The organism is Halomicrobium sp. HArcht1-1 (assembly GCF_058933285.1).
On sequence record NZ_JBZYDL010000004.1, the window covers coordinates 168,550 to 226,220 of the forward strand.

Sequence of the window (57,671 nt, forward strand, 5' to 3'; positions counted from 1 at the left end):
TTCTCGGTCATCTCCGGGAGACCGTGTTGCTCGATGATCTCGTCGACGCGTTCCTCGGGGAGGTGCGCGAGGATCGCGTTGCCCAGTGCCGTGCTGTGGAGGTTGACCCGCTGGCCGACGTAGGAGTCGGTCTTGACGGCGTCGGGTCCGTGATCGCGGTGGATGTAGATCCCCTTGCCGTTCTCCTCGACGAGGAGGTTCGCCATCTCGCCGGTCTCCTCGGCCAGGTCGGTCACTTCGTCCCGGGCGATGTCGTAGATCTGCTCTCTGTGCCGGGCCTTGCCTCCGAGCGCGAGGTGTTTGAGGCTGAGCCGGTAGGTGCTGCCCTCCTTGACGACGTAGCCGTCCCCCTCCAGCGTGCTCAAGTAGTTGTGGATGCTGCTCTTCGAGAGCGAGAAGGCGTCGGTCAGTTCCATCAGACTCGCCTCGTTGCGGCGGCGCAACTCTTCGAGGATCTGGAAGGCCGTTTGCACTGACTGTATCTCGCCGGAGTTGTTCCGTTGGGGCATCGTTGTCGTGTTTCCCGTGTGTGATAATAAAGCTACTCCACCAATACTGAACGCCGGTCGGCGATGTCCGAACAGACGGTGGCTCGTCTCCCTCGAAAACCCGCCGCCAGCAGCGTGACACCGCCGGTCCGGGCTTCCAAAGAGGCTAAATGAGTGGGGCCTAATCGACCAGATATGCGTCAGATGCCAGCGATTGGACTCGGGACGTGGCAAAACACCGACCCGGACACCTGTCGAGAGAGCGTCCGGCTCGCGCTCGAAGCGGGTTACCGCCACGTCGACACCGCACAGTACTACGACAACGAAACGCTCGTCGGAGAGGGCATCGCCGAGGCCGACGTGCCCCGAGAGGAGGTGTTCGTGGCGACGAAGGTCCACGCCGAGAAGTTCGGACTCGCCCACGAGGAAGTGATCGAGGGACTGGCGGCCAGCCTCGACCGCCTCGGACTCGACTCGCTGGACCTGCTGTACGTCCACTGGCCGGTGGGCAACTACGATCCCGCGGAGACGATGCCGGCGTTCGACGAACTCCGAGAACGGGGACTGATCGACCACGTCGGCCTGAGCAACTTCTCGGTCGAGCTCCTCGACGAGGCGCTTGCAGAACTCTCCGCCCCGCTGTTTGCCCACCAGGTCGAGATGCACCCGCTGCTCCAGCAGGACGAACTGCTGGCCCACGCGCGCGAACACGACTACAACCTCGTGGCCTACTCGCCGCTGGCACGCGGGAACGTCTTCGAACTGCCCGAGATCCAGTCGATCGCGGAGAAACACGGCGTCAGTGAAGCACAGGTCAGTCTCGCCTGGCTCCAGTCCAAAGACGTGGTGACGCCGATCCCGAAGGCGTCGAGCGAAGCGCACATCCGCGACAACCTCGCGTCACGCGAACTCGAACTCGACGAGGAAGACATCGAGGCGATCGAGGCGATCGACCGGACCGAGCGGTTCGTCGAGCGCGACGGCGCGCCGTGGCTCTGAGACCGGCGACCGTCCAGTCGTTCGCGACCTCGATCTCGAAGCAGTGACCGCGGACAGTCTCACCAGGACGTGATCGTCACGTCACGCAGCGGACGGTCGAGGGGAACGTCGACGACGCCCCCGGTGTAGTGTGAGACGTAGAAGCCGACGATCATCTCCAGCGATCGCACGGCCTCCGCGCCGGGCGAGTAGTTCTCTGACTCGCCAGCGAGGAGGTCCTGCACGTGGGCGGCGGCGTTGGCGAAGGAGTTCTTGTAGTCGTCGTCCCAGGTCCACTCGCCGTCGATGCTGTCCAGTGGCGTCTCGACGTGTTCGCCGTCTTCGAGTCGCCAGTAGCGCCACTCGCCGTCGTCGTTGTTGAGATAGAGTTTCCCCTCGGTGCCGACGAAGTTCAGCGTCATCGAGGAGATGTCGCGCGGGATCGTGCAGTCGACCGTCACGAAGGTCCCGTCCTCCATGACCACGTAGCCGCCGCCACCGGCGTCGTCGACCGTCTCGTCGACGTCGAGCGAGTCGACAGCCTCGTTTTCGCCGGTGATGTAGCCGTTGACCTCCCGTGGCACCGTATCGAGCAGGAAGACGAGCGTGTCGAGGACGTGTGTCGAGTTGCGCATCAGCTCCATGCGGTACTGGGTGCTGACCGACCGGACGTCGCCCAGAATGTTCTCGTGCTGGATGAGATAGCGGAGCCGCTGGAGCTTCTCGGTGAACCGGAACGAGTGGTTGACGACCAGTTCCGTTCCCGTCTCCTCGCAGGTGTCGACCATCTCCTGGGCCCGAGACACGTCGGAGGCGATCGGCTTCTCACACCAGATCACGTCCGGGTCCGCGGACGATCGCGCGGCGTCGATCGCGTGGCCGTCGTGGAGATACGACGGCGTACAGATCGAGACCACGTCGAGGTCTTCGCTCGCGAGCATCGTCTCGTGGTCCAGATAGCGGCCACTGTCGGGGATGTCCCACGCGTCGCCGAACGTGTCGAGTTTCTCGCTGTCGACGTCGGCGACGGCGACGAGTTCGATCTCCGAGGTGCTGGCGTAGCCGCCAGCGTGGCTGGCGTCGATCTTTTCGTTTCCGATGGCCTCCTCGTCGTGCATCCCGAGGATGCCCATGCCGGCGATACCGCCCGTTCCGATGATCGCTGCGTTGTAGCTCATAGTGGTCTGTGGTTCTGCGTCGTCGAGTCAAGCCGGATGGCTGGAGCCACTGCTCGACTGACCCATGCGAACCTCTTTCGACAGCGCTATTTATAAATCCTTGAGTTCCACACCGAGCGAAGGCACGGAGGCCGTACTGTTGGCTGTCACTTCGTGACGATATTCGCCACCTCGCGTACGGCGAAATCGGCCACGGACGGCCAACAGTGTCGGGCATCGCCTCGAACTGCGACGTGTGGGCGACGAGCCACAACATACATTGTCCACAGCGCGGTTGGGGTGGTATGGGAAATCCAGTCACGGAGAACCCACTGGAGACGCGGTCGGACGTACAGCGCGCGGTGCGACAGCTCGTCGCACCGCTGGAACCACACCACAGTCCCGGCGGGGCGCTCGTTCGCGTCGGCGCGGCCGGCGCGTCGTTCCCGAACCACGAAGCGGGGATCGAGGGGTACGCTCGCTCGCTGTGGGGTATCGCCACGCTCGCGGCCGGCGGCGGCGAGTTCGACGGGTGGGAGCGGTATCGGGCGGGACTGGTCAACGGAACGGACCCGGAGCACCCGGAGTACTGGGGCACGATCGCTGACGGACGACAGAAGGTCGTCGAGGGCTCCTGTCTGGGGATGGCACTCGGGCTCGTCCCGGAGCAACTCTGGGAGCCACTCGACGAGGCCGAACGCGAGCGAGTGCAGACGTGGCTGACGGCGGCAAACGGCGAGTGGATCCCGGACAACAACTGGCGGTTCTTCCGGGTGCTGGCCAACGTCGGGCTGTCGTCGGTCGGTGCCCCGTTCGACCGCCAGCAGGTCGCGACCGACCTGGACCGCCTCGAAACCTTCGCGCTCGACGACGGCTGGTACGCCGACGGTCCGGACGCCCCGGTCGACTACTACTGTGCGTGGACGATGCACGTCGAGGGGCTCCTCTACGCCTGGCTGGCCGAGGACGACCCCGAGCGCGCGGCCCGGTTCAGACGGCGGGCCATCGAGTTCGCCAGCGAGTACCGCCACCTGTTCGAGCCAAGCGGGCGCGCGGTCCCCTACGGCCGGAGCCTCACCTACCGATTCGCTCAGGCCGCGTTCTGGGGCGCGCTCGCACTCGTCGGTCGAGACGCCGACCTCCCGTGGGGCGAGATCAGGGGGCTGTGGCTCCGGAACCTCCGGTGGTGGTTCGACCAGCCGATCTTCGCCGCCGACGGGACGCTGACCGTCGGCTACCGGTACCCCTCACAGAAGATGACCGAGCGGTACAACTCCCCGTCCTCGCCGTACTGGGCGTTTCGAGCGTTCCTGCCCCTGATCGTCGACGCGGACCACCCCTTCTGGACGGCCGACGAGCGGCCCCTACCCGAACTCGACCGGCAGCGACCGATCGAGGCGGCGGACCTGCTCGTCCGGCGCGAGCCGGACCACGTCGTCGCGTTCACCGGCGGCACCGCCGCGCCCCGCTACCGGAACAAGTACGACAAGTTCGCCTACTCCAGTCACTTCGGGTTCGGCGTCGACGACGGGATCGCCGGGCTCGACGCCTGTGGCATCGACAGCACGCTCGTGGTCAGTACGGACGGCGAGCACTTCCGCGGACGGACAGCGGCCCTCGACGGCAGCGTCGACGACGGCGTCGCAGCGTCGACGTGGGACCCCTTCGACGACGTAACGATCAGGACGAAGGTGCTCCCGGTCGGGCCGTGGCACGTCCGAATCCACCAGCTCGAAGCCGCGCGGGCGATCGAGACCGCGGAAGGCGGCTTCGCGCTGCCGACGACCGAGGAACGGTACGCCGACGACGTGCGAGAGACGACCGAGGGACAGATGGCGGCGGTGTCGTTCGAGGACTTCAGCGGCCTCCGGGCCGTCGGCGGCGGGGACCGCTGTGAGCCGGCGGTGACGACACCGGTCCCGAACACGAACGTCCAGCACCCACGCACCGCGGTCCCGGTCCTGTCTCGCTCCTTCGAGCCCGGCAGTTACCGGTTCGCGACGGCCGTCCTCGGCGTGCCTGGAACAGCCAGCCCGACGGCGTGGACCGAACCGCCGACCGTCGAGTGGACCTGGTCGGGGGCCACCATTGGCGACGGCGAGGGAGAAACGAGACAGACAGTCAGCCTCGAACAGCAGTAGCAGCGATCGTCAGTCCGCCAGCGAGGCGCTGAACGTGCCGTCGTCGAACTCGATCGGCGTCGCTTCCTCGACGACCCGGAGGTCCTCGCGCTGGCGTGCTTCCTCGATCAGCGCCTCGGAGGCGAAGAAGCGAGCGAGGTGCATGGTGTCACGCGCCCGGACCACGCGAACGGTCTCGGGATCGACGACGCCGATGGTCGACAGCGCCGCGACGAGACCGGCCCTGTCGCTCTCGACGACCGGCGGGAGACGGACGCCGCGGACGGTGCTGGCGGTGAGCGCGTTGATCAGGGTCGTCTCGGCGTCCAGCTCGGCGACCACGTCCTCGTGGATCAGGTCCGCCGAGCCGACGCCCATCGCGTTGCCGTGGGTCGCCGTCGTCAGCCCGCGGGTGTAGATGCGCTTGATCGTCGGCTCCTCGGGAGCCGGCTCGTTGATCGCGAAGGTCCGTCGACCGATGACGTTCGTGTCGAGGCCCTGGCCGCTCACGTCCTTGCCCTGTTCGTCGAACACGACGACGTCGAGCTCCGAGAAGGGCAGCGTCGGCATGATGTCGTATGCCCGTTCGAGCAGTTCCCGCTCGCGGTCGAGGAAGCCACTCGGCGGGACACCCTCGATCAGCGTCGTCTCGTCGTGCTGGTCTTCCAGCAGGGCGATCCCGCCCACGACCGGCAACGCGTCGAGCAGTTGTCCGGCGATCTCCGGGATCATGTTCCGGAACGACCAGTCGACGGCCCACTCGTGGGCGATCTTCGCGCCGCGTTGCTTGCCCATCCCGATGACGAGCATCTTCGAGAGCCCGCTCTCGACGGCCCCGTCGAAGTCGGTGTGGGGCTTGACGCGGTTGATCGGGACGATGGCGTCGGCCCCGGCGGCGTGGGCGTCGGCGACGACCGGCACGTCCCGCTCGGGCGTTCGGCCCACCTCGACCACGTCCATGCTGGACCGGATCTCACAGCCGATGGCCGACTCCGTGACGCCCAGTTCCGCGAGCATCTCGGCCTGTCCCTCGCCGGTCGCGCCGCCGTGGCTCCCCATCGCCGGGAAGACGAACGGGTCGTACCCCCTGTCTTCGAGGGCCGAGACGGCCGCTGCGACGATCGCGGGGACGTTCGCGATGCCCCGGCTCCCGACGCCGAGTGCGATCTCGCCGTCCGCAGGCACGTCGTCGAGTTCGAGGTCGTCGACGGCGCGCTCGACGTGAGCGTCGATGGCTGCGGCGGGGATCGGATCGGTCTCCCAGACCTGTTCGACGACACCGAGTTTCGGGAGGTCGAGGTCGCCACACGCGTCGACGATCGTCGCCTCCGGCACGGAGAGTTCGCTGGCGCTTTGGTTTCGCTCCATGCGCTCACTGTGTGGCGAGCGCGTCATAAACGTGGCTGATACCGCCGGTCGGTAGGTGTCGACAGATCTCAAGATTTAAGGGTCGAACTGCCGCCTATCGAACTGATGCGCTTCGTTCGATACACCGACGGAACGACCCCAGCGTGGGGTCTGGAACGCGAACAGACGATTCACGCACTGTCGGATCTCCCCTGGGGAGAGCCGTCACTGAACGACCTCGCGAACCCCAGCTACCGATCACACGTCGCGGCCCGCATCGAGAACGGGGCGTCGACGCAGATCGACCCCACGGCGGTGTCGCTGCTCGCGCCGGTGCCACAGCCGGGAAAGATCGTCTGCTGTGGCCTCAACTACCACGATCACGCCCAGGAGCAAGACGAGACCGTGCCGGACAGCCCGATGCTGTTCGGGAAGGCCCCGACCGCCGTCACCAACCCGGCAGACCCGATCGTCCACCCCGATCCCGAGGGGCCAGCCCAGGTCGACTACGAGGTCGAACTGGCCGTCGTCGTCGGCGACACGATCTCCTCGGTCGACGAGGCCGACGCCTACGACCACATCGCCGGCTACACCGTGCTCAACGACGTGAGCGAGCGAACGGCCCAGAACGAAGACGGGCAGTTCTTCCGGGGCAAGAGCTACGACACGTTCGCGCCGATGGGGCCGCGACTGGTCACCGGCGACGACATCGACCCGAACGCCCTCGACGTGGAGTTGCGCGTCGACGGCGAGAGAAAGCAGTCCTCGAACACCGAGCAGTTCATCTTCGACGTGGGCGAACTCGTCGCTTACATCAGCGAGGCCATGACGCTGCGACCCGGCGACGTGATCTCGACGGGGACGCCCGGCGGCGTCGGCATCTTCCGCGATCCGGTCGAGGTGCTGGAACCGGGCCAGACGGTCGAGGCAGAGATCGAAGGTATCGGAACGCTTCGGAATCCGGTCGTCGGCCGATAGCTGCGGTCGCGACCGCGGCGGCGACTCTCGTCACGAACTGACAGCCAACAGTATCAGGCGCGGTCGGGAACCACGAGGACCACGACGTCGTTGACGTTCGTTCCCGTGGGGCCGGTCCGGATCGTCGCGTCCGCCTCGCTCAGGAACCGTCCCGCGTCGTTGGCCGCGAGCGCCTCGCGGGCGGCCGCCCGGTCCGTGACCGTCTCGGCGTCGACGAGCGCGCCAGCGACCGCCGAACTCCCGTCCTCGCCGTCGCTGTCGACGGCGGCGACGACCGTCTCGCCGCTCAGCTCGATGCCGGCCGACAGTGCGAGTTCCTGGTTGGGACCACCGGTCCCGCCCTCGCCGGTGATCGAGACGGTACACTCCCCGCCAGCCAGCACGACTGCCGGCGGTTCGACCGGGTCGCCCGTGGCGGCGATCTCCTCGGCGACGGCCAGCAGGGTCGTGCCGGCCTCGCGGGCCTCGCCGCGCAGGCGCGAAGTCACCACGAGCGGCGTGTACCCCGCCTCGCGTGCGACATCGCGGGCCGCGTCGAGCGCCAGTGCGTTGTCTCCGACCAGGTGTGTCCGGACGCGCTCGGCCGACAGCCCAGCGGTGGTCGGCGTTTCCGGTCGCCGACCCGCGTCCCCGGCCGCGAGGTGCGCGGCGACGGCCTCCGGCGGCGTAACGTCGTGCCGTTCGAGCACGGCCAGCGCGTCGCCGTACGTCGTCTCGTCCGGAACGGTCGGCCCACTGCCGATGGCCGACAGGTCGTTGCCGACGACGTCAGAGAGGACGAGCGTTGCGACGGTGGCCGGTGCGGCCGCCGCTGCGAGGCGGCCCCCCTTGCTCTCCGAGAGGTGTTTGCGGACCGCGTTGATCTCGTCGATGGGCGCGCCGCTGTCGAGCAGCAGCGCCGTCGTCTCGCGGAGCTCCGTCAGCGAGAGGTCGCCGGCCGGAGCCGTCAGGAGTGCGCTCGTCCCGCCAGTGACGACCGGGACCACGAGCGTCTCGGCGTCGGCCTCGGCCACCAGTGCCAGCAGTTCGGCCGTGGCCTGGACGTTGCGCTCGGACGGGAGGGGGTGGTCGCCGGTGACACACCGGACGCGGTCGCTCTCGGTCGGGTGTTTGGTCACGACCAGTCCGTCGGTAACGTGGTCGCCGAGGATCGATTCCAGCGCAGTGACGACGCCGCTGGCGGCTTTCCCGCCCCCGACGACGACCACGTCGCGGTACGCGGTGAGGTCGTACTCGGTGTCGGCGATCGACAGCGTCCCGTCCGAGACGGTGACGTTCGACCGGATCGCCGCTTCGGGTGCCGCGGCGGCGACGGCGCGTTCGAGACAGTCGAGTGCGAGGGCGTGGGTCTGACTGCGCTCCAGTGTCGCTCGGTTCTCGATCATGGCTCACCGTGCGTGCTCCGACCCAAAAGAGTGTGTGTTCGAGAGCGGTCAAAGTGGCAGTAGCTTTAACTCAGTCCGATTAGTGCGGCCACAGTATGCAGATCGAACACCCATACACCGGCGACGGGCGTTGGCTGCGAGGGAACCTCCACACCCACACGACCGAGACCGACGGCGCGGACACCGTTGAGGAAGTACTCGACGCCTACGAGTCGATCGGACACGACTTCCTCGCGATCTCGGACCACGACCTGCTGGTCGATCCCGACCGGTATCGGGCGGACACGTCGCTGACGCTGTTGCCGGCCGTCGAAGTGACGGCGAACGGCGCTCACGTGGTACACGTCGGAGCGACGGCGGTCGTCGAGCCGCGGGCAGACCGCCAGGCCGTCGTCGACGACATCCGAGAACAGGGGGCGATGGCGATCCCCGCACACCCCAACTGGGAGGCCGACTTCGACCACTGGCCCCAGAGCCGACTGTCGGAGCTGACCGGCTATCACGGCATCGAGATCTACAACGGCAACATCGAGCGGTGTCCGGGCACACCACTGGCGACCGATCGGTGGGACCAGCTCCTGTCGGCCGGGCGGCGCGTCTGGGGCTTCGGAACGGACGACACCCACGACGCGGTCGACGTGGGGAACGCCTGGACGGTCGTACAGGTGGCCGAGCGAACACCCGCGGCAGTGCTCGAAGCCCTCGCTGCCGGACAGACGTACGTCTCGACCGGCGTCGATATCGAGCGAATCGCGGTCGAGGACGGGACCGTCGAACTCGCCACCAGCGAGCCCGTGACGGCCCGTCTGGTGAGCGACTGGGGGCGGATCCAGCAGACGAGAGCGGGCGAGACGGTCCGGTTCCACCTGCCAGAGGATCTGGTCTACGGACGGGAACACAGCTACGTGCGAGTGGAGTGTCGTGGCCGGGGCGACGACGCGGCCTGGACCCAGCCGTTCTACCTGACATAGATGGAGCGGGGCTATCGCCACGTCGTCCTCGCGAGTTGCGTGCTCGCTTTCTTCGGGAGTCGCGTCGGCCAGCTCGTCATCAGTCCGCTCGTTCCCGAGATCACCGGGGCGTTCGAAGTGTCGAAGGGGGCGATCGGTGCGGCGCTGACGGGCATGTGGGCCGCGTACGCGCTCGTGCAGTACCCCGCCGGTGTCTTCGGTGACCGGTTCGGCGAGCGCCCGGTCGTGCTGGTCTCGCTCGCGACGGCGGCCGTCGGCAGCGTCCTGCTGGCCGTCGTGGCGACCTTCCCGCTGTTCGTCCTCGTCGTCGTCGCCCTGGGTGCGGGCGTCGGGCTGTACTACAACGCCGGGACGACGCTCCTCACACGGGAGTTCGACGGCGTCGGTCGAGCGATCGGCGTCCATCGGATCGGCGGACAGGCGGCCGGCCTGCTGGCCCCGATCTCGGTCGCGGCCGTGACCGTCCGGTTCGGCTGGCGGTCCGGGTTACTGGTCGGGGCCGTCGCCGCGCCGATACTGCTCCTGTTCTGGGTGACCGTCCGACCCACGCCACCGCGTCGACCGGACGTGAGCGTCCGTCAGCAGTTCGACGCGGGCTTGTTCCGCGACATCCTCTCCCGGCCGGTGCTGGCCTACGGGACGGCAGTGGCCGTGCTCGCGGAGTTCGTCGGGATGGCGGCCACGTCGTTCCTCCCGACCTTTCTGGTGGCGGCACAGGGGTTGTCCCTCCAGCGAGCGAGCGTGCTGTTCTCGCTTTACTTCGTCGTCCTGGCGGTCGCCCAGCCGGCGACCGGCTGGCTGTCGGACGCCGTCGGTCGCGCCCGAGCGACGATGCTGGCGCTGGCGAGTGGCGTCGTCGGGTACGCCCTGCTGGTCGGTGCCACGGGCCTGGTGCCGGTCGTCGTCGGTGTCACGCTGGCCGGGTACGCGATGAGCTGGAGCACGCCGATCCAGGCGCTCTTTCTCGACCAGCTCGGCCGCGCGGAGCGAGGCACCGGCTTCGGACTCGTGCGGACCGTGTACGTCCTGCTCGGGTCGCTCGGGAGCGTCGTCACGGGCGGCGTCGCAGACCGCCTGGGCTGGACGGTCGCGTTCGGCATGCTCGGTCTCGTGCTCCTGTCGGCGGCGGGGCTCGTCGGCGCGGCACAGCTCGCGAACGTCGAAGCGTCGTGATTTCGGCCACTCGCCGCGGCCACGGCACCGAGAGAGCGGTCGGCGGTTACCAGAACCGGTCGTAGTGTTCGGTCGCCCGGACGAGCGCCTCGACGTAGAAGTAGTCTCCCCAGATGCAACACTCGCCGTAGTCGCCGTCCGACGGGTGGTACGCTCCGTCGGTCAACAGCCCGTTGGACGCCTCGCCCGCGGTGTAGTGCTCGGTGAGACTGGCCAGCGTCGCCAGCGAGGCGTTGCGGTAGGCCGGGACGCGCTCGTCGCCACTGGGGAGCTGTCGGGAGAGTTCGTCCAGCCCGCAAGCGGCGACGGCGGCGGCCGAGCTGTCGCGGATCGCCGGGTCCGTCGGGGCGTCGAAGTCCCACAGCGGGACGTGGTCGTCCTCGACGTGTGAGAGGTAGTAGTTCGCGACCTTGGCCGAGAGCCCCGCGTAGGCACCGGTGTCGAGATAGTCGGCGGCGACCGCGTAGCCGTAGATCGCCCACGTCTGGCCCCGCGACCAGCAGGAGTCGTCGTCGTACCCCTGGGCCGTCTCACCACCCAGAGCCGTCCCGTCCTCGACGTCACACCGGAACGTATGAAACGTCGAGGCGTCCGGGCGGACGACGTGGGCGGCGTTCGTGCGGGCGTGAGACGCCGCGATAGCTCGGTATCGCGGGTCGTCCGTGACCTCGCTGGCCCAGAACAGCAGCGGGAGGTTCATCATCGTGTCGACGATCATCCGCCCGCGGTTCTCGTCGTCTTCGTCGTCCATACTCCCCCACGCCTGGAGGAGGCCGGGCGTCTGCCAGTAGCGGTCGGTGAGCAGATCGGCCCCGCGGAGCGCGATCGATCGATACCGCTCCTCGTCGGTCAGCCGGTAGCCGGCGACTGCCGACAGCGTGTACAGAAAGCCCAGATCGTGCGTCTCGACGAGGCCGTCGTCGAGGCGGTGCGCGAACGTCTCCAGTTGTGCCTCGGCGGCGTCTCTGAACCGCTGCTGGCCGGTCACGTCGTAGGCGAGCCAGCAGAGTCCGGTCCAGAAGGCGGTCGTCCACCCGTCGGTGTTGCCGGTCGACCCGTAGACGAGGTCGTCGCTCGAAGCCGTCGGGAACCGGTCGTAGTACCGATCGAGGTTCTCGCCGATCCGCTCGATCGCGGCGGTCAACGCCTGTTCTAGCTGTTCCTGGCTTCGCTCTGGCCGGTCGAAGTAGCGGTCGGGAAGCGCCGGTTCGGACACTGCAGCCGCGAGCGCCTGAGGACTTCGGCTCATTCGGTTCGAACTCACTCCAGACGGACAATAAACCTATTGTCGAAACCTGGCGGGGGTGTGCCATCCGAAAACTATATGTATAAACGTCATAGTTATTCCCACGTCCGCAATGACAGACCAGAATGCGAGCAGCGATCGGCGACAGCTACTGAAGGCGCTCGGCACGCTCAGTGTCGCAAGTATGGCCGGCTGTATCAGCCAAAGCGGCTCCGACGGCGAGGGGTCGGGCGAGAGCGGCGACGGCTCCGCCGGGGAATCGGGGGGCTCCACCGAGGAGAGCGGGGAGGCCACACCGGTACCCATGGCAGATTCGTTCAGCTTCTGGGAGCTGAGCAAGACGTGGGGGCCACACATCGAGCGCTACGAGTCCGAGACCGACGCGACGGTCGAGCACACGAACATGGGTCCGGACGAACTGCTCGACAACCTCCAGACGCGGCTGCTCTCGGGGACTGGTGCGCCCGACGCCGCGATGGTCGAGTACACCTCGCTCAAGCAGGTCGCAAAGACCGGCGGGCTGCGTGACATCTCCGACTGGATCGACGAGGCCGACATCCGCGACGACTTCACGTCGGGGATCTGGGAGGTCGTCAGCGACGGGGACGCAGTGTACGAGGTCCCCTACGACATCGGACCGGCGACGCTGTTCTACCGCAAGGACATCTGGGACGAGCACGGGCTCAGCGACGACATCGAGACCTACGACGAGTTCATCGCGGAGGGCAAGAAGCTCCCGGACGACGTGTCGCTGCTGTCGCTTCCGGGCAACGGCCTCTCGGTGTTCTGGCGGATGATGTACCGCCAGCTCGGCGGCGTCGAGTTCGACGAGGAAGGACGACTCGCGTTCGACAACGACAAAGCGGTACAGGCGATGGCCCAGCTCCAGGAGCTTGCCGACGCCGGCATCACGGACGACACCGCGAGCTGGAGCCAGCAGTGGTTCGCCGGCTTCAACGAGGGGACCATCACGGCCTACCTCTCGGGGGCGTGGTTCAGCGGGACGCTGATGTCCTCGATGGACGAGGCGGCGGGCGACTGGCGGGGCATGAAGATCCCGGCCCTGGAGTCGGGCGGCACCCGTGCGAGCAACATCGGCGGCTCCGGCGTCTGCTTCCCGGCCCAGAACGACGAGGCCACGGCACGCCGGGCCTTCGACTTCGTCGTCAACACGACGACCAACGTCGAGGAGATGGCGAACCTCTTCGCCGAAGAGGGCAACATCAGCGCGTACATGCCCGCGTGGGACGACGAGGCCTTCGAGAACCCCCGCGAGTTCTTCGGCGGGCAGGCGCTCGGTTCGCTGTGGACCGACATCGCCGACGACATTCCGCCGTACCGCTACACGCTCGACTCGCCGAAGATCATGAACCTGCTCAACCCGCTCCTGCAGGACGTCGTCTACGGTGACCTCGATCCCGAGTCGGCACTGGAGGAGTGGGTCACCCAGTCCGCCAACGAGACCGGGCGTGAAGTCGCCTAACATGAGCCGCCAGCTGCTCGTTCCGCTGCTCGATCAGGTTCGATTCAAGCGCGAGCAGTTGAAAGACCGACTCCCGACGCTGCCTGGAACGCCGCTGTTGTTCTTGAGTCCGTTCTTCCTGCTGTTCGGCGTGTTCCTCGCGATCCCGGTTTTCTACACCTTCTACCTGTCTTTCTTCACGTTCCAGGGCGTCTCGACGGAGGCGCTGTTCGCCATCGACATCGGGGCGTACCAGATCATGATCCCCGAGATGGCGAACCTCCAGTACGTCGGTCTGGACAACTATCGACGCCTGCTCACCGACAGCGTGTTCTACCAGTCGCTGTTGAACACGGCGATCATCTTCGTCGTGCAGGTGCCCCTGATGGTCGCGCTGGCACTCGGGCTCGCGCTCGTGTTGAACGCCGCCTACACCAAGTACAAGGGCATCTTCAGGAGTCTCCTGTTGCTCCCGGTGTCGGCGAACACGGTCGCGTACTCCGCCGTGTTCATCGTGATCGCGGCGGAAGGCGGGATCGCCGACATCGCGCTCGGCGCCGTGGGAATCAGTCCGATCGACTGGCTCAGCGACGGCTTCTGGGCGCGGAACCTCGTGGCGTTCATGTCGGTGTGGCGCTGGACGGGGTACAACATGATCATCATCCTCGCCGGACTACAGACGATCTCGCCGTCGCTGTACGAGGCCGCGGAGATCGGCGGCGCGACGAAGATCCAGAAGTTCCGCCACATCACGCTGCCACAGCTGAAACCGATCATGCTGTTCGTCTTCGTGACGACGACGATCGGCGTCTTCAAGAAGTTCGCCGAGCCGATGATCGTCATCAGCTCTGGGGGCCCGATCAACGAGACGCGAACGATCGTCTACTACATCTGGCAGGTCGCGTTCCAGAACCTCGAACTGGGCTACGGGAGCGCACTGACCGTCGCCCTCGTGGCGATCATCATGACCCTGTCGCTCATCCAATTCAAGGTGTCCTAAGATGCACGAAAAACTCGAAAAGGAGGCGCTGTGGCAGTTCGGTGGCTACGGGTTCCTCGTCGCCGTCACGATGGTGATGATGTTCCCCATCTACTGGGTCGTCGTCGCCTCGACGCTGCCACAGTCGGCGATCTTCGCCGGTGGTGCCGGTGAACTGCCGCGGCTGATTCCGGGGTCGAACTTCCTGACAAACGCCGAGGCGCTCGCCGCTCGGCCGGAAGTCGACTTCTACCGGAGCATGCTCAACAGTCTCGTGATCGCGGTCGTCTACACGGGCCTGGCGCTGCTGTTCTGTTCGATGGGCGGCTTCGCGCTGGCGAAGTACGACTTCAAGTACAAGCGGGCGCTGTTCATGGGGATTCTGGGAACGCTGTTGCTCCCGACGAATCTGCTGGTGATCCCGCTGTTCCTGCTCGTCTCGAACATGGGCCTGTCGAACAGCTACTGGGCCGTGATCCTCCCGTGGGCCGCGTATCCGCTGGGGATCTTCTTCATGAAACAGGCGATGCAGTCGATCCCGGACTCGCTGCTCGAAGCCGCACGGATGGACGGCGCGTCGGAGTTCCAGCTGTACTACCGCGTCGTGCTCCCGTCGATGAAGTCGTCGCTCGCCGCGCTGGCGGTGATCCTGTTTCTCTTCCAGTGGAATCTCTTCCTGTGGCCCCTCGTGGTGTTGCGCGAAGGGAAGTACACGATCCCGGTGGCCATCTCGAAGATCATGAGCAACGACATGATCGCGTACGACCAGCTGATGGTCGCGTCCGCGATGGCGATCGTCCCGATGTTCGTGGTGTTCATCCTGCTACAGCGCCACTTCGTAAACGGTATACTCGGCGGAGCAGTCAAGGAGTGATACACGATGACAGCAATAACTCTCGATGGATTGACGAAGAGCTACGACGCGACTGACATGGACGACATCCCCGACAACGAGATCGTCGCCGTCGAGGACGTCGACCTCGAGATCGAGGACGGCGAGTTCCTCGTCTTCGTCGGTCCGTCGGGCTGTGGGAAGTCGACGACGCTGCGATGTATCGCCGGCCTCGAAGACGCGACCGGCGGAGAGATCCGGTTCGGTGAGACGGTCGTCAACGACCTCCGGCCGCGGGACCGCGACGTGGCGATGGTGTTCCAGAACTACGCGCTGTACCCCCACATGACGGTCCGAAAGAACATCAGCTTCGGTCTGCGCCTCTCCTCGACGCTGACGACGCCGGAGATCGACAGTCGCGTCACCGACGTGGCCGAGATGATGGGAATCGAGGACCTCCTCTCGAAGACGCCCGACGAGCTCTCGGGCGGACAACAGCAACGCGTCGCGCTCGGGCGTTCGATCGTTCGCGAACCCGGTATCTTCCTGATGGACGAGCCGCTCTCGAATCTCGACGCGAAGCTCCGGGCAGAGATGCGCACCGAGATCCAGGAACTCCAGAACGACCTCGGCGTGACGACGGTGTACGTCACTCACGACCAGACCGAGGCGATGGCGATGGGCGATCGGATCGCCGTGCTGGACGACGGGCTCCTCCAGCAGGTCGCGCCGCCCGAAGAGATCTATCGGAGTCCCGCAAACGAGTTCGTCGCCGGCTTCATCGGGAGCCCGAGCATCAACTTCTTCGACGTGAGCGTCGACGGACAGACACTGACCGCTCCGAGTGGCTTCAGCTACGAACTCGAAGCCCACAGCGTCGAGGACGACACCGTCCGCCTCGGGATCCGTCCGGAAGACCTGACGATCGAAGAGGGCGGGGACGACATGACCGTCACCGTCGTCGAGAAGATGGGCAACGAGAACTTCATCTACGGCACCGTCGGCGACACGGAGGTCGTCGCCCGGACCGAGGTGACCGTTCGCCCGGAGCCCGGCCAGCGGGTCGGTCTCTCCTTCGCCGAGTCGGCGATGTACCTCTTCGAGAGCGAAACCGGCGCAGCGATCAAGACCAAGACCGACGAGATCGAACCGCAGGCGGCGCAGTTCTAAGTCGTCGCCGCTCGCATTCTCCTTCGGCGTGTCACGCCCAGAGAGATCGACCAGAGACGGTGCGTACTGTGGCGTGTTCGACAGCGAGTGGAAAACGAGAGGAGACGGCTGCGTGTCGCTCATACTGCCGGCTGTAACTTCGTGACGTGCTTCGGCCACCTCGGGGTGGCGAAATCGTTCACAGACGTACAGCCGGTCGTATCAGTCGTCGACGTATGGGTGTAGCGTGATCGTGAACGAGGTCGGCTCGGGCTGGACGCGGTCGGACTCGAACGTCTCCGGTCCACAGCTACCGGAGCCGAGCCCGGAGTGTGCGTGGTCCACGGAGAGGAACACGTCGTCCTCGCGGGACAGTTCGTGTTCGTGATCTGCGCCCTCAAGTTGCTCGGTCGAGTAGTGGTGTGCGGTCACGTCGAGCAGCGAGTCCCCGGTCGCGAGGAGCCCGGTACCGTTGCGGTCGGTGAGAGCCACCCAGCGGGTGTCGCTGCGGTTGCCGTTCGCCTGGGGCCTGACGTAGGGCGTGTGGAGGTCGGCAACGTCGGCCTCGTACCGACCGACGGGGGACGCCTGCTCGCTGTCGGCGTAGGACTCGCCCGGACCGCGGCCGTACCACGTGACGTGGTCGAAGTCCCCGTCGAGCGTCAGGTCGAGTCCGAGCCGTGGCAGCGACGGGAGCATCGACAGGTCGCCCTCGGGGTCGAGGTGCGTCTCGATCTCGACGGCACCGGTGGGGTGGATCGTGTACGTCTGCGTCGTCGCGAACCCGTGGGCGAACATCGGCGGCGCGAGGCGACCGTCGACGGTGATCGTGACCGTCTCCTCGCCGATCTCGGTGTCGACGGCGTCGACGCGGAACTGCAAGCTGTCGAGACCGTGCTCGCGCCAGATCTGTGCGAAGCCGACCGTCCGCGCGTCCCAGTCGGCGATCGGTTCCTCGTTTTCGTGTAGTTCGAGGAAGCGCGTGAAGAAGGTCGGGACCAGCGGCAGCCCTCTGTCGTTGTCCGTCGGCGCACGCCAGAGTCCGATCTCGGGACCCTCGGTGACGACCGACCGACCGCGGTAGGACAGCGAGTCGACGACGCCGTAGCGGGCGTCGAACCGGAGCTCGAAGTCCGCGTTCGAGACGACGATCTCGTCGTCGCTGCGCTCACAGGACAGCGGGGCGGGAAGCGTCGCGGCCGGCACCGTCGGTGCCTCGCTCGTCGGCAGTTCGAGCTGAGTCGTGGCGACCGTGTGGCCGGCCGGTGCCCACGAGGTGTCGCTGGCCAGCGAGACCTCGACGACGAGGAACTGCTCGCCCCGGTCGGCGTCCTCGAACGGCACCGTGACGGGTTCGCTGTCGCCGGGTGCGACGGCGGGGAGTTCGAGCGTGCCGCTCTGGACGACCCGGCCGTCGGCCTCGACGCGCCACCGGGCGCGGAGGTGGTCGAGCCCGCGGAAGTCGTAGCGGTTCTCGACGACGAGTTCGCCCCGGTCGAGATCTGCGGGCTCGAACGTGACCGGCTCGACGACGTTCTTGAACTCGGTGAGCCCCGGCGAGGGCGTCCGATCGGGAAAGACGAGACCGTTGATGTTGAAGTTGCCAGTGTTGGGTTCGTCGCCGAAGTCGCCGCCGTAGGCGAACCACTCCGTTCCGTCCTCGGTCGTCTGGCGGATGCCCTGATCGATCCAGTCCCAGACGAACCCGCCCTGCAGTCGCTCGTGGCCCTCGAACACGTCCCAGTACGTCTCGAAGCCGCCGGGACCGTTCCCCATGGCGTGGGCGTACTCACAGAGGATCACGGGGTGGTCCGGATCGTCGACTGCCAGGTCTTCGATGTCCTCGGGCGGGGTGTACATGGGCCCGACGATGTCGCTGACCCGCTGGTCGTGGTCCTGCTCGTAGTGGACCGGCCGCGTCGGGTCGCGCTCGCGTGTCAGTTCGTACATCGTCTCGTGGTGGGCCCCGACGGCGGACTCGTTGCCCAGCGACCAGATCACGACGCTGGGGTGGTTCTTGTCGCGTTCGAGCATCCGGACCATCCGGTCGACGTAGGTGTCTTCCCACGCCGGATCGTCGCTGAGGTGCTGGACGGCGTCGATGCGTTCCATCCCGTGACACTCGATGTCGGTCTCGTCCATGACGTAGAGCCCGTACTCGTCACAGAGGTCGTAGAACCGCGTGTCGTTGGGGTAGTGAGCGGTCCGGACGGCGTTGACGTTGTGTCGTTTCATCAGCTCGATGTCCGCGCGCATCTGGTCGACGGTGACGGCCCGTCCCCGGTCGGGATCGAAGTCGTGGCGGTTCACGCCGCGGATCGTCACGGCTTCGCCGTTGACCAGGAACTGACCGTCGGCGATCTCGACCTCGCGGAAGCCGACCGTCTCGCGAACGGTCTCGACGGGCGTCCCGTCGTCCAGCAGCGTCACCAGGAGCGTGTAGCGGTCGGGCGTCTCTGCGGTCCACTTGTCCGGGTCCTCGACGGTCGTCGACAGCGAGAGCGTCGTCTCGCCGTCGGCCAGTGCGTACGACTCCGCGAAGGTGGCGACGGTGTCGCCCGCCTCGTCGACCAGAGCGGCGCGGAGACGGCCGGTCGCGTCCTCATCGCCTGCTGATTCGATGTCGACCGCCGCGGAGAACTCGGCGTCGACGTAGTCGTCGTCCAGCTCGGTGCGGACGTCGATATCGGCGACGTGGGTCTCCGGTACGGCGTACAGAGAGACGTCACGGAAGATACCGCTGAGCCACCACATGTCCTGGTCTTCGAGGTAGCTCCCGTTGGTCCACTTGTAGACCCGTGCCGTGACCGTGTTCTCTCCGGGTTCGACGTAGTCGCTCACGTCGAACTCGGCGGGGAGACGCGCGCCCTCGCTGTAGCCGACGCGCTCGCCGTTGACCCAGAGGTGGAAGGCGGAGTCGACGCCCTCGAAGCGCAGGCGGATCTGTCGACCGTCCCAGTCCTCCTCGACGTGGACGGAGCGCCGGTACGTCCCCGTCGGGTTCTCGGTCGGGACGTTGGGCGGATCGACCGGGAACGGGTAGACGACGTTCGTGTAGTGTGGGTGTCCGTGGCCGTCGAGTTGCCAGTTCAGCGGAACCTCGATGCGGTCCCACTCGACGTCGTCCGTCGCACCCGGAATCGCTGGCGCGTCCGCAGGGGTCTCGGCGAGGTGAAACTGCCACTCGCCGTTCAATCGCCGGACCCACAGCGAGGCAGTCACGCTGTCCTGGCGTGCAGATTGCTCGTCCGGGAACGGGAACACGTCGGTGTGTGGTGCGAGCCTGTTACGACCGACTACTCGCGGATCTGTCCAGTCGGGCATGCTGTCTGTCCACTGTCCCCGTCCGCTATTCATTCTTTTGGAAATCGGACGTGCAGCGCGGTCTACACCGGAGATAGGGCGTGTGACGAGTGTAAGAGTGACAGTTCGTTGTCGCTTGACAGAACTTTTAATATAACGAACATCACCAGCACCGACGGCCGCCCGATCGAGACCACCGTCGAGAACCGGAATCTCCACACGGACGGGAGCGAGACGCTCACCGTCGACGACACCGAGAAGTCCACGACACCGGACTGGTCCGAGACGCTCACCGGCGTGTCCTGGGCGCACCTCGACGGCGTCGGTGGCTACCTGTTCCCGAACCAGCCGAACCTCGAAGCCAAGCGCGAGGAACGCACCGGTTCCTGGCAGGAGATCAACGCGGGCGGACCGAGCGAGTCGCTGACCCGCGAGTACCAGACCCTCTGGCTCGACCACGGTGTCGATCCCAGCGCCGAGACGTACGCGTACGCACTGCTCCCGGGCCACACCGCATCCGAGACGCGACAAAGGAGTCAGGAGCCCGGCTTCGAGATCGTCGCCAACGACGCCACGGTCCAGGCCGTCACGGTGCCACGCCTGGGGTTGACAGCCGCCAACTTCTGGAGTAGCGGTTCGATCACGGTCCCCGGCTCCGAGCGAACGCTCTCGGTGAGCGGCCCGGCAGCCGTCGTCGTCAGACACCGCAACGACGAGCTCGTGATCGGCGTCGCCGACCCCTCCCGAACACAGGAGACGGTCACCGTCGAGTACGATCACTATACGGACGGAATCGTCGGGACGGACTCGGCGGTCGGCGTCACGCAGTTCCAGCCAGGTGTCACGATGGAGGTCGCCGTCGGCGGCACTCGCGGTGCGACCCACTCGGCGACCTTCGACGCTCCCGTGACGGAGCTCTCACCGCGTGCAGACACGTTCGTCCGGGACGGGTCGTACTCCGGTGACAACTACGGTTCGTGGTCCTCGTTGGTCGTCAAAGGCGGTCCGACGGGCTACAGCAGAGAATCGTATCTCGCGTTCGACCTGGCGTCAGTCGCGGGCGAGGTACAGGAGGCCGTGCTCGACGTGTACGGCGCGGTCACCGACGACAACGGCGGAGCGTCCGTCGACTGTACGGTCGCCGCCGTCGACGACGACAGCTGGACGGAGGACGGACTCACCTGGGACACGAAACCCGAGCTGGGCTCGTCGCTGGGCACTCTGACCGTCACGCGGGAACGGCGCTGGTGGCGCGAAGACGTGACCGAGTTCGTACAGACAGCCGCCAGCGGTGACGGTATCGCCAGTGTCGCACTCCGGCAACCGAACGACGAGCGCTACGCCAGCTTCGACAGCCGGGAGGCAGACGAGCACCCGCCGTCGCTGCGCGTCACGACCAGTCGCCCCGACACGACGGCACTCACCCCGACGGCCGACACCTTCGTCCGAGACGGGTCGTACTCCGGTGACAACTACGGATCGTGGTCGTCGCTGGTCGTCAAGAACGCGTCGACCGACTACAGTCGACAGGGGTATCTCACCTTCGACCTGAGCGCGCTGTCGGGTTCGGTCGACGAGGCCGTGCTCTACCTCTACGGCGCGGTCACCGACGACAGCGGCGGAGATGCCGTCGACTGTGCAATCAACGCCGTCGACGACGACAGCTGGACGGAGAGCGGACTCACCTGGGACACGAAACCCGATCTGGGCTCGGCACTCGGTTCGGTCACCGTCACCCGGACACCGCAGTGGTGGACCGTCGACGTGACCGAGTTCGTCCAATCGGAGGCCGGCGGCGATAGCGTCGTCAGTCTGGCCGTCCAGCAGCCACAGAGCGGCCTGTACACCGACTTCAACAGCCGAGACGCCGACGAGAAGGTGCCGACGCTCCGGGTACAGACCTCGTAACCGGATACCGAACTCTTTCATCACAGTTGGAGACCGTTCGAGCCGCCGACAGCGTGACCAGACTGACGACAGCCGTCGAGAGAGTCAGTACGTGTACAGACATGGCGACTGGAGTTCAGCATAGCTGAACCGTTCGCTTCGAGAACCAGATCTATGCCAGAAGAACGCGAGGGAATAGCCAATAGTGAACGAAGTTCGCCTATAGTGCATGGGATTCCCTATTAGCGGACTTGGTGGCATATCGGACCAGCGCCTGCATTACAACACTAATGCTGTAATAGAATCGGGCTATCCCGTATCCCGTGCAGTCACTCGTAGAACGACCGTGTCTCCATGACCGGAGGAGGAATCACCAAATCGTCCATATCTTCGATTTTTCCATAGATATATTCACCTCTTATTACAACAAAATACCCCATACCATTCCTCATTTCAGATATATGATCACATCATTGGATTTTTTAGATATAGACAATCATTTTTGGTCCCCTAATTTAAGATACGATGGTCGTTTTGACCCACCAGGAGGTTAGATTCGCCTTTCGAACTAACAGGCGACCACACACGACTCTAAGCGACGGTCGGTGTCGCCACCGGCGAATCGGTTCGGGAGAACGCTCTCGGTCGTCGGGCAACAGCGATCCGCATGAAGCAATCGGTAATCAACCGGCCGGAGATCGCGTGCGCGCTGCTGTGCGGTGCTGTCGGGTTCGGGTTGTACGGCGTCGAGAGTGGCGTGCTGTGGGCCATCGTCGGATACTTCCTCGGCAAGTCCATCAAGAGTCTGTTCTGGACCGTCACTGGAGGCCCGAGCTCGTAGACCACGACCCACGCAGCGAACGACGACGGACCCGCAGGTGTGCGAAGCGATCGGAGACGACACGTGTGACCGGCGACCCACTGTGCTTTTGCATGCGTCGAAGCGCCGTCGCGGTGGTCCTCGTCACGAGCGAGGAGGATCACTGATCCGGACGGAGACGCCGACATGGTCTTCACACGACTGCAACGAGCCTCTCTTCCATCGGAGCGATGCCTCTCAGAAGAGGGAGAGATCGGGCACCACCGCTCCCCGATCGATATGAAAAAAGCCCACAGCCACCACGGCTGTGGGCTCTGTAGTATGAATAGCAGGCGGCGAACCGGCTTTCCCAGGGGTTCGCACACCCCAGTACTCACCGGAACGCTGGCAGGCTTAACCGCCGTGTTCGGGATGGGTACGGGTGTTTCCCTGCCGCTATGGCCGCCTTTACGCCGAGTCACGGAATCGAACCGTGAAACTACCACTCTCGGTCTCCGCGCAATACGTGCGATCCAGTAAACGCCTGGACTCGTGCAAATCGAGTCACAGTGCAATGAGTGTGTGGCTTCGGTCGATTAGTGCTCGCGGGCTCAACGTCTCGTTGCCTCGACGCGTACACCCCGAGTCTATCTATCTCGTCTTCTACGAGTGACCTCTGCGGTATCTCTTTTCCAGGTGGGTTTCGAGCTTAGATGCATTCAGCTCTTACCCCGTGTGGCGTGGCTGCCCGGCACGTGCCCTCTCGGACAACCGGTACACCAGTGGCCACCAATCGGAGTTCCTCTCGTACTATACGATCGTTCCCGTCAGATACCTTTACACCCCCAATAGATAGCAGCCGACCTGTCTCACGACGGTCTAAACCCAGCTCACGACCTCCTTTAATAGGCGAACAACCTCACCCTTGCCCGCTGCTGCACGGGCAGGATGGAGGGAACCGACATCGAGGTAGCAAGCCACCGGGTCGATATGTGCTCTTGCCGGTGACGACTCTGTTATCCCTAGGGTAGCTTTTCTGTCGTAGATCGGCCCGCATCAAGCAGGCGCATCCGTTCGCTAGACCACGCTTTCGCGTCAGCGTCACCGTGTTGGTAGTGACACTGTCAAGCTATCTTTTGCTCTTGCGCTCTTCGCCGCGTCTCTGTCACGGCTGAGATAGCCTTAGGGCGCGCTCGATATTCTTTCGAGCGCGTACCGCCCCAGTCAAACTGCCCGGCTATTGGTGTCCTCCGCCAGGAGTGAGGGTCACAGTCACTACCGGGTAGTGTTTCATGTCTGCCTCGGTGGCCCGCTAGCGCGGGTACCTGTGTAATGGCTCCTACCTACTCTGCACAGTAGCGACCATGTCCCAGCAACAGCCTGCAGTAAAGCTCCATAGGGTCTTCGCTTCCCCTTGGGGGTCTCCAGACTCCGCACTGGAACGTACAGTTCACCGGGCCCAACGTTGGGACAGTGACGCTCTCGTTAATCCATTCATGCAAGCCGCTACTGAAGCGGCAAGGTACTACGCTACCTTAAGAGGGTCATAGTTACCCCCGCCGTTGACGGGTCCTTCGTCCTATTGTACTAGGTGTTCAGATACCCGCACTGGGCAGGATTCAGTGACCGTACGAGTCCTTGCGGATTTGCGGTCACCTATGTTGTTACTAGACAGTCGGAGCGTCCGAGTCACTGCGACCTGCTCCTGTCAGGAGCAGGCATCCCTTATTCCGAAGGTACGGGACTAACTTGCCGAATTCCCTAACGTCGGTTGTTCCCGACAGGCCTTGGCTTTCGCCGCCACGAGCACCTGTGTCGGATCTCGGTACGGATCGTATGCTCCCTTTTCACGGGCCCCAGGTTGAACCAATTTTCACTCTCCCGCCGTTCGTCCGCTTCCTGCCATTACGGCTTCCACGGATTTGGACGGTTCGACCGGGCGAAGGCCCGGCTTGGTCGACCCCGAGGCGTCGGTTTCACTGCATACGAGCGCTGGAATATTAACCAGCTTCCCATGTCGTCCCCTTCGAATTACGGGGGGACTTAGGACCGGCTAACCCTCAGTTGACGAACAGTGCTGAGGAACCCTTGCTCGTTCGGCCGTCGGAATTCTCACCCGACTATCGCTGCTACTATGGCCAGAATTGTCGTCACCGATCGGTCCACAGGAGTTCTCACCCCTGCTTCCATCCAATCGGAGCGCCAACCTACTCGATCTCCCTTTCACGGGAGCGGCCAGGTCTCGGTGGTGGATTTGAGTCCCGATCATTTTCAGCGCCTCAAACCTCGGCCGGTAAGCTGTTACGCTATTCTTAGAGGGTAGCTGCTTCTAAGCTCACCTCCCGGCTGTCTAGGGCTTGAGACCACTTTCGATCACACTTAATCCACACTTTGGGACCTTAACCCGGCGCTGGGTTGTCTCCCTTACGGTACACAGGCTTACCCCGCATACCGGACTGCCCACGTCGACGGCGTTCGTAGGTTCGGAGTTTGACAGAAGTGTTCACTTCTCTCGAAGTGAAGCACCTCAATCGGTCGCTCTACCCCACGAACTACCTCGGCGGACGTCATGCTTCGACATGTTTTGGTTGGAACCAGCTGTTTCCGGGTTCGATGGGCCTTTCACCCCTACACGTAGGTCACGGGAGGGTATTGTAGGACACCATCCCTAACGGGCCTCCACGTGCCTTTCGGCACGCTTCACCCTGCCCACGCGTAGATCACCCGGTTTCGGGTCGTGCCCGTTTGACTCCCCGCCCTTGAAGACGGCGGCCCTCGCAATGCTGCGGCCATGTCGGTTTCCCTATGCCTTCCCCGATTATCGGGTTAGACTCGCCAAACAGGCACACTCTCTGGCTCGTTTTTCAAAACGCACGACGGAACTTCGGCTTCCTGTAAGTCCTACACACGGCTCGCGCCGCTTTCGTTTGTTACAGGACCTTTCAAGCCCCGTCGCTCGATCGCCACCTGATTTCAAGCCCTATTGCAACCCCCGTCTGAGGGTGCTTTTCAGCGTTCGCTCACGCTACTTGTTCACTATCGGTCTCGGAGAGTATTTAGCCTTGGCAGTCGATGCCTGCCGTCTTGACGAGGGATTTCCAACCCCCGCTACTCTGGAGCTACCGCACGACGTACTGATCTTCACTACGGGGTTGTCACCCTGTATCACGCTTCGTTCCAGAAGACTTCGTGAAGATGGTCGGCCGATGAAAGGTAGTCCGTACACCACATTGCCCGTGAGGGCTTCGGTTTGGGCTGTGTCGCGTTCACTCGCGGTTAGTAACGACATCGCATTGCGCTTTCTGTTCCTCTCGATACTAAGATGTTTCAATTCTCGAGGTTCCCCATTGCGCGAAGCAATTGTTGAAGGGATTCTCATTCGGAGATCCATGGTTCTTTGCCTCCGTGCGGCTCCCCATGGCTTTTCGCAGCTTGGCACGTCCGTCATCGGCTTCCGAGCCGAGCTATCCACCAGGCGGCACAGTAGCCAACGTCAAATTTGGTTGTGACTCGATGAAATTGCACGAGTCCAGTGGACGCCTGGATCGCACGTACACGCGGTGTCATCAGTACAGCCGGTGCGACCCGGTCTGTACATCGACCCTTCCTACCCGCGCTTGCACGGGGTAGTGCACTGGTCTTCGTACCAGATCCGAGCGCCGTCCCACACTTAAGGGGCACGGTTCGGAACTGCTACGAGGTACGGACCCGCTGGGAGTTGCACCCAGCCTCCCCGGAGGGGAGATCCGCCCTCGGATAGGTCTTGTGAGCCCTGACGGCCCAACACGGTCTTCCGACCAGATTGTTGGTCGCACTCGACCAACGGTAACAGCAGGTGGGCCAGGCGCGTCGGCCTGATCCCGTTCAGTAGGAGGTGATCCAGCCGCAGATTCCTCTACGGCTACCTTGTTACGACTTAAGCCCCCTTGCGAAGCCCAGATTTGACCATCGCATGATGGCCTCATCCGGACCTCACTCGGGTGCTTTGACGGGCGGTGTGTGCAAGGAGCAGGGACGTATTCACCGCGCGCTTCTGACACGCGATTACTACCGAATCCAGCTTCATGTGGGCGAGTTTCAGCCCACAATCCGAACTACGACCGAGTTTGGGAGATTAGCTCTACCTCTCGGTATCGCGACCCATTGTCTCGACCATTGTAGCCCGCGTGTTGCCCAGTCCATTCGGGGCATACTGACCTACCGTTGCCCGTTCCTTCCTCCGACTTAGCGTCGGCGGTCTCCGTAGTGTACCCGACTACCTCAGGGTATCGCTGGCAACTACGGATGCGGGTCTCGCTCGTTACCTGACTTAACAGGATGCCTCACGGTACGAGCTGACGGCGGCCATGCACCTCCTCTCAGCAACTCGGGTAAGCTCGTCAAGCTGACCGTCGTTATTGCTGTCGGGACTGGTGAGATGTCCGGCGTTGAGTCCAATTAAACCGCAGGCTCCTCCGGTTGTGGTGCTCCCCCGCCAATTCCTTTAAGTTTCATCCTTGCGGACGTACTTCCCAGGCGGCTCGTTTATCGTCTTCACTTCGGCTCACCGTGCACTCGTAGTGCACGGCAGACCTAACGAGCATCGTTTACGGCCAGGACTACCCGGGTATCTAATCCGGTTCGAGACCCTGGCTTTCGTCCCTCACTGTCGGGTCCGGCTTCTCAGCGTGCTTTCGCCATTGGTGGTCCGTCCAGGATTACAGGATTTCACTCCTACCCCGGACGTACCCGCTGAGTCTTCCGGCCCCAAGCCGTGTAGTTTCCACCGGAAGCCGACGTGTTGAGCACGTCGATTTCCCGATAGACTTTCACGGCAAGCTACGGACGCTTTAGGCCCAATAACAGCGGCCATCACTCGGACTGCCGGTATTACCGCGGCGGCTGGCACCGGTCTTGCCCAGTCCTTATTCGTCGACCACCTTACGGTCGAGAAAAGCGAGGGCTATATGCCCTCGCACTCGGAGTCCCCCTATCGCACTGTCGTGCAGTGTAAAGGTTTCGCGCCTGCTGCGCCCCGTAGGGCCCGGTATCTTGTCTCAGATACCGTCTCCGGGTTCTGGCTGTCACCACCCGTACCGATTACTGGCACGGTGGGCCGTTACCCCACCGTCTACCTAATCGGCCGCAGCCACATCCTATAGCGCCGGAACGTTTCTCGCATTCGGCAGTTCAAGCGTGAATGCGATATCCACGATTAGCCTCAGTTTCCCGAGGTTATCATGGTCTATAGGGTAGTTTGGCCACGTGTTACTGAGCTATACGCCACGGGTCTAAACCCGTGCGACTAGCATGGCTAAATCGGACTCCGATAGCAATGGCCTCCGGCAGGATCAACCGGAATGTGCTGACATAGTCAGCGGCGGAAAGGTATCACTCCGTCGGAAGCAAATGCTGGGGTATCCCTCCCCAGCTACATCGTGTTGGGTCCGTCAGGGCTCACATCAGATCTCATCTTGACGGCGGACCGCAGGGGTGAGATCCTCATCCTTCGCGAGCGTGCCGATCACCGCGAAGCGGCGATCGGAGACACGCTCGCTCGCTACTCGCCGACGACCGAAGTCGCCGAGAGCCGGGGTGACGTAGCGGGCAGCGACCCGGCGTCCGTCATCCCTCGTACGGATATAATCGTGAGAGAGGAGACTATAAAAGGCCAACGATTCGAACACGGCGTGGGTAGTGAAACCACAGGACAGCGGTGGGGAGGGTATCGAGGCCGGAGTCGCCGATTTGGGGGTGTAGGGGGACGCTCGGAGAACTTCTCAGAGACGACAGGCGTTCGCGGCGACGTGGGGAGGTTCGATCAGACGATGTCCGAGAGTCGAACAGCATTGGGACACCCTGGCGAGCGAAAACAGCACGTAGAGTTGCCCAGTCGTACTACGACGAGGAGTTCGTCGTCGTATCCGGGGTCGGCTCGGGACAGGCCACGAGCGTCGTCATCGTACTCACGGACAGTTCGCCGTCGGCGTCGATCGTCGCCCGCGTCGAGGACTCGTTGCAGTCGAACGACGAAGACGGAACAGGTTCGGTCGCAGTCCCACCGGTTTCGAGCACGTCGAAGGAGACAGAGTAGCTGCCACGTTCGGCGAGCGTGAGCCGGACACGTCCGCCGGGCGCGACGGTGTACACGCCGTCGAACAGGGGACCGGCGTCGCTGTCGACGAGGAGGCGAGCCGTCCAGGTCCGGTCGGATTCGTTCCGGAGGGCGACGCCGTGCGTCGTCTCCTCCGGGTCCTCGTCAGTCGAGGCGTCTCCGAGCGTGCGTGAGGCGACGGCGTCTGCCGAGACACGTTCGGTGACGACACCGGGGCAGGCCATGCGCGTGGACGTCGACAGTACGTCGAGAGCGCCACCGTCCTGTATCCCGATCGACGTTTTCGTCACGTTACACGTAAAGCGATCGGGACCGAGAGAGATCGTCTCCGTCGCGTCGGCTGCTGGCACGGTCACTGTGAGGTCGTAGCTGCCCAGTTCCGTGAGCGCGACACCGACTGTTGCCGCCGATCGGAGTGTGAACACCTCGTCCAGAACGGTGGTACCCGACCGCTCGAGAGAGACAGTTACCTGTTTGGGCTCGTCGCCCGAGTTCGTGACCGCGACGCGGTGTGGCCGACGGCGGCCGCGCTCTTCGAGGGCGCCCGTGCCGACGGTGCGTTCGACAGTCTCGTCGGTTTCGACGAGTGTCGCCTCGAATCGATCACGCTCGGTCGACTCCGTCGTGTCCGTCGAAGGGTCAGTCGTCTGTGAGTTCGCACTCCCAGAAGAGAGACAGCCACTAGCCGCCGTCAGTCCGACACCGATCGTCGTCAGAAACGCTCTGCGTTCCATACCACAGTGTCAGAGTGGGAACGCCATCGGTCTGTGGAAGATTCAAAGACGGCTTTGAGTCCACGAAGACAGCACGCTCGTCTCTCTGCTGTCGTCTCCTAGCCGCCCTACGTGGAGTCGTCGTGAATGGGATCGAGCGGGACGATCCGAGGGCCGTGTTCGGTCTCGACGACCGTCGCTTCGATCTCGAAGACGTCGGCGAGCAGGGCCGGCGTCACGATCGACTCGGGGGGGCCGCGGGCGTACACCGCCCCGTCTTTGAGCGCCACGACGTGGTCGGCGTAGCGGGCCGCCTGCCCGATGTCGTGGAGAACGAGGACGACGGTCGTGTCGCTTTCGTCCCGCAGCGTCTCGACGATCTGCATCACTTCGAGCTGGTGGTGGGGGTCCAGGAACGTCGTGGGTTCGTCGAGCAACACCACGTCGGTGTCCTGTGCGAGTGCCATCGCGATCCACACGAGTTGCTCTTGGCCGCCGCTGAGACTACCCACGTCCCGTTCCCGGAGGTGGTCGATGCCGGCCAGCTGTATCGCGTCGTCGACGGCGGCGTGGTCCGTGTCCGACAGCGAGTCGAAAAAGCCACAGTGGGGATACCGACCGCGTTCGACGAGGTCGGCGACCGAGATCCCCTCGGGTGCCACGTTCTCCTGAGAGAGCAGCCCCAGTTTCCGAGCCAGCGCCTTCGTGCCGAACGAGTCGACCGCTCGCCCGTCGAGCAGAACCGTCCCTCGGTCCGGTTCGAGCCTGTGTGCGAGTCCTTTCAACAGGGTGCTCTTCCCGCTGCCGTTGGGCCCGATGAGCGCGGTCACCTCGTCGGTCGGGATGTCGATCGACTCCCCATCGATGACCGGGTCGGACGTGTCGCCGTAGCCCACGACGAGATCCGTGCCACGGACCGCCGTCGTCGTCGGGCTTCGGTCGGGCGTCGCGTCGTCCGTGCGGTCGTCGGTCCCCGACTTGCGCGAACGGTGATCGCCCGCCATCAGACCTCACCCAACTTCTCTTTCTTGCGCATCAGGTAGAGGAAGTACGGCCCACCGACGAGCCCGGTGATGATCCCGACGGGGAGCTGTATCGGGCTCAGGACGAGACGTGCGCCAACGTCGGCACCGACCAGCAGCGTCGGCCCCAGGAAGAGACAGCCGGCGAGGAGCCGGCGGGAATCACTGCCGACGATGTTGCGAACCATGTGGGGGACGATCAGACCGACGAAGCCCACGAGCCCCGCCACGGCGATTGCGGCGGCCGTCGAGAGGATGGCGATGCCGGCGACGGCAAAGCGGACCTTCTCGACGGGCATGCCGAGCGACTCGGCAGTCTCTTCGCCAAGCAGTAACACGTCGAGCTCTCGGGTCACGGCGAAGGCCAGGAGCATCGCGAGCACGGTAAACGGGAGCGCGATGCGGACCTGTGCCCAGTCGGTTCCCAGGAGCGACCCGGAGAGCCACGTCTGGGCCGACATGACGACACCGAGATTGTCGATGAAGAAAAACAGTGCTCGCTGGACGGACCCGAAGACGGTCCCGACCACGACGCCGGCAAGTACCAGCCGGACGGGACTGGTCCCGTTCTTCCAGGCGATGACGTAGACGAGCAAGAACGCAGCGCCCCCGCCAGCTGCGGCCAGCACCGGCAACAACGGGAGCAAGCCGGAGAAGGCCGTCAGCGTGAGGAGCACGACCAGGCCAGCGCCGTCGCTCACGCCGAGGATGTAGGGGCTGGCGAGTTCGTTGCGCGTGATGATCTGGAAGATCGCGCCCGAGACCGCGAGGTTCGCACCGACGAGGACGCCGACGAGGATCCGCGGGAGCCGGATGTTCCAGACGACGAGCTGTCGGCGCGTGAACCACTCCGGGGTGTCGCCACTGAGGAGAAACGCGTGCCAGATGTCCCCGTTCAGCAGGATCGCCGGGTCGAAGACGGTCGCCCACGCCTCGCCGAGTGTCAGCGGATACGCGCCGAAGCTCACCTGCAGGAGGGTGACGAGCAGCAGGATCCCCAGGCTACAGAGCGCGAGTGCGGCGAGTTTGGAGGTCACGTACCAGTCACGCCCGACGGCGGAACGCTCGGCGAGTTCGTCGAGTACCTTCGCCATCGATGCCTAGAAGTTCCCGTTGATGATCGCCGAGAGAGCCTGCCGGTCGAAGAGCTGTTCGGACGGCTCGATTGCGTCCGGCGATCCCGGCCACTCGCCGAAGGACTCCGGATAGACCATCTTGGCGAGTGCCTCCGTCGAGAAGAGGTCGACGATCGGACCCATGAACTGACCGCCGGTCCGGACGAGGTTCCGTTCCTGGACGGCGGTCAGGTCCTGTCCGTTCGAGTTGGCCTCGAACGGTTCGACGACGGTCTCGACGAACTCGTCGTGAGTGAGCGACGTGAGCCCACCGACAGCACCGATGTAGTCCGGATCGGCGTCGAGGAGCTCCTCGTACCCGATGGGACCGTCCGGCACGTTGCCGGCGAAGGCGTCTCGCATGCCCAGCCGGCGGTACGTGAGCGTGTTGTTCTGGAGCGGGTCCAGTGGTGCGATACGGAACTGGCCGGAGTCCGGCCTGACGCCGCGCCAGATGGCGGCGACCGTCGGGCGCTCGTCTTCCGGTGGGAGGCCCGCCTCGATCGTCGACATGAAGTCGGCGTGGAACGACTGCCACGCTTCGAACTGCTCGCGGCGCTGGAAGATCTCCGCGGCCTTCTCGAAGGCCCCGTAGAGTCGGTAGTACGGCTCGCGGCCGACGGCGGAAGAGGACGCGAACCGAATGCTCGATCCGAGGAACGGCCCGACGCCGGTCCGGATCTCCTCGATGTCGGAGTCGTTCCAGTTCGCGAAGAACTTCAACATCCGCGGATCGATGAGGTGAACGTCGCAGTCGGCGGCGTAGAAGTTCTCCTTGTCGTAGCCGGATTCGGAGTCGGACGCGAGTTTCACCACCTCGTCTTCCTCGAAGGAGACGTTCGGGAGAGCGTCGTAGTACTTCAGCGGCGCGCGTTCGAGACTAGCTGTCGCGGTCGGCTGGATGCCCAGCGCCATGCCGATGTCCATCCAGACGCTCGGAATCGCCGCGTAGGTCTCGGGAACTGTTTCGAACGTGTACGATGGGTTCGGTTCGACTGTCACCGTGTACGACGCCGCCCCGTCCGTCGATCGGGAGCGAGTCGTCGTCGACCGATCTGTGGTGGTGGTCGTCGGCTCCTCCGAGCCGCTGGTGTCGCCGAGACAACCGGCGAGAGCTGTTCCAATGAGAGTGCCACCACTTGCGAGTAGTTGCCGTCTGCGTACCATATGAATTAGGCGTGCCTAAACAGCATTAGTAATTCGCGCCGTGTGGTGTAACGGGCCCGTTTACGCTGTTCACGCCGTGTTACAGCCAGCGGTGTGTGTACAGGCGGCTGTTCAGGATCGTGCAGAGAGACACCGATCGAGCGGGGTCGCGTCCGCCAGTTGTCTCTCGATCGTCTCTCGGGCCCAGCGAACGACTGCCGGATGGGTACAGCGAAGAATATCGAAGCCGCTGTGCTGTTCGCGGTCGACGGTCAGAAACACCGTGTCGCCGTCGATGAGGTCGATGCTACAGGGAACTGGGTCGTCGACCGTGTAATAGACGGTCGAACCGATCTCGGCTTCGATGTGTCGCCAGCGATTGCGGAGGTCGGCGTCGTCGACCATCGTCTCCGTCAGGCTCGCGTCGAACAGGACCACACCGTCGGGCGGATCGCCGGATCGAACTGCGTCCTCGAACGTGTACATCGGCAGCGAGATGAACGTCCCGAGCAGCGCGTGAAAGCTCGAAGCATCCTGGACGGCGTTGGCGACGATCCTCGCGGCAGCGAGCGGGTCGTCGCTGTCGGGGGCCACCAGCGTACTCTCGCTGAGACACCGAAGCTCGAAGTCGAACCACTCCGTGGGCAGTCGATCGACGACGTCGGGAACCGCCTGCCCGACGGAGACAGTGCCCAGGAGGCGAGCAAAGTCCGCGTAGACGAGTTCGCCGAAGCCGGTCAGTGCGTACGTGTTTTCCGTCGGATCGTGCTCGATCAGCGTACGGTCGGCGAGGTCGTTGAGGATGCGACTGAGCGTGACACGCGAGACGCCCGTGTGCTCGCCGAGCGCGGTACGCGAGTGGACGCCGTCGTCGAGCAGTGCGAGAACGCGAAGCCGATGCTCCGAGCGGGCCAGGAACGCCACCGCCTCGATCGCGTCGTCCCCGAATGCCGGTTCGTGACTGTTTTCGATCGGTTCGTCCGTGTTTGCCGCCGTCATAAGGCATAGATAATTTAGGTGGCCCTAAACAGTTTGCTACTCGGGACGGCGGCGCGAGTGGGCGACGGTCACCCGAGGCTCCCCTCCATCTCGAGTTCGATGAGGCGGTTCAGTTCGACCGCGTATTCGATGGGCAGTTCTTCCGTGATCGGCTCGATGAAGCCGGCGACGATCATCTGCTTTGCGTCGTCGTCGTCCAGACCGCGGCTCTGGAGGTAGAACACGTCCTCGTCGCCGATCTTGCCGACGGTCGCCTCGTGGGCCACGTCGACGTTCGACTCCTGGATCTCCATGTACGGCATCGTGTCCGACGTGGACTCGTTGTCGAACATCAGCGCGTCACACTCGACGCTCGTCGAAGCATCTTCGGCCCCGTCGGCGATGTGGACGAGGCCCCGATAGTTCGTCCGGCCGCCGTCCTTGGAGATCGACTTCGACTCGACGGTCGAGTGAGTGTCTGGCGCGTTGTGGTAGACCTTCGCGCCGGTGTCGATGTTCTGGCCCTCGCCCGCGAACGCGATCGTGATGTGGTTGTCCGTCGCGCCGGGACCCTTGAGGACCGACGCCGGATACAGCATCGTCGCCTTCGACCCCATCGAACCGGACACCCACTCCATCGTCCCGTCGGCCTCGACGATGGCACGCTTGGTGTTGAGGTTGTACGTGTTCGTCGACCAGTTCTGGACCGTCGAGTACTGGACGTGAGCACCCTCACCCACGAACACCTCGACACAGCCGCTATGGAGGTTGTGCGTGCCGTAGTGGGGTGCCGAGCAGCCCTCGATGAGGTGCAGTTCCGAGTCCGGTTCCGCGATGACGATCTTGTGCTCGAACTGTCCCATCCCCTCGGCGTTCATCCGGAAGTACGCCTGGAGGGGCATCTCGACGGTGACGCCCTCCGGAACGTAGACGAACGAGCCGCCCGACCAGACGGCACCGTGTAGCGCCGCGAATTTGTTGTCCGACGGTGGGACACACGTCGTCATGAAGTGTTCGCGGACCAGTTCGGGGTGTTCCTGGACCGCCGTGTCCATATCACAGAAGATCACGCCCTGCTCTTCGAGGTGGTCTTGCATGTTCTGGTAGACGACCTCGGATTCGTACTGCGCACCGGCACCCGAGAGCGCCCGCTGCTCGGCTTCCGGGATACCGAGTCTGTCAAACGTGGCCGCGATGTCGTCGGGAAGGTCCTCCCACGAGTCGACGCTGTCGTCGGTCTCCAGATCGGGCCGCAGGTACGGGACAATCCCGTCGACGTCGATCTCCGAGAGATCCGGCTGTCCGGGCCACCCCTCGGGCATCGGTAGCTGTCGGTACCGTTCGAGAGCGTCCAGCCGCCGCTGGAGCATCCACTCGGGCTCGTCTTTCTCCGCCGAGATGAGCCGAACGGTCTGCTCGGTCAAGCCGGTCTGGGACTTGAACTCGGCCAGTACGTCGTTCTTGAAGTCGAAGTCGGTCCCCGATCCGGTCCGTTCCAGTCGGTCGTGTTCAGTCATGGCTGGCAGGGCGACCGAGAGAGGGGGTTCGTTCGAGGAATCGCTTGTGGTTCCACACGGTTCGAACGGCGTCGACGGAGCCGGTCGAGCGGCCGATCTCGCAGGTCGATCGCGACGGTCATCCCGTGTTAGTTCCCGAAGTGAGGGAAAGACACCTGTGCCGAAGCGGTTCGGCATTGGCGAATCGCCCGGTCTCCGGCGGCGTCGCCGAGAGGGGCGACCCAGAGAAGCCGTCAAGTCACGGGGACCCGTAGCGAGGGTATGCGCGAACTCGTCTTCGCTCTGGAGTACGAACCCGGCTGCAACAGGGTGGCCGACACGCTCGCCGACCACCCCGGGGCCCGGATTCGATCGCTCTCGCTGCACGCGACCGCGGATCGGCTCTGGCGAGTCGACCACGCCACCGGATCGCCCGAGGCGCTGAGCGCCCTCGAAGACGCCTTTCTGGACGCGGACTACTACGCGGACTGTCTGGCGACCGACCACTGTGGCGCGACCCAGACGACGCAGGTGCTCGATCACGACGACGACACGCTCGTGTTCTACTCGAACTGGGAGCGGACGCCGGACTGTGACTCCGTGCCCCACATCGCGCGCGACCACCTCGGCAACGGCGTCCTCTTCGAGACGCGACACGAGAGTCGCCACTACACCTGGCGGATCATACACTCGGGAGCGGGTGACGTCACGACCTTTTTCGACGCGCTCGAAGCGGCGGTCGGAGACTGTGCTCGGACGGAGATGCTCCGGACGGCAGAGACGTCGACGGAGGGTAAGACGAGCGGTTCGGGGTCGCTCTCGGCCGAACAGGAGGCCGCGCTCCGGGCCGCCGTCGAACACGGCTACTACGAATCGCCACGCGAGGTCGACGTGGGCGAACTCGCCACCCACCTGGACGTGCCGCGGTCGACGCTCACCTACCGGCTGCGACGGGCCGAAGAGCGACTGGCAAAGCAGTACGTGGCCGACGAGCAGCTGATGGGTGAGCTGGCGAGCTACGACTGATACTGCGGGCTGTCAGCCTGCGACGGCGGGCGTCACCCCCGTGTGACGGCCGGCGAGAAACGCTGACAGCTCGCAGTATGTGATTGCGGGCTGTCAGCCTTCGACGACGGGCGTCACCCCCGTGTGAGCCGGCGAACGAGCGCGGCCGGCGGCGTAGTTGGAATATTCCAACAAGGGCTTATCGAACTGTGGCCCGAACGAGTACGTAATGACGAGCAAATCGAAGACGGCGGGAGACGGTGGACAGGACCCCGGTGAGACGACCGTCCGGGTGACCGTCCCCGAGATGGACTGTCCGTCGTGTGCACAGAAGGTCGACAAGAGCCTCCAGCGCCTCGACGGCGTGCGTGAGACGACTCTCCAGCCGACGACCGGAACGGCGATCGTGAGCATCGACACGGGCGCGACGAGCGAGGCCGAAGTCGTCGGAGCCATCGAGAGCGCCGGCTACGAGGTCAGCGGAGAGCCGGGCGACTCCTCCGGCGAGGGAATCGAGGTCGCTCCGCCGGCAGAGATCTGGCGGAGTTCGCGGGCCATCAAGACGTGGATCGGGGCCGCGTTCGTGACGCTGGGCCTCCTCTTCGAGTTCGTCCTCGGGGGCCAGAACGTCGCTCTCGGGAGCGTCTTCGAGTTCCCGCTCCATCTCGCCGACGGGCTGTTCCTCGTCGCGATCGTCGTCAGTGGCTACCCGGTCGTCCGCGGAGGCTACTACTCGGCGAAAAACAGGAGCCTCGACATCGACCTCCTGATGGGGACGGCGATCATCGCCGCGACGGGGATCGGCTACTTCGTGGAGGCTGCGACGCTCGCGGTCCTGTTCAGCATCGCAGAGCTCCTCGAAGACTACGCGATGGATCGGGCACGGGACTCGCTGCGTGAACTGATGGAGCTGTCCCCCGACGAGGCGACCGTCCGTCGGAACGGAGACGAGGAGACCGTGCCCGCCGAGGACGTGGCCGTCGGCGAGACGGTCGTCGTCCGCCCGGGTGAGAAGATCCCACTCGACGGCACGATCGTCGAGGGCACCAGCGCGGTCGACGAATCGCCGATCACCGGCGAGAGCGTCCCCGTCGACAAGAACGTCGGCGACGAGGTGTACGCCGGCAGCATCAACGCGGAGGGGTACTTCGAGTTCGAGGCCACGTCGTCGGCCTCGGAGTCGACGCTCTCACAGATCATCGAGATGGTCCAGGGCGCACAGGAGAAAAAGACCGAGAAAGAGCAGTTCGTCGACCGCTTTGCCGGCTACTACACGCCGACGGTCGTCGTGCTGGCGATCCTGACGGCCGTGCTCCCGCCGTTGCTCGTCGAGGGCGGCGCGACCGTCAGTGTCGCCGGGCTCAGCCACACGTTCGTCGGGAGCTGGCAGACCTGGTTCGTCCGCGGGCTGACGCTGCTGGTCATCGCGTGCCCGTGTGCGTTCGTCATCTCGACGCCCGTCTCCGTCGTCTCGGGGATCACGAGCGCCGCCAAGAACGGCGTCCTCATCAAGGGCGGCAACCACCTCGAAGCGATGGGCAGCGTCGACGCCGTCGCCCTCGACAAGACCGGGACGCTCACGAAGGGCGAACTCGCCGTCACCGACGTGGTTCCCCTCGGCGAGGCGAGCGAGACGGAACTGCTCCGGTACGCCGCCGCCCTCGAACAGCGCAGCGAGCACCCCATCGCCGAGGCGATCCGCGAGCGCGCCAGAGAATCGGCGGTCGGCGAGCTGCCCGCCGTCGAGGCGTTCGAGAGCCTCACCGGGAAGGGGCTCCGCGCGGAGAGCGACGGCGAGACGTACTACGCCGGCAAGCCCGCGCTGTTCGAGGAACTGGGCTTCGATCTGTCACACGCCCACGCTCGGCCCGACGGCGGCACCGTCGTCGAGGCGACCGACGAGGAGTGTGACCGGGACGACTGTGCCGACCTCGAAGCCGGCACGCTCTCGCAGTTCGAAGCGGAGGGCAAGACGGTCGTGCTCGTCGGTACGGCCACCGAACTGCTCGGCGTCGTCGCCATCGCCGACGAGGTTCGCCCGGCGGCCTCACGAGCGGTCGAGCGGCTACACGAACTCGGCGTCGAACACGTCGTGATGCTCACCGGCGACAACGAGGGGACCGCCCGCGCGATCGCCGAGCGCGTCGGGGTCGACGAGTACCGCGCCGAGCTGCTGCCCGACGAGAAGGTCGACGCCGTCGAGTCCTTACAGGCCAGTCACGGCGAGGTGGCCATGGTCGGTGACGGGATCAACGACGCGCCCGCGCTGGCGATCGCCGACGTCGCGGTTGCGATGGGGGCTGCGGGGACCGACACCGCTCTCGAAACGGCCGACATCGCGCTGATGGGCGACGACATCGGGAAGCTCCCGTATCTGTATGCGCTGTCAAACGAAGCAAACAGCGTCATCCGACAGAACATCTGGGCGAGTCTGGGCGTGAAGGCGGTGCTGGCACTCGGGGTGCCCCTGGGACTGGTCAGCGTCGCGCTGGCGGTCGTCGTCGGTGACATGGGGATGAGCCTCGGCGTGACCGGGAACGCGATGCGACTGTCCCGGATCGACCCGGGTCGGTTCTTCGACGGCTGAGCGGTCAGTACGGCTACAAAAATCTCGTTCAGAGAACGTTGAAGTCGCTTTCGCGCGTACCGATGGACGCACGATGAGCGAACACGAACTGCCGCCGCTGCCGTACGACTACGACGCACTCGAACCACACATCAGCGAACAGGTGCTGACCTGGCACCACGACACCCACCATCAGGGCTACGTCAACGGCTGGAACGCCGCCGAGGAGACGCTCGAAGCGAACCGCGAGGCGGGCGACTTCTCCTCCTCGTCGGGCGCACTCCGGAACGTCACGCACAACGGCTCCGGTCACGTCCTCCACGACCTGTTCTGGCAGTCCATGAGCCCGACTGGCGGCGACGAGCCGTCGGGCGCGCTGGCCGACCGGATCGAGGAGGACTTCGGCTCCTACGAGGCCTGGAAAGGCGAGTTCGAGGCCGCCGCCTCGGCCGCCGGTGGCTGGGCGCTGCTGGTGTACGACTCGTTCAGCAACCAGCTCCGGAACGTCGTCGTCGACAAGCACGACCAGGGCGCACTCTGGGGGAGCCACCCCATCCTCGCGCTGGACGTGTGGGAACACTCCTACTACCACGACTACGGGCCGGCCCGCGGCGAGTTCGTCGACAACTTCTTCGAGGTCGTCGACTGGGAAGAACCCAGCCAGCGCTACGAGCAGGTCGTCGAACAGTTCGAATAGCGCAATTGAGGCGACTGTGAGGCATCACGTCGGCGCTGGGGCGCTGACGGTCTGAGTGCCGTTCGACCCTCCCGACTCTCGGTTTGTTACCACTCTCCCGCCGATTCCTGTACCAGAGATGCAGACAATGGGAGACGGTTTACCCCTCGGACCACTGTGTGTTCCTGATGAGGCGACGGCGATCAGCCACCGGCGAGGACACGCCACTGAAATCGACGCTGTACTGCCCGGAGTGTGACCACCGGAGTCCGGCGACCGGGGAGTGGAACGTCTCCGAGACGGCCCGCCGGACCCGCTATCGCTGCCCCGAGTGTCGGACCAGCGTTCTCACACAGCCCAGATACGATGACGGAGAGACCGCCGCGCCGGTCGTCGCGATGTGGGGCCGCTCCGTCCGGGGCGTCGTCGACCAGCTACGACTCTGTCGGCGGTTCTGGGCCGAGACGACCGCGTAGCGCTACGACGGAGAGGGCGTCGGCGTGTGAGAGTCAGTCGCCGCTGGCCGACGACGCGGTACCGTTCGTCTCGAAGGTCACCGTCTCGTTGCCGTCGACGACGACGGTATCGGTCTCGTCGACGCTCTCGATCGAGAGCTTCGTGTAGGCGGTGACGACGCTCTCGGTTTCGAGATCGATCCGGACCACGACGGTCGGACTGTCCGACGACGCCGTGAGTTCGAGTGCGACCTCGCCGTCGTTGGTCGCTTCGACGACGGTCGCCGCCAGCGCGCTGGGATCGTCGAACCGCTGCTGGACGGTGTAGCTGGCCTGTGAGTCGTTCTCGACGAGTCGCTCGACCAGCGTCCGTTCCTCGTCGTCGAGGACGCCGATCGTGTCCGTGATCGTCAGGTCGAGATCGTCGAGTGCCGGCTGTGCGGAGCGCACGTCGACCGACTCGTTGTCGAGCGAGACCGTCCCCGCGACGCTCGGGAGACAGCCGTCGGCGGGGCTGGCGCGGACGCCGACGGTGTCGGTCGGCTCCTCGCGGTCGACGCTCTCGTAGTACTGGTTGACCCGGAGTTCGACGTGCTCGGACTCGCCGAGTCCGGCGCTGGTCGAGAACTCGTCCCAGACCAGCGCCGCGAATCGCTGGCGGTCGATCTCGTCGAAGGCCTCGCCGCCGTGTGCCTCGATCAGCGTGACGGTGACGCCGTCGACGCGCACGTCGGTCCGGGTCCGGTTCGGAGCGTCGACCCGGAGCGCGCCGCTGCACGTTCGGCCGGCCTCACTGACCGTGAACGTCGTTGCGCTGGTGTTGGTGACCGATACGTCGACGGTCTCCGTGTCGGCGTCGGTGCCGGACGAGGTGACGGTGTCGTTCGTCGGTTCTGGCGACTCGTCTGCCGGGTCGGCCACGCTGCCGTCGGCGACGACGACCGCGCCACTGGCGGCCAGGAGGAGCGCCGAAACGGCCAGCGCGTAGGCTGCAAGCCGGTACTCACGTCGCATCTGTACCACTCCGTTGGCGGGGACTGGATCGTGTCATGTGTTCGTGTGGCGATCAGACCAGCCCGCGAGCGGCCGAGAGCGGCTCGTGGAGGGGGAACGTGTGACGGGGTTCGTCTCGGGGCCGCCGGCAGGGGACTGACCCGATCGCGCCACCCGTGGGTTGACAGAAAGGGCTTGTAAGCGTCCGTTGGAAACGGCCGTGAAACAGGCGTGAAACGCGTTTCAGTCCCGTTTCAGGCGTTTCGAACCGGTGGAAACCAGCACCTTCTTGGGAGGACGTTCGGTCTCGGAAGACATGAAGACGGTCGTGCGGTCCCGAGTGGTGTTGGTCCTCGCACTCGGCGTCCTCGGCGGCAGTATCGCGCTGTTCGCGACCGTGACCGGCGTCACTGCGGCGGTCACGCCACCCGTAGAACACGAGTTCGCGATCAACGACGGACAGCTCGTCGAAACGAGCGGCGAGCGCGACCGGACGGTGGTCGCCGATCTGCGTACCGTCGAGCGGGTCGAGATCGCCGGTCGCGGGAGTTCCCTCGTCGTGACGACGACGCCGCGCGAGCCGGTCGAGCTCCCGCTCGCGACCCGAGAGCGTGCCAAAGAGATCGTGACGACGACGGGGGCGTTCGCCGACGAGTCCACGCCGGACGGCGCGGTGTACACGATCCGACCGATCCCCGAGTCCGTCCGAAGCGACACCGCCGCAGTGGCGGGAGCAGACCCGGAGACGGCCTGGACGCAGCTCGCGCCGGCCAACGACTCCGCGTTCACCCTGCGAGAGCGAGCGGACGGCGTCGTCGTCGAGCGAACCGAACGGCGAATGAGCGACCGGCGGGCGCTGGTGGTCGTCGATCCGGTCGAACGAGCGACGCGGTACAGCGTCGTCGTCGATCTGGAAAACGAGACGGTCGACGCGTTCGTCCGACTCAGAGAGGGGGCCAGCGGGTCCCCTCGTGGACGATGAGCAGCGAGAACCGCGACCGACGAACGGTCGTCGCCGCCGGGACCTTCGTCGTCGCGACGGCCGTGACGGTCGCGCTGACCGTCCGTCTCGTCACGCCGCCGTCGATCACGGTCGCGATGGGAGACGCCACCGTGCGGGCCGGGACGCTGGGTCCGTCGCTTCGCCCCGGCGGCGCGATCGCACTCACGATCGCGGCGTTCGCCGCTGGCGCGAGTGCGACCGTCCTCCTCGTCGACGGCGAGCCTGCGTCGCCAGCGGACCGACCGGTCCCAGAGCCGGACAGCCCAACCGACGGCGACGGCGAGCAGACAGCGCCGTCGGAACTGCTGGCGGCCCGGCGCAGCGAGTGGGAAGAAGTGGCAGACCGGCTCGCGAACAACGAGCGGATCGTCTACGAGGCCGTACTCGACGCCGACGGCGTGCTCCCACAGAGCGAGATCGTCGAGCAGACGGACGTGTCGAAAGCGACCGTCAGCCGAGCGCTGGACAACCTCGAAGCGCGGGACCTCATCGAGCGCAAGCGCCGCGGGATGGGGAACGTCGTCGTCCTCACCTGATCGGCCGTCGACCGCACTGGCGGCGGGGCCGAGACCGTCGGCCAGACGATGTGAAAGGTTAATTCCGAGCGCCTGTAACAGGCCCCCGTGAGCGAGTACAGCCCTGTTCCCTCCCCCGATGCGACGACCGTGTTCCCGTATCACGATCCCACCCCACCAGCGACCGCCGACGTGTACGAGGCCCGTCCCGTCGTCGACGACCACCTCCCGCGAACGCCGCTCGTCCGGAGCGAGTCCCTCTCGGCCGAGTTCGACGCCGACGTGTACCTGAAACGCGAGGACACCCTGCCGACGGGGGCGTTCAAGGTCCGCGGTGGCGTCACCCTCGCGTCGCGCCTCGACGAGGAGTTCCGCGAGTCGGGCCTGATCGCCGCGAGCACCGGCAACCACGGGCAGTCGGTCGCCTACGCCGGCCGTGCGTTCGACGTGCCGGTGACGATCGTGGTGCCCGAAGCGGCCAACGCCGCGAAGGTGGCCGCGATGGAACGGCTCGGTGCCGACGTACAGTTCCACGGCGCTGACTTCGACGAGGCCCGCGAGCACGCCGTGTCCCTGGCCGCGCAGGCGGGCTATCGATACGTCCACTCCGCGAACGAGCCGAGTCTCGTCGCCGGGGTCGGGACTGCCGGCCTCGAAATCGTCGAGACGCTGCCGGATCTCGACTACCTGTTTTGTCCCGTCGGTGGCGGATCCAGCGCCGCCGGCTACTGTCTGACGGTGGGCGCGCTCACGGACGCCACCGTGATCGGAGCCCAGTCGGAGGCGGCACCGGCGATGCACCGCGCCTGGGCCGAGGACACGCTCGAACCCCACGATCGGATGGAGACGTTCGCCGAGGGTGTCGCGACGCGCGTCCCCTTCGCGCTGACGACGACGGTCCTCCGCGAGCGACTCGACGAGTTCCGACTCGTGAGCGAGGCGGCCCTCCGGCGAGGCGTTCGCGATCTGTTCGTAAACGAGGGGGTGCCCATCGAGGGTGCCTGTGCGACGAGCCTGGCGGCGATGAGACAGCGCGCGGACGAACTCGCGGGATCGACGGTCGTGTTCCCGATCTCGGGCCGGAACATCGAGCCCGAAAAGCTGACCGACATCCTCGACGGCGCGCCCTGATCGGCCGGGCTCGCGGGGACACTCCCCAATACCTATCTCAGAGGAGCCAGAGAAAGCAGACAACGGAATGGGAGGGACACAGCCAGGAGCGACGCTGGCCGCAGGCGTCGGCATCGAAGTCGATGGCGGTCACTGCGAGCAGTTGCTCTCCCGAGGGCAGTCGCTACCGGCGTCGGCGAGGGAGACCTTCACGACGGCCGAGGACAACCAGCAGACGGTCCAGATTCGTGTGTTCCAGGGCGAGCATGAACGTGTCGAGGAAAACGAGCTGCTCGGCGAGTGTACGGTCTCCGGCCTCGCACCCGCCCCCGCGGGCGTGCCGGAAGTAGCAGTCATGTTCACCGTCGACAGCGATGGGACCCTGCGGGTCTCGATCCAGGACGCGACCGGCGACGCGACACTCCAGATCGAGGGACAGCGTGAGTTCGACGACATCGCGGTCGAGACGGCAGGAAGGACCGGCGCAGGTCCGACCAACGACGTGATACTCGGCGTCGATCTGGGGACGACCGACAGCGTCTGTGCAGTGCCGGTTGACGGCGAGCCCGAAATCGTCGTCAACAGCGAGGGAGACCGTGCGACACCCACCGCGCTGTCCGTCGACGACGACGGGAATCTGCTGGTGGGCAAAGCAGCCCGGAAGCGAGCGGTCTCCCGACCGGAGCGGACCGTCACGTCGGTCAAGCGCGTCCTCCTCGGCGAGGGCAGCACGGTCGAGCTGGGCGAGCGAGAGTACTCGACCGTGGAGCTGGCGGGATCGCTCTTCGAGAAGTTTCGCTCTGACGCCGAGAGCGCCCTCGGGCGGCCCGTCGAGAAGGCGGTCGTCACCGTCCCCGCGGTGGCGTCGATTCGCCAGCGGAGACGCATCGAGCGAGCCGGCGAGATCGCCGGGCTGGAGATCGAACGGACGATCGACGACGCGGCGGCCGCGGTGATGGGATACGCTTACGGGAGCGACGGAGAACAGACCGTGCTGGTCTGCGATCTCGGCGGTGGCTCGCTGAGCGTCTCGCTGCTGGACGTGGAGAACGGCATCTACGAGATCGTGGCCAACGGCGGAGACGACGAGCTGGGAGGCGAAGAGTGGGACGCGGCGATCGTCGACCACCTCGCCGATCGGTTCGAGGCGGACCACGGCATCGATCTGCGCGAGGACCCACAGGCCCGTAGACGGCTGGCCGACGCAGCGGCGGCCGCGAAGATCGAGCTCGCCTCGCGCGAGCGGACGCGGATCGACACTCCCTACGTCGCGACGACGGACGACGGTCCGCTGGACCTGAACGCGACACTCGATCGAGACACCTACGAGTCACTGACCGAGCCCCTCGTCGAGCGCGTCGTCAAGTCGACCAGGGCAGTCCTGAATGAGAGTCGACACGAGACGGACGACGTCGACGAGCTCCTCCTCGTCGGCGGCGCGAGCCGGCTCCCGCAGGTCCGAAACAGAATCGAGGCGCTGGTCGGACAGCAGACGACCAGACGCGTCAACGAAGACGAGGTCACCGCACTCGGGACGGCCGTGCAGGCTGGCATCCTCTCGGGCGAGGTCGACGACGTGGTGCTGCTGGACGTGACCTCCCTGCCGCTGGGCATCGCGGTCGAGGGCGGTGATTTCGAGCGCATCGTCGAGCGAGGCGAGACCATCCCCACCGTCGAGTCAGTGGTGTTCACCACGACGGTGGACGACCAGACGGCGGTACCGATACGCGTGTTCCAGGGCGAACACGAAACCGCCACACGGAACGAGTTGCTCGCCGAGTTCGTCCTGACCGACGTGCCACCGGCCTCGGCTGGGACACCGGCGATCGAGGTCACGGTGAGCATCGACGAGAACCGGTGGATCAACGTCGAGGCAGACCACGACGGCGGCAGTGAATCGATCACGATCGATCCGACGACGGTGCTACCCCTGGAGGATGGAACGAGACGGCAGTCCGAGCAGGAACGGCCCGCGCCCCAACTGGTTGCCGCACGGGACGAGGACGAGGTGACGGCAGCCGACGGCAACTCGGAGACGAGCGCCCCGATGGAGCTGGAGACGCTGATCGACGAGACCCTCGACGTGCGCAACCAGCTCCACCGGGGCGTCCTCTACTGTCGCCGATCGATCGACAACGACGTGGCGGACCTCCGCGACAACCTCGAAAAGACGGCCCGGAACGTCGAGTCGATCCTCGGGACGAACGCGGAGAGAGCAGACAGCCATGACGAGGACGGCGAGAGCCAGCGATCCGACCGACTCGTCGACGAGCTGGCGGCCGTCGAGGACGCGCTGCGAGCACTGCTCGGCGAAGACACGTCGACCGGGCTGGCGTTCGACGACCTGGAAGCGCTGGTCGACCGGATCGACCGCGGGCTCGAAGCGGCGGGACTCGTGCTCGTCGATCCCGACGGCGGGGCCGAAACGGATCCCTACCGCCATCGGGTAGTCGCCTCGACCGAGAGTTCCGTTCCGGAGGGGCGAATCGTCTCCGTCCAGCAGATCGGATACGAGCGCGACGGTGCGGTGCGCCGGGAGGCGAAGGTGGTCGTCAGCACGGGTTCTCCAGCGGAGCGTGTCACAGCGGCCACGGACCAGACCGATCCCGACCGGTCGAGCGCCACACTCGATCGGGCGATCAGAGACGCGCGCGCCCCGGCTGTCGAACAGTTCCCGAGCCCACCGCGACGGTCGGTGAGCTACGAGGACTTCGAGATCGGAGCGACGCTGGGAACCGGCGGCCAGGCGGTCGTGTACGAGACGACCCACCCGGCGATCGAGTCGCCGGCCCGGATCGCGCTGAAAGAACCGGCTCGCGGCGAGCGAACCCTGACACACGACGCGATCAGTTCGTTTCTCCAGCGGGCACAGACGTGGCAGACCGTCGACGACCGCGAGCGAGAGAGCCGCCGGTGGCGCTCCCACGAGTACATCGTCGGCGTCGTCGACATCGGGGACACCCGCCCGTGGATCGCCATGGAGTACATGGACGGCGGCGATCTCGCCGATCGACTCGACGGCACCGACGGGCTGGCGGTCGAAGAGGCCGTGTGGATCGCGCAGTGTCTCTGCCGCGCGCTCGAAGTCGCACACGAGTACGGGATCGCCCACCTGGACGTCAAGCCGGGGAACGTCCTCTTCACCGAAACGGCACCGTCACGCTGGGACCTGCCGAAGCTCGCCGACTGGGGCCTCGCGAGAAAGCTGCGGGACCGAACCGACTCGATGGAGGGGTTCTCCCGGCACTTCGCCGCGCCCGAACAGTTCGACGCCGAGGCCTTCGGGGAACCGGACCCGGTCACGGACATCTACCAGGTCGGCGCTGTGCTGTACGCGATGCTACGCGGCGAGCCCCCCGTGAGCGGCGGACGCCTCGCCGTCCGCAAGCGGATCGTCCGCGACGACGGGCCACCACCAGCCCCGAGTGCCGGCCGTGACGACGTGCCGCCCGAACTCGACGAGATCGTACGCACGGCGCTGGCGACGGCAAAGCGGGATCGGTACGAATCGATCCGGTATCTACGGGACGATCTGGAAGCCCTGTGGAAGTCGCCGGACGATACCGGCTAGCTTCGATCCCACAAGGGTCCGTCTGAAACGACGGCCGCGTGTTGCATCGGCCGGGCGCTCTCGCGCTTCAATCCCACAAGGGTCCGTCTGAAACCGGGCGAGTGGATCACCATCTGGTCGAGCACCGTGCTTCAATCCCACAAGGGTCCGTCTGAAACTAATCGCATGACGGCGTCAGGATGTAAACCTGTAAACCGCTTCAATCCCACAAGGGTCCGTCTGAAACTTCGAGACGCTTCAGGCGGAACTCAAGGAAGCCCGTGCTTCAATCCCACAAGGGTCCGTCTGAAACCATGGCCGATTTGACCACGTATACACCGCTATTTGCCGTTTGCACTTCATGGTTTCCGTCGACCCTCGATACCCCTCGAACCCCCTGGGGGTCGATGGAAACGCGTGCTCCCCGGTCAGTACGCGGGCGAGAACGGTCGACGTGGCGGGAAACCGGCGACAGAGGGAACGGTCCGACCGTCTTAACCAACAGAACGACGGTGCTGGAGTCCGTGTTGGTTAACAGGGAGATCGAAGTGAGCGACGATCCACCGACGCCGCCGGCAGACCTGCCCGATGACCTCGGCGACGGACTCGAACAGTGTTCGCCGACTCGTCTCCGCCAGATCGCGGAGTACGCCGAGGCGCTCGCAGCGTTTCGCGAACGGAACGATCGTCTGGATGGGGCCGACGACGGCGACGGCGAGCACGCCGACAGAGCCCACAAACGGGAGGACGGACCCGAGAACCCTCCCGACGGCGTCCCGTCGAAGGCGACGATCACGGTCAAGGAGATCAACGACAACCGCTACTACTACTGGCAGTGGCGCGACGGCGAACAGATCCGTTCGCAGTACGATGGTCCCGTTGATCCGGCGTAGTCGTCGCCCGAGGCGACAGTGGCTGATACTACCGGCTGTACATCTGTGACCGATTTCGCCACCCCGGGGTGGCGAAGCTCGTCACGAAGTGACAGCCGGCAGTATGAGGAGTGTGACACACCCCGTGTGCGAAGTGATTCTCGGGTCGTGTCCGGAGCACCACCCCCCGTGTGCGAGATGAATCTCGACGAGAGCGGGACCGACCCCGTGTGCGAAGTGAAACGGAGTCCTGTGCTGGGTGCACGCCGGAGGCGTGTCGCCGCCGCCAGTGAGTGGTACACACCCACCCCGTGTGCGAAATGACTTGGGCGCTCTCCGTCTGCGAAACGATAGGCCACGAGATCGGCACCACACCGTCTGCGAGATGACCACCCCGTGTGCGAGATGAAACTGTCAGTGCGAGCGAGAGAGATCGTCCGGCGTATGCGAGCTGGGTCGGAGGGCATCAGAAGTCACGCGGCCTCACCCCTCGAAGAAGTCCTCGATCTGAGCGTTGACGACGGACTTGATCAGTGACTCGTCCTGCTCGACCTCTTCGAGTCGGATGTCCGAGCGTAGCGTTTCGGCGACGACCTCTGGGTCGTCGACGAACGTGTACTCTTTGTGGACGCCGCTGCCGTAGCCACGGCCCCGCTTCTCCGAGGTGACGAAGTTGTAGGTCTCGGCCTCGCCCATGTACCGGAGGTAGGAGTCCCGAGACTTCTCGTCCGTGTCCAGAAGGTCCGTGAGGTACTGATAGACGCGGTAGGCGACCGTACTCGGGACGGCGTTGAGGGTGCGATTCGAGTAGACCGGGACGATCGCCGTCGCGTACAGCGAGAGCTTCTTCTGCGAGGAGAGCCCCTGCATCTGGGTCAGCGTCCGGTCGCGTTCGGCCTCTTCCTGTGCGTCGCGAACGTGCTGTTCGTGGACCGTGTCGTCGCCGGCACGATCCGCGATCTCGCCTGCCGTCCGGAACAGGTCGATCGCCTTCCGCGCGTCGCCGTGATCCTGTGCCGCGAAGGCAGCACTGAGCGGGATGATCCCGTCTTCGAGGACTCCCTCCTGGAACGCGTCGCGTCGGCGTTCCAGGATCGCCTGCAGTTGGTTGGCGTCGTAGTCGGAAAACACCACGTCCTGGGGGTTGAACGAGCTCTCGGCACGGCCGTCGAGTTCCTCCATGAAGCGCGGATCGTTCGTGAGCGCGGCGACCGAGACGTGCTGGTCGATCCGGCCCAGTTGGGAGGCCCGCGACAGCTGATACAGGAGTTTCGAGTACGCCGGTTCGTCGTTTGGATCCCGCTGGCGACCGACGAGCAGGTCGACCTCGTCGAGAATGATGATGACCGACTCGAAGTGTTCGCTCAGAATATCGTAGAAGCGGTTGAGCTTCTGGCTCGTCGAGACCCCGCTCTGTGGGACGCCGACCTCGACGCCCGCTTTCGCCGCGGCGTTTTCCACGAGCTGGTAGACGGCCCGGTCGTGTGACTTGAGCGTCTGGCAGTTGATTTCGACGACGCCGAAGTCGATGTCCTGGCTGTTTGCCAGTTCGAGCACCTGCTGGCAGACAGCGTTGATGATCAGGGACTTGCCGGTCCCGGACGGGCCGTAGAGCAGCATATTCGGCGGGCGGTTGCCCTGCAGCGCCGGCCGGAGATACGTAATGATGTCTTCGAGCTGGTCGTCGCGACCGACGATGCGGTCCTCGTCGATAACGGCATCCGGATCGAGGAGACCCTTGTCCCTGAAAACGGAGTCCTGGACGCCCTCCTGAAGCCGTCCCTTGATAGATTGGGACAGTGACTGCTGGTCGTCGCCGTCGCCCATGATACCGTGATATGGCCCACTTCGCAGATAAAGATTTGGAACCGCCTGCGAGATTAAATATGGCGAATATACTGCAGAGAGTGGCTAATGTCTACGAGATGAGAGTGGTGGGACGTACCGTGGGCAAAGTCAAATTCGGTCGTGTTCAAATACACAGATGTCCAGGAATGGATGTGTTCAGGGACGAACGTGATAGGTCACGGGCCCCGTGTGCGAGATGAAACGACAATCCGGAAGCCACGACGACTGTGAAGATCGAGGGAACGTCGTCCCAGCGAGCTCGGACTGCGTCCGGATTCGGACGACATGCAGACCCGCACACCCCGTGTGCGAAATGAAATGTAGACGAACGGGGAAGGTACTGGTAGAAAGTCGAATCACGACAGCAGTCGAGAGCCGTCGCCCCCACACCCCGTGTGCGAAGTGAATCGGAGCAGAGGACAGACTGGTGAACTGTCCCGAAGTCCGAGCGCTGTGGAGTGATACGGATTGTCGTCGCCCTTTTTCCGCCAACAAGGGGTAAAGCGGGGAAGAGGAAGGGAAAGAAAGGGGAAAAGAAAGCGGAGAGTGACCCCCACACCCCGTGTGCGAGATGAAATTGGCAAAGAGAAAGAGCCCCCCCTCCAGTCAGAGTCGGCGATGGATACCGTCGGAACAGCCGAAAATCCGTGGTTGAGATGCAGAGAAGTGTATATAGCGGTAATTGACGATCGATAGATTGTATCTAGATCGTCTAAACTATCTAGCCCAAGTTACCTAATAATAACAATTTATTTACTATATTTCTGTCTTCGACTTACAGTACGGCTATGGTTGCATACACTTATTAATAAGTCTTTCTCATATAATAGCTTATCTTCTATTTTGTCTTATTAGACCTTCTCTCTGCTGAAAACGCTAATATCTGGTGTTTTCCGTCTCAACTCGCCCGCTCTCGCTAACACCCCACCCCCACTCTCTCACCAATTTCATATCGCACACGGGGTGAGGGGGTTCACTCACCCACTGACCCACTCATCCACTCACTCGCGCTTCTCCTCATACTGCCGGCTGTCACTTCGTGAGGATCTTCGCCATCCCCGGGGTGGCGAAATCGTTCACAGATGTACAGCCGGTAGTATCACCACAGCACCGACCGAACAACTCGCCCTCTGTATTTTGTTGTCTCTTTCCTCTCGCTACCCTCTCTCGTTCTCCTGTTACGCTCTCTCCCGACGTTCTTCTATCTTCTTTTCGTGTTGCTCTCTCCCATGTCTTCCTTACGTGCCGTTACCGTCCCGCATTCCCTTCCACTTCGAGTGGTCCAAATGATCGACGGCTACAGGAAACGGTCGACGGCTACAGGTCTTCACACGCTTCCTGTAGAGCGTCCCGGAGGTAGAGAATGTCGTCGTACCGCTGGGTCTTCGATTTGGACAGTGCCGTCAACAGGATCTCGTCGACGCGCGGTGGGACCGCTGCGATCTCGCTGGGCGGCGTCGGCTCACTCTCCAGGATCTGGTACATCGCCTTCGATGGATTCCCGTCGAACGGTGGCTGTCCAGTGAACAGCTCGTAGAAGACCGCGCCGAGCTGATAGATGTCGGTGCTGTGATCGCTGGTCCCGTAGTCGTCGTCGAACTGCTCCGGTGCGGCGTACTGTGGCGTGAGTCCCTGGACGCTCTGGGAGTGTTCGAGCAACTGCTTCGAGAGTCCCCAGTCCGCTACTTTCGGCACGTCCCAGGCGTCTTCGACCGTCCGAAAGAGGACGTTCTCGGGCTTGAGATCGAGGTGAGCGACGCCGTGTTTGTGGGCGTGGCGAACGCCTTTCGTGACTACGAGCGCGGTCCAGAGCTTCTGGGCCAGACTCATCTCCCCGGCCCGTTCGCCGAGGTGTCCGCCGTCCATGAACTCCATTCCGATCCACGGGACCGGGCTCGCCCCCCAGTCGACGACGCCGACGATGTGGTCGTGTCCGTCCAGCCTCTCCCACCGCTCGGCTTCGTCGAGCATCCGCTCGATCGTCTCGCCGTGAATCGTCCCCGACATCCGCGGTCTCTTGATCGCGATCGACGTGTCTACCGTCCCCGGAACCGACGCTTCCACCACGTCGGCGTTGCCTCCCTGTCCGATCGTCCGTTCCTCTTCGATCTCGTCGAGGGCGATCTCCGCTTCTGGCGCACCTGGGATGTCTGCCGGTCGCCGTTTGTCGACGTGTCCGTCGACGTGGCTCGACTCTGCGATGTCGTCTTCGCCGTCTTGTGTCGACTCTGCGATGTCGTCCTCGTCGTCTTGTGACGTGTTTGCAGCCAGAATTGCTGCTACTCGCTCGACCGCCGCCTCTCCGAACTGCTTCGACTCGGAAGAGCGGATCAGGTCTCGCAACGGTTCGGGATCGTGTCTGGCGACCTGGGCGAAGCAGGATCCTGCGTAGTCCTCGACGGTGTCGTTCCCGTCTGCCAGCAGTGGGACGATCGACGGGAGGTAGTCGACGACCTGTGACGGATCTTCTTCGGATACGGTTGCGAACGTGGAGGCGGCGAATTCTCGTGTCGATCGCTTCGGATCGTCGAGTCGCGGTTCGATCGCGTCCAGATAGTCGATCACCTGCCGGGGCTCTTCTTTGGCCACTTCGGTGAACACGTAGGTCGCGAGATTCCGCGTGTTCTCACTCTCGTCGTCGAGCCGTGGTTCGAGCGCGTCCAGATAGTCACTCACTCGCTGGGGGGCGACCTCGACGCCCTCACTGAATGGCGTGGTCGCGAAGTTACGCGTCGGTCGTTTGGGGTCGTCGAGCCGTGGTACGAGTGCGTCTAAGTAGACGATTGTCTGCCGGGGCTCTTCCTTGGAGACCTCTCCGAAGACGTAGGCCGCGAGGTTTCGCGTATTCTCGCTCTCGTCGTCGAGTCGTGGTTCGAGTGCGTCTATATGACCACTCACTCGCTGGGGGGCAACCTCGACGGCTTCGCCGAATGCGGTGGTCGCGAAGTTCCGCGTATTCCCACTCGCATCGTCGAGGCGGTCCTCGAGCGCGTCGAGATAGTCGAGAACCCGGTTCGGTTTCTCGTCGGCGACTTGCTTGAAGACGTAGGTTGCGAAGTTTCTCGTTCCTTGGCTTTCGTCATCGAGGCGGTCTTCGAGCGCGTCGAGATAGTCGATCGTCAGTCGTGGATCTTCCTTGGAGACTTCCTTGAAGACGTAGGCTGCGAAGTTTCTCGTCTCTTGGCCCTGATCGTCGAGACGGTCTTCGAGGGCGTCGAGATAGTCATACGCGAGGCGTGGCTCCTTTTTGACGACTTGCTTGAAGACGTACGTTGCGAAGTTCCTCGTCTTCTCTTCCCGGTCGTCGAGGCAGTCTTCGAGCGCGTCGAGATAGCCGCTCATGTGCCGCGGCTTCTCCTTGGCGACCTCCTTGAAGACGTAGGCCGCGAGGTGTCTCGTGTTCTCGCTCTCGTCGTCGAGTCGTGGTTCGAGCGCGCCCAGATAACGACTCACTGGTCGGGGGGCGACTTCGACGACTTCGCTGAACGCGGTGGTCGCGAAGTTCCGGGTGGATCGTTTGGCATCGTCGAGTCGTGGCTCGATCGCGTCCAGATAGTCGATCACCTGTCGGGGCTCTTCCCTGGCGACCTCTCCGAAGACGTAGGTCGCGAGATTTCGCGTATTCTCGCTCTCGTCGCCGAGCCGTGGCTCGATCGCGTCCAGATACTCACTCACTCGCCGGGGGTCGACTTCGACCACTTCGCTGAACAGCGAGACCGCGAAGTTCCGTGTCGACTCCTCGGCGTCGTCGAGTCGTGGTTCGACTGCGCCAAGCGAGTCGATCACCTGCCGGGGGTCCTCCTGGGCGACCTCCTTGAAGACGTAGGTCGCGAGATTTCGCGTATTCTCGCTCTCGTCGTCGAGCCGTGGCTCGATCGCGTCGAGATAGTCGTTCACCCGCTGGGGGGCGACTTCGACGACCTCGCTGAACGCGAACAGCGTGAAGTTTCGCGTCTTGCCGTTCGAATCGTCGAGACGCGGTTCGAGACTGTCGAGATAGCCGCTCACTCGCCGTGCGTCCGATTTGGCGACCTGCTTGAACACGTAGGTCGCTGTCTGGCGGTTCTCGGGCTGGTTGCTATCGAGAAACCGACCGGCCGCGTCGAGATCTACCCGGGCCGGAGCGGCATCGGCGTCACGCCGCAGACTGTCGATCTCGCGAGTCGAATCCTCGTCGGTGTCCATCACTCCTCTCGGCGTAGGACTTCCAGTTCAAATTATCTTCCCACTAGAACACGTCTCGAATCGGAGCGAATACGGACACTCATCGGTCACGTTCCGCTCGGTCAGTACGTTGAAGCCACTCCCAGTCCAACGACCTGCAGATGCGTGACTCACGGGAACCGGACCCCTCGACCGTCGAGAGTCCGAGTCGGCGGTCGCTGTCGCCCGACTCGTTCGATCACGAGGCGGTGATCGGCCGAACTCCCACGACGGTCGTCCACCGAATCGGGGTCGGATCGGACGATCCGATCGCAGTCAAACACCCGGCGACCCACGGGACCCTGGGCGGGGACGTGTTCGATTCGTTTCGACGGGAGGGCAAGCGATGGGCCCAGCTCGCCGACCACCCTCACATCGTCGGCGTCGTCGACTGGGGCGAGAGCCCGCTGCCGTGGCTCCACCACGACGCCGACGTGCCGTGGGTCGCGATGGAGTACATGGACGGCGGGGACCTCGGAGAGTACACGGAGGGGCTCTCCGTCGAGGGCAAGCTCTGGGTCGCCCAGCGACTCGCCGACGCCGTCTGGTACGCACACCACGACGGCGGCGGCCTGATCCACCACGATCTGAAGCCCGAGAACATCCTCTTCCGGGAGACGGACGGCCGGCAGTGGGACGTGCCCAAGATCGCCGACTGGGAGCTCGCCCGGACGCTCCTGAACCACTCCGACAGCGTCGGCGTCACCACTCCACAGTACGTCGCGCCCGAACAGGCCCACAACGAGTCGACCGACCAGCTCACCGACCAGTTCCAGCTGGGAATCGTCCTGTACGAACTGTTCACGGGGACCCATCCGTTCGTCGACGGTCCCGAGTCGGCACCCGAAGCGGCACTGATCACGGGCGTCCTGCAGAACGATCCCGTCCCGCCCAGCGAGCGTCGACCCGCGCTGCCGTCGGCGCTGGACGACGTTCTCCTGACGATGCTGGCAAAGGACCCCGACGATCGCTACGAGGCGATGCTCCAGGTCCGGAACGACCTGCGTTCGATCGGGCGAGGCGACGACCCGGAGCCGAACCCGACCGCCAAGACCCGTCCTGACTCCCCTTCGGAGACGACGCAGACGGCCGACTGGAACGGCGTCGGCGTCGGCACCGGCGTGGTCCTCGATACTACTGCCCGCGGGGCGGCGGCGATCAGGACCGAACTGGCTGACGACGGGACCTTCTACCTGAGCGATCTGGACCACGATCTCGAACCCACCCAACGGGTCTCGCTCTACTACGAGGGGGACGATCCGGGAGCGAGCGACATTATCGAGGTCCAGCCCGTCGGGAGCGACGCGGACCCGCCCGCCGTGGGCGACAGCGAGACGTTCGGCGAGGGCGTCGTCGTCGACACGACCGGTGACAGCAAGGCGGCCGTCGAGACCGACCTCGCCAACGACGGCGTGTTCTACCTCAGCGGTATCGAGGCGACCCTCCAGACCGGTGACGCGGTCGCACTTCGCTACGAGGGATCCGATCCGACGGCGAGTGATATCTCGCAGGTAGTGCCGGTCGACGAACTCGACCAGGCCGACGCGGCAGAGGCTGGCGAGTCCGACGCCACCCGACGCTCCGACGCCCAGGCTGCGTCCGAATCGTCGTCGGCGACCGCCAGCGACCGATCGATACGCGGCAGCTGGCCGCGATTTGGCTACGATCGAGGACGGACGTTCCACACGCCGGACCAGCAGGGGCCCGACGACTCGCCGGACGTGGTCTGGGAGTCGGAGATCGGGAGCGGGCTCGAAGCGTCGCCGGTCGTCGCGAGCGGTGTCGTCTACGCCGGCACCACGAACGGGCTGGTGTTCGCACTCGACGCGCGAACCGGGGAGAAACGGTGGCACTTCGAGACGGAGAACGCCGTCGTCGCCGCGCCAGCGGTGGCTGGAGACACGCTCTACGTGGCCAGCAAGGACGCGCACGTGTACGCGATCGACCGCGAAGACGGCACCGAGCGCTGGGCCTCCGACACCGAGAGCGGGATCTACGCGCCGCCCCTGGTGACGAACGACCGCGTCGTCGTCACGTCTCGCTCTGGCGCTGTCAGAGCGATCCACACCGAGACCGGCAACGAGATGTGGACCGTGGAGACGACGCCGGGCATCCGCGTGCCGGTGACCCAGTACGGCCGGCGGCGCTTGCTGGTGGGCGACGACAACGGCGTCGTCCACGTCCTCACCAAAGGGGGCTCCGAGCAAGCCACCGTCGACCTGAGCGGACGAGGACGCATCCGAACGCCGATCGTCGCACCCCACAACTCCGGGACGGTCCTGATCGGCGACACGCTGGTCGATCTCCGGCGGGAGACGGTCTCGGACACGCTCGCCCGTGGGGTCCGGTCGCTGCCAGCCGTCGTCGAGGGGACGGCCTACTACGTGACGGACGCCGAGGTCAGAGGCATCGAGATCTACAGCCGCGAACAGGTCGTTTCCTACGGGTTCGACGGATCGACGAGCCGCCTCGGAACCGACACGACCCCGGCGATCGCGGACGGGACCGTGTACACGGGCCTCGGTGACGGTACGGTCGTCGCGTTCGACGGCGCGACTGGCCGAGAACGGTGGCGACAGTCCGTCGACGCGCCGGTCGCCTGTTCGCCCGTCCTCGTCGACGGGCACCTCTTCGCCGCGACGCGTGAGGGGACTCTCTACGCACTCGCCGAACAGTCTTGACTTCGCGTCGGGACCGCACGGTCCCCTCCCGGATGGGTGTCGATCACACCCCGGAACAAAGCATTTAGTAGTCGAACCGGAACGTGGCACCCAACGTGGTCTTTTCAGCAACGCCGTCCGTCCCGTCGCACGCTCGCAACACGACCGCCGCGTCGAAGGGAGTCGCTCGGCGTCTATGAGCCCGGAGACGACGGCCGGGTCGGACGCCGACGGTCGTACCGTCGGCTCCCGGACGGACGAGACCTTCAGCGAACTCTCGGTGCTCGAAGACGTCGGCCACGAGAAGGTGCCGGGCGTTGGGCGAGACGACTACCACCACCGCCAGATCGAGGGCGATCGGACCGACGTCGAGATCGTCACGCGGGCGCTGGAACTGGGGATGAACGTCGTCCTCAAGGGCCCGCCCGGCGTCGGCAAGAGCTTTCTCACGCGGTACGTCTGTGCGATGACCAACCGCCCGCTGTACCGCGTGACGCTGTCGGAGACGACGTACCGAGAGGACCTGCTTGGCCACCTCCACCTCGTGAGCGGCGACGGCGGCGAGACGGTCACGGAGTGGATCGACGGGCCACTCACTCGCGCGGTCAGGGAGGGCGCGGTCCTCTTGCTCGACGAGATCAACGCCGCCGACGCCAACACCGTCGCCGCTCTCAACGCCGTGATGGAACAGCGCGCGACCCGGTCGCTGACGATCCCACAGACCGGCGAGCAGATCGTCCCACACGAGGAGTTTCGCGTCGTCGCGACCTCGAACCCCGGCTATCAGGGGACCTACGAGCTGAACGACGCCTTCGAGGACCGGTTTCGCCACGTCAAACTCTCGTATCTCCCGGAATCGGTCGAGGTCGAACTCGTCTTCGACCGGACGGACCTCGACAGGGGGAAAGCCCCACAGATCCGGGACCTGGTGTCGTTCGCGAGCCGACTCCGGGAGGCGTACGTCGACGGCGAGCTGTCGACGCCGATCACGACCCGGGAACTCGTTCGGATCGCCCGGTTCGTCGAAGACGACTTCATGACCGTCGGGGAGGCGGCCAGGAGCGAACTCGTCGCGCGCGTCGACGAGTACGACGAGTCGCTGGTCCGGACGCTCATCGACAAACGACTGTAGATGCGACTGACAGCACAGACCGAGGCGGCGGATCTGGCCGCGCTCTCGACGCCCGAGCGAGCGTCCGGCGAGCGCCGCCGAGAGCTCGAACGGCTCGCGTCGCTGTGTACGGACAGGGAGACGACGATCTCGATCGCCTTCGACGAGGAGCGAGCGTTCGCTCGGCCGGCCGAGGGCAGTCCGGACGCCTACGAGATCGTGCTGCCGACGGAGAAATACGAGCAGCCCGGCACGGCGCTGCCGCCGGGGCTGTGGGATCGCTCGA

General features: G+C 64.9%; 37 protein-coding genes, 3 rRNA genes, 1 pseudogene and 1 CRISPR repeat array (2 of these 42 only partly in view). Of the genes and pseudogenes, 23 read left to right on the forward strand and 18 right to left on the reverse strand.

What is annotated here, in order from left to right:
- Positions 1–509, reverse strand: partial view of an IclR family transcriptional regulator gene (locus AC5FRZ_RS17350; RefSeq protein WP_170092909.1) — the 5' portion only. 259 nt of this gene lie to the left of the window's left edge; 509 of the gene's 768 nt are visible here — the first part of the coding sequence; it begins with the start codon at positions 507–509; the stop codon falls past the left edge of the window.
- A gap of 174 nt (positions 510–683) precedes the next feature.
- On the opposite strand from AC5FRZ_RS17350, the gene AC5FRZ_RS17355 reads away from it, so the two are divergent.
- Positions 684–1,487 (forward strand): aldo/keto reductase, encoded by an 804-nt coding sequence (locus AC5FRZ_RS17355; protein WP_493565255.1) that lies wholly within the window; start codon positions 684–686, stop codon positions 1,485–1,487.
- 59 nt (positions 1,488–1,546) lie between these two features.
- Here the strand turns inward: AC5FRZ_RS17355 and AC5FRZ_RS17360 are convergent, their stop codons facing one another.
- Positions 1,547–2,644, reverse strand: a complete 1,098-nt coding sequence (locus AC5FRZ_RS17360) for a Gfo/Idh/MocA family protein (protein ID WP_170092911.1) — start codon at positions 2,642–2,644, stop codon at positions 1,547–1,549.
- A gap of 284 nt (positions 2,645–2,928) precedes the next feature.
- On the opposite strand from AC5FRZ_RS17360, the gene AC5FRZ_RS17365 reads away from it, so the two are divergent.
- Complete coding sequence (locus AC5FRZ_RS17365) at positions 2,929–4,764, forward strand: DUF2264 domain-containing protein (protein WP_493565256.1); 1,836 nt, start codon at positions 2,929–2,931, stop codon at positions 4,762–4,764.
- 9 nt (positions 4,765–4,773) lie between these two features.
- Here AC5FRZ_RS17365 and AC5FRZ_RS17370 read toward each other — a convergent pair whose 3' ends face one another.
- Positions 4,774–6,111: a nickel pincer cofactor-dependent isomerase, group 22 gene (locus tag AC5FRZ_RS17370; RefSeq protein WP_493565257.1), complete on the reverse strand. Its 1,338-nt coding sequence runs from the start codon at positions 6,109–6,111 to the stop codon at positions 4,774–4,776.
- A gap of 105 nt (positions 6,112–6,216) precedes the next feature.
- Between AC5FRZ_RS17370 and AC5FRZ_RS17375 the strand changes: the two genes are divergently transcribed.
- A complete protein-coding gene (locus AC5FRZ_RS17375) occupies positions 6,217–7,068 on the forward strand; it encodes a fumarylacetoacetate hydrolase family protein (RefSeq protein WP_170092914.1) in 852 nt (283 codons plus the stop codon).
- Between the two features lie 53 nt (positions 7,069–7,121).
- Here the strand turns inward: AC5FRZ_RS17375 and AC5FRZ_RS17380 are convergent, their stop codons facing one another.
- The gene (locus AC5FRZ_RS17380) at positions 7,122–8,453 is read right to left on the reverse strand and encodes a glycerate kinase type-2 family protein (RefSeq protein WP_493565258.1); all 1,332 of its coding nucleotides are present in this window, start codon (positions 8,451–8,453) and stop codon (positions 7,122–7,124) included.
- 95 nt (positions 8,454–8,548) lie between these two features.
- On the opposite strand from AC5FRZ_RS17380, the gene AC5FRZ_RS17385 reads away from it, so the two are divergent.
- Entirely contained in the window at positions 8,549–9,424 is an 876-nt protein-coding gene (locus tag AC5FRZ_RS17385; RefSeq protein WP_493565259.1) for a CehA/McbA family metallohydrolase, read from the forward strand.
- The gene (locus AC5FRZ_RS17390; RefSeq protein WP_493565260.1) at positions 9,425–10,597 is read left to right on the forward strand and encodes an MFS transporter; all 1,173 of its coding nucleotides are present in this window, start codon (positions 9,425–9,427) and stop codon (positions 10,595–10,597) included.
- A 46-nt stretch (positions 10,598–10,643) separates the two neighbouring features.
- Here the strand turns inward: AC5FRZ_RS17390 and AC5FRZ_RS17395 are convergent, their stop codons facing one another.
- Positions 10,644–11,846: a glycoside hydrolase family 88 protein gene (locus AC5FRZ_RS17395; protein ID WP_493565261.1), complete on the reverse strand. Its 1,203-nt coding sequence runs from the start codon at positions 11,844–11,846 to the stop codon at positions 10,644–10,646.
- 109 nt (positions 11,847–11,955) lie between these two features.
- Between AC5FRZ_RS17395 and AC5FRZ_RS17400 the strand changes: the two genes are divergently transcribed.
- From AC5FRZ_RS17400 to AC5FRZ_RS17415, 4 genes are read left to right on the forward strand one after another with little or no spacing between them, the layout of a single operon-like run.
- The gene (locus AC5FRZ_RS17400; RefSeq protein WP_493565262.1) at positions 11,956–13,326 is read left to right on the forward strand and encodes an ABC transporter substrate-binding protein; all 1,371 of its coding nucleotides are present in this window, start codon (positions 11,956–11,958) and stop codon (positions 13,324–13,326) included.
- Position 13,327: 1 nt separating this feature from the next.
- Entirely contained in the window at positions 13,328–14,305 is a 978-nt protein-coding gene (locus AC5FRZ_RS17405) for a carbohydrate ABC transporter permease (protein ID WP_170092920.1), read from the forward strand.
- A 1-nt stretch (position 14,306) separates the two neighbouring features.
- Complete coding sequence (locus AC5FRZ_RS17410) at positions 14,307–15,158, forward strand: carbohydrate ABC transporter permease (protein ID WP_170092921.1); 852 nt, start codon at positions 14,307–14,309, stop codon at positions 15,156–15,158.
- 6 nt (positions 15,159–15,164) lie between these two features.
- Positions 15,165–16,286 (forward strand): ABC transporter ATP-binding protein, encoded by a 1,122-nt coding sequence (locus AC5FRZ_RS17415; protein WP_493565263.1) that lies wholly within the window; start codon positions 15,165–15,167, stop codon positions 16,284–16,286.
- A 201-nt stretch (positions 16,287–16,487) separates the two neighbouring features.
- Here AC5FRZ_RS17415 and AC5FRZ_RS17420 read toward each other — a convergent pair whose 3' ends face one another.
- A complete protein-coding gene (locus AC5FRZ_RS17420) occupies positions 16,488–19,589 on the reverse strand; it encodes a glycoside hydrolase family 2 TIM barrel-domain containing protein (protein WP_493565264.1) in 3,102 nt (1,033 codons plus the stop codon).
- Positions 19,590–19,697: 108 nt separating this feature from the next.
- Here AC5FRZ_RS17420 and AC5FRZ_RS17425 point away from each other — a divergent pair, with 108 nt between their 5' ends.
- Complete coding sequence (locus AC5FRZ_RS17425) at positions 19,698–21,476, forward strand: CBM96 family carbohydrate-binding protein (protein ID WP_493565265.1); 1,779 nt, start codon at positions 19,698–19,700, stop codon at positions 21,474–21,476.
- Positions 21,477–22,122: 646 nt separating this feature from the next.
- Positions 22,123–22,296: a hypothetical protein gene (locus tag AC5FRZ_RS17430; protein ID WP_493565266.1), complete on the forward strand. Its 174-nt coding sequence runs from the start codon at positions 22,123–22,125 to the stop codon at positions 22,294–22,296.
- A 306-nt stretch (positions 22,297–22,602) separates the two neighbouring features.
- Here AC5FRZ_RS17430 and rrf read toward each other — a convergent pair.
- The 9 genes from rrf to sufB form a co-directional block, all read right to left on the reverse strand.
- Positions 22,603–22,724: ribosomal RNA gene (gene rrf / locus AC5FRZ_RS17435) — 5S ribosomal RNA — on the reverse strand.
- A gap of 107 nt (positions 22,725–22,831) precedes the next feature.
- Positions 22,832–25,750 (reverse strand): 23S ribosomal RNA (locus tag AC5FRZ_RS17440).
- Positions 25,751–26,123: 373 nt separating this feature from the next.
- A 16S ribosomal RNA gene (locus tag AC5FRZ_RS17445) occupies positions 26,124–27,595 on the reverse strand.
- The 16S, 23S and 5S rRNA genes sit together here, the layout of an rRNA operon.
- Before the next feature lie 536 nt (positions 27,596–28,131).
- Entirely contained in the window at positions 28,132–29,082 is a 951-nt protein-coding gene (locus AC5FRZ_RS17450; RefSeq protein WP_493565267.1) for a hypothetical protein, read from the reverse strand.
- Between the two features lie 107 nt (positions 29,083–29,189).
- The gene (locus AC5FRZ_RS17455; protein ID WP_493565268.1) at positions 29,190–30,065 is read right to left on the reverse strand and encodes an ABC transporter ATP-binding protein; all 876 of its coding nucleotides are present in this window, start codon (positions 30,063–30,065) and stop codon (positions 29,190–29,192) included.
- Positions 30,065–31,177 carry a FecCD family ABC transporter permease gene (locus tag AC5FRZ_RS17460; protein WP_493565269.1) on the reverse strand — a complete coding sequence of 371 codons (1,113 nt, stop codon included), beginning with the start codon at positions 31,175–31,177 and terminating at the stop codon, positions 30,065–30,067. The genes AC5FRZ_RS17455 and AC5FRZ_RS17460 overlap by 1 nt, the downstream gene beginning before the upstream one ends.
- A gap of 6 nt (positions 31,178–31,183) precedes the next feature.
- Positions 31,184–32,365: an ABC transporter substrate-binding protein gene (locus tag AC5FRZ_RS17465; RefSeq protein WP_372480847.1), complete on the reverse strand. Its 1,182-nt coding sequence runs from the start codon at positions 32,363–32,365 to the stop codon at positions 31,184–31,186.
- 111 nt (positions 32,366–32,476) lie between these two features.
- Positions 32,477–33,343 carry a helix-turn-helix transcriptional regulator gene (locus AC5FRZ_RS17470; protein ID WP_493565270.1) on the reverse strand — a complete coding sequence of 289 codons (867 nt, stop codon included), beginning with the start codon at positions 33,341–33,343 and terminating at the stop codon, positions 32,477–32,479.
- A 68-nt stretch (positions 33,344–33,411) separates the two neighbouring features.
- Complete coding sequence (gene sufB / locus AC5FRZ_RS17475) at positions 33,412–34,839, reverse strand: Fe-S cluster assembly protein SufB (protein WP_493565271.1); 1,428 nt, start codon at positions 34,837–34,839, stop codon at positions 33,412–33,414.
- Positions 34,840–35,100: 261 nt separating this feature from the next.
- Here sufB and AC5FRZ_RS17480 point away from each other — a divergent pair, with 261 nt between their 5' ends.
- The 4 genes from AC5FRZ_RS17480 to AC5FRZ_RS17495 all read left to right on the forward strand — a co-directional run bounded on the left by AC5FRZ_RS17480 (position 35,101) and on the right by AC5FRZ_RS17495 (position 39,541).
- Positions 35,101–35,844: a helix-turn-helix domain-containing protein gene (locus AC5FRZ_RS17480; RefSeq protein WP_493565272.1), complete on the forward strand. Its 744-nt coding sequence runs from the start codon at positions 35,101–35,103 to the stop codon at positions 35,842–35,844.
- A 208-nt stretch (positions 35,845–36,052) separates the two neighbouring features.
- On the forward strand, positions 36,053–38,410 hold the full coding sequence (locus AC5FRZ_RS17485) for a heavy metal translocating P-type ATPase (RefSeq protein ID WP_493565273.1): 2,358 nt from the start codon (positions 36,053–36,055) through the stop codon (positions 38,408–38,410).
- 73 nt (positions 38,411–38,483) lie between these two features.
- Positions 38,484–39,086: a superoxide dismutase [Mn] gene (sod, locus tag AC5FRZ_RS17490; RefSeq protein WP_170095279.1), complete on the forward strand. Its 603-nt coding sequence runs from the start codon at positions 38,484–38,486 to the stop codon at positions 39,084–39,086.
- Between the two features lie 167 nt (positions 39,087–39,253).
- Positions 39,254–39,541, forward strand: coding sequence for a DUF8106 domain-containing protein (locus tag AC5FRZ_RS17495; RefSeq protein WP_170095278.1), 288 nt, complete (start codon positions 39,254–39,256; stop codon positions 39,539–39,541).
- Positions 39,542–39,574: 33 nt separating this feature from the next.
- Here AC5FRZ_RS17495 and AC5FRZ_RS17500 read toward each other — a convergent pair whose 3' ends face one another.
- Positions 39,575–40,534: a hypothetical protein gene (locus tag AC5FRZ_RS17500; protein ID WP_493565274.1), complete on the reverse strand. Its 960-nt coding sequence runs from the start codon at positions 40,532–40,534 to the stop codon at positions 39,575–39,577.
- A gap of 295 nt (positions 40,535–40,829) precedes the next feature.
- Here AC5FRZ_RS17500 and AC5FRZ_RS17505 point away from each other — a divergent pair, with 295 nt between their 5' ends.
- From AC5FRZ_RS17505 to AC5FRZ_RS17525, 5 genes and pseudogenes are all read left to right on the forward strand, one after another.
- Positions 40,830–41,495: a hypothetical protein gene (locus AC5FRZ_RS17505; RefSeq protein ID WP_493565275.1), complete on the forward strand. Its 666-nt coding sequence runs from the start codon at positions 40,830–40,832 to the stop codon at positions 41,493–41,495.
- Complete coding sequence (locus AC5FRZ_RS17510) at positions 41,492–42,052, forward strand: helix-turn-helix transcriptional regulator (protein ID WP_493565276.1); 561 nt, start codon at positions 41,492–41,494, stop codon at positions 42,050–42,052. Before AC5FRZ_RS17505 ends, AC5FRZ_RS17510 begins: the two co-directional genes overlap by 4 nt.
- A gap of 87 nt (positions 42,053–42,139) precedes the next feature.
- On the forward strand, positions 42,140–43,162 hold the full coding sequence (locus AC5FRZ_RS17515) for a threonine ammonia-lyase (RefSeq protein WP_493565277.1): 1,023 nt from the start codon (positions 42,140–42,142) through the stop codon (positions 43,160–43,162).
- 67 nt (positions 43,163–43,229) lie between these two features.
- Positions 43,230–46,586, forward strand: a pseudogene (gene grpE / locus AC5FRZ_RS17520) (nucleotide exchange factor GrpE); the annotation flags it as partial.
- Between the two features lie 125 nt (positions 46,587–46,711).
- Positions 46,712–47,004: a CRISPR direct-repeat array (repeat unit 30 nt; unit sequence GCTTCAATCCCACAAGGGTCCGTCTGAAAC).
- A 235-nt stretch (positions 47,005–47,239) separates the two neighbouring features.
- On the forward strand, positions 47,240–47,584 hold the full coding sequence (locus tag AC5FRZ_RS17525) for a hypothetical protein (protein ID WP_493565278.1): 345 nt from the start codon (positions 47,240–47,242) through the stop codon (positions 47,582–47,584).
- Positions 47,585–48,046: 462 nt separating this feature from the next.
- Here the strand turns inward: AC5FRZ_RS17525 and AC5FRZ_RS17530 are convergent, their stop codons facing one another.
- Both AC5FRZ_RS17530 and AC5FRZ_RS17535 read right to left on the reverse strand, forming a co-directional pair.
- Entirely contained in the window at positions 48,047–49,390 is a 1,344-nt protein-coding gene (locus tag AC5FRZ_RS17530) for a Cdc6/Cdc18 family protein (protein ID WP_170095272.1), read from the reverse strand.
- A 1,338-nt stretch (positions 49,391–50,728) separates the two neighbouring features.
- Positions 50,729–53,596, reverse strand: coding sequence for a protein kinase domain-containing protein (locus AC5FRZ_RS17535; RefSeq protein WP_493565279.1), 2,868 nt, complete (start codon positions 53,594–53,596; stop codon positions 50,729–50,731).
- A 140-nt stretch (positions 53,597–53,736) separates the two neighbouring features.
- On the opposite strand from AC5FRZ_RS17535, the gene AC5FRZ_RS17540 reads away from it, so the two are divergent.
- The 3 genes from AC5FRZ_RS17540 to AC5FRZ_RS17550 form a co-directional block, all read left to right on the forward strand.
- Positions 53,737–56,295: an outer membrane protein assembly factor BamB family protein gene (locus AC5FRZ_RS17540; RefSeq protein WP_493565280.1), complete on the forward strand. Its 2,559-nt coding sequence runs from the start codon at positions 53,737–53,739 to the stop codon at positions 56,293–56,295.
- Between the two features lie 175 nt (positions 56,296–56,470).
- Positions 56,471–57,406 (forward strand): ATP-binding protein, encoded by a 936-nt coding sequence (locus AC5FRZ_RS17545; RefSeq protein ID WP_493565281.1) that lies wholly within the window; start codon positions 56,471–56,473, stop codon positions 57,404–57,406.
- Positions 57,407–57,671, forward strand: the beginning of a protein-coding gene (locus tag AC5FRZ_RS17550; RefSeq protein WP_493565282.1) for a hypothetical protein. It continues 344 nt past the right edge of the window; the window shows 265 of its 609 coding nt (coding positions 1–265); its start codon is at positions 57,407–57,409; the stop codon falls past the right edge of the window. It abuts the gene before it with no gap.

Coding starts and splice junctions, on each gene's coding strand:
- AC5FRZ_RS17355 (WP_493565255.1), top strand. CDS start 684: ATGCGTCAGATGCCAGCGATTGGACTCGGGACGTGGCAAAACACCGAC.
- AC5FRZ_RS17360 (WP_170092911.1), bottom strand. CDS start 2,644: ATGAGCTACAACGCAGCGATCATCGGAACGGGCGGTATCGCCGGCATG.
- AC5FRZ_RS17365 (WP_493565256.1), top strand. CDS start 2,929: ATGGGAAATCCAGTCACGGAGAACCCACTGGAGACGCGGTCGGACGTA.
- AC5FRZ_RS17370 (WP_493565257.1), bottom strand. CDS start 6,111: ATGGAGCGAAACCAAAGCGCCAGCGAACTCTCCGTGCCGGAGGCGACG.
- AC5FRZ_RS17375 (WP_170092914.1), top strand. CDS start 6,217: ATGCGCTTCGTTCGATACACCGACGGAACGACCCCAGCGTGGGGTCTG.
- AC5FRZ_RS17380 (WP_493565258.1), bottom strand. CDS start 8,453: ATGATCGAGAACCGAGCGACACTGGAGCGCAGTCAGACCCACGCCCTC.
- AC5FRZ_RS17385 (WP_493565259.1), top strand. CDS start 8,549: ATGCAGATCGAACACCCATACACCGGCGACGGGCGTTGGCTGCGAGGG.
- AC5FRZ_RS17390 (WP_493565260.1), top strand. CDS start 9,425: ATGGAGCGGGGCTATCGCCACGTCGTCCTCGCGAGTTGCGTGCTCGCT.
- AC5FRZ_RS17395 (WP_493565261.1), bottom strand. CDS start 11,846: ATGAGCCGAAGTCCTCAGGCGCTCGCGGCTGCAGTGTCCGAACCGGCG.
- AC5FRZ_RS17400 (WP_493565262.1), top strand. CDS start 11,956: ATGACAGACCAGAATGCGAGCAGCGATCGGCGACAGCTACTGAAGGCG.
- AC5FRZ_RS17405 (WP_170092920.1), top strand. CDS start 13,328: ATGAGCCGCCAGCTGCTCGTTCCGCTGCTCGATCAGGTTCGATTCAAG.
- AC5FRZ_RS17410 (WP_170092921.1), top strand. CDS start 14,307: ATGCACGAAAAACTCGAAAAGGAGGCGCTGTGGCAGTTCGGTGGCTAC.
- AC5FRZ_RS17415 (WP_493565263.1), top strand. CDS start 15,165: ATGACAGCAATAACTCTCGATGGATTGACGAAGAGCTACGACGCGACT.
- AC5FRZ_RS17420 (WP_493565264.1), bottom strand. CDS start 19,589: ATGCCCGACTGGACAGATCCGCGAGTAGTCGGTCGTAACAGGCTCGCA.
- AC5FRZ_RS17430 (WP_493565266.1), top strand. CDS start 22,123: ATGAAGCAATCGGTAATCAACCGGCCGGAGATCGCGTGCGCGCTGCTG.
- AC5FRZ_RS17450 (WP_493565267.1), bottom strand. CDS start 29,082: ATGGAACGCAGAGCGTTTCTGACGACGATCGGTGTCGGACTGACGGCG.
- AC5FRZ_RS17455 (WP_493565268.1), bottom strand. CDS start 30,065: ATGGCGGGCGATCACCGTTCGCGCAAGTCGGGGACCGACGACCGCACG.
- AC5FRZ_RS17460 (WP_493565269.1), bottom strand. CDS start 31,177: ATGGCGAAGGTACTCGACGAACTCGCCGAGCGTTCCGCCGTCGGGCGT.
- AC5FRZ_RS17465 (WP_372480847.1), bottom strand. CDS start 32,365: ATGGTACGCAGACGGCAACTACTCGCAAGTGGTGGCACTCTCATTGGA.
- AC5FRZ_RS17470 (WP_493565270.1), bottom strand. CDS start 33,343: ATGACGGCGGCAAACACGGACGAACCGATCGAAAACAGTCACGAACCG.
- sufB (WP_493565271.1), bottom strand. CDS start 34,839: ATGACTGAACACGACCGACTGGAACGGACCGGATCGGGGACCGACTTC.
- AC5FRZ_RS17480 (WP_493565272.1), top strand. CDS start 35,101: ATGCGCGAACTCGTCTTCGCTCTGGAGTACGAACCCGGCTGCAACAGG.
- AC5FRZ_RS17485 (WP_493565273.1), top strand. CDS start 36,053: ATGACGAGCAAATCGAAGACGGCGGGAGACGGTGGACAGGACCCCGGT.
- sod (WP_170095279.1), top strand. CDS start 38,484: ATGAGCGAACACGAACTGCCGCCGCTGCCGTACGACTACGACGCACTC.
- AC5FRZ_RS17495 (WP_170095278.1), top strand. CDS start 39,254: ATGAGGCGACGGCGATCAGCCACCGGCGAGGACACGCCACTGAAATCG.
- AC5FRZ_RS17500 (WP_493565274.1), bottom strand. CDS start 40,534: ATGCGACGTGAGTACCGGCTTGCAGCCTACGCGCTGGCCGTTTCGGCG.
- AC5FRZ_RS17505 (WP_493565275.1), top strand. CDS start 40,830: ATGAAGACGGTCGTGCGGTCCCGAGTGGTGTTGGTCCTCGCACTCGGC.
- AC5FRZ_RS17510 (WP_493565276.1), top strand. CDS start 41,492: ATGAGCAGCGAGAACCGCGACCGACGAACGGTCGTCGCCGCCGGGACC.
- AC5FRZ_RS17530 (WP_170095272.1), bottom strand. CDS start 49,390: ATGGGCGACGGCGACGACCAGCAGTCACTGTCCCAATCTATCAAGGGA.
- AC5FRZ_RS17535 (WP_493565279.1), bottom strand. CDS start 53,596: ATGGACACCGACGAGGATTCGACTCGCGAGATCGACAGTCTGCGGCGT.
- AC5FRZ_RS17540 (WP_493565280.1), top strand. CDS start 53,737: ATGCGTGACTCACGGGAACCGGACCCCTCGACCGTCGAGAGTCCGAGT.
- AC5FRZ_RS17545 (WP_493565281.1), top strand. CDS start 56,471: ATGAGCCCGGAGACGACGGCCGGGTCGGACGCCGACGGTCGTACCGTC.